Annotated in this window: 54 protein-coding genes and 1 pseudogene (1 of these 55 only partly in view); 26 read left to right on the forward strand and 29 right to left on the reverse strand. The window is 61.1% G+C overall.

Translation table 11 applies throughout. From position 1 onward, the window contains the following. The first annotated feature begins 279 nt into the window (after positions 1-279). A complete protein-coding gene (gene mscL / locus AOA59_RS09940; protein ID WP_056858221.1) occupies positions 280-696 on the forward strand; it encodes a large-conductance mechanosensitive channel protein MscL in 417 nt (138 codons plus the stop codon). Positions 697-741: 45 nt separating this feature from the next. Here the strand turns inward: mscL and AOA59_RS09945 are convergent, their stop codons facing one another. Further along, positions 742-1,518 carry a ferredoxin--NADP reductase gene (locus tag AOA59_RS09945; protein WP_065911135.1) on the reverse strand — a complete coding sequence of 259 codons (777 nt, stop codon included), beginning with the start codon at positions 1,516-1,518 and terminating at the stop codon, positions 742-744. Between the two features lie 424 nt (positions 1,519-1,942). On the opposite strand from AOA59_RS09945, the gene AOA59_RS09950 reads away from it, so the two are divergent. Further along, the gene (locus AOA59_RS09950; RefSeq protein ID WP_099487102.1) at positions 1,943-2,653 is read left to right on the forward strand and encodes a LuxR family transcriptional regulator; all 711 of its coding nucleotides are present in this window, start codon (positions 1,943-1,945) and stop codon (positions 2,651-2,653) included. A 167-nt stretch (positions 2,654-2,820) separates the two neighbouring features. After that, positions 2,821-3,945 (forward strand): methyltransferase, encoded by a 1,125-nt coding sequence (locus AOA59_RS09955; protein ID WP_099487104.1) that lies wholly within the window; start codon positions 2,821-2,823, stop codon positions 3,943-3,945. Positions 3,946-4,000: 55 nt separating this feature from the next. Here AOA59_RS09955 and AOA59_RS09960 read toward each other — a convergent pair whose 3' ends face one another. Genes AOA59_RS09960 through AOA59_RS09970 form a run of 3 tightly spaced genes read right to left on the reverse strand, consistent with a single transcriptional unit; the run spans position 4,001 to position 6,629 of the window. Continuing rightward, the gene (locus AOA59_RS09960) at positions 4,001-4,168 is read right to left on the reverse strand and encodes a DUF2474 domain-containing protein (protein WP_010206690.1); all 168 of its coding nucleotides are present in this window, start codon (positions 4,166-4,168) and stop codon (positions 4,001-4,003) included. A gap of 12 nt (positions 4,169-4,180) precedes the next feature. Continuing rightward, a complete protein-coding gene (gene cydB, locus AOA59_RS09965; RefSeq protein ID WP_056858218.1) occupies positions 4,181-5,188 on the reverse strand; it encodes a cytochrome d ubiquinol oxidase subunit II in 1,008 nt (335 codons plus the stop codon). Position 5,189: 1 nt separating this feature from the next. Continuing rightward, positions 5,190-6,629: a cytochrome ubiquinol oxidase subunit I gene (locus AOA59_RS09970; RefSeq protein WP_065911132.1), complete on the reverse strand. Its 1,440-nt coding sequence runs from the start codon at positions 6,627-6,629 to the stop codon at positions 5,190-5,192. A 317-nt stretch (positions 6,630-6,946) separates the two neighbouring features. Here AOA59_RS09970 and AOA59_RS09975 point away from each other — a divergent pair, with 317 nt between their 5' ends. Then, positions 6,947-8,185, forward strand: a complete 1,239-nt coding sequence (locus AOA59_RS09975; RefSeq protein ID WP_099487106.1) for an MFS transporter — start codon at positions 6,947-6,949, stop codon at positions 8,183-8,185. Between the two features lie 138 nt (positions 8,186-8,323). On the opposite strand, the gene AOA59_RS09980 is transcribed toward AOA59_RS09975, so the two are convergent. The 4 genes from AOA59_RS09980 to AOA59_RS09995 form a co-directional block, all read right to left on the reverse strand. Beyond that, positions 8,324-10,507 carry a xanthine dehydrogenase family protein molybdopterin-binding subunit gene (locus AOA59_RS09980; protein ID WP_099487108.1) on the reverse strand — a complete coding sequence of 728 codons (2,184 nt, stop codon included), beginning with the start codon at positions 10,505-10,507 and terminating at the stop codon, positions 8,324-8,326. Beyond that, complete coding sequence (locus tag AOA59_RS09985) at positions 10,504-11,493, reverse strand: xanthine dehydrogenase family protein subunit M (RefSeq protein ID WP_065911129.1); 990 nt, start codon at positions 11,491-11,493, stop codon at positions 10,504-10,506. The genes AOA59_RS09980 and AOA59_RS09985 overlap by 4 nt, the downstream gene beginning before the upstream one ends. Then, the gene (locus AOA59_RS09990; RefSeq protein ID WP_065911128.1) at positions 11,490-11,999 is read right to left on the reverse strand and encodes a (2Fe-2S)-binding protein; all 510 of its coding nucleotides are present in this window, start codon (positions 11,997-11,999) and stop codon (positions 11,490-11,492) included. The genes AOA59_RS09985 and AOA59_RS09990 overlap by 4 nt, the downstream gene beginning before the upstream one ends. A 96-nt stretch (positions 12,000-12,095) precedes the next feature. Beyond that, on the reverse strand, positions 12,096-12,539 hold the full coding sequence (locus AOA59_RS09995) for a DUF4879 domain-containing protein (protein WP_065911127.1): 444 nt from the start codon (positions 12,537-12,539) through the stop codon (positions 12,096-12,098). A gap of 209 nt (positions 12,540-12,748) precedes the next feature. Between AOA59_RS09995 and AOA59_RS10000 the strand changes: the two genes are divergently transcribed. Next, positions 12,749-14,044 (forward strand): NCS2 family permease, encoded by a 1,296-nt coding sequence (locus AOA59_RS10000; RefSeq protein ID WP_065911126.1) that lies wholly within the window; start codon positions 12,749-12,751, stop codon positions 14,042-14,044. Next, a complete protein-coding gene (trmA, locus tag AOA59_RS10005; protein ID WP_065911125.1) occupies positions 14,041-15,120 on the forward strand; it encodes a tRNA (uridine(54)-C5)-methyltransferase TrmA in 1,080 nt (359 codons plus the stop codon). The genes AOA59_RS10000 and trmA overlap by 4 nt, the downstream gene beginning before the upstream one ends. A 38-nt stretch (positions 15,121-15,158) precedes the next feature. Here the strand turns inward: trmA and AOA59_RS10010 are convergent, their stop codons facing one another. Continuing rightward, the gene (locus tag AOA59_RS10010) at positions 15,159-15,623 is read right to left on the reverse strand and encodes a DUF2442 domain-containing protein (RefSeq protein WP_099487109.1); all 465 of its coding nucleotides are present in this window, start codon (positions 15,621-15,623) and stop codon (positions 15,159-15,161) included. Then, complete coding sequence (locus AOA59_RS10015; RefSeq protein ID WP_099487111.1) at positions 15,620-16,048, reverse strand: DUF4160 domain-containing protein; 429 nt, start codon at positions 16,046-16,048, stop codon at positions 15,620-15,622. Before AOA59_RS10015 ends, AOA59_RS10010 begins: the two co-directional genes overlap by 4 nt. A gap of 397 nt (positions 16,049-16,445) precedes the next feature. Between AOA59_RS10015 and aroQ the strand changes: the two genes are divergently transcribed. Together aroQ and AOA59_RS10025 are read left to right on the forward strand one after the other, a co-directional pair. Beyond that, positions 16,446-16,895: a type II 3-dehydroquinate dehydratase gene (gene aroQ / locus AOA59_RS10020; RefSeq protein WP_056858207.1), complete on the forward strand. Its 450-nt coding sequence runs from the start codon at positions 16,446-16,448 to the stop codon at positions 16,893-16,895. After that, positions 16,892-17,740, forward strand: a complete 849-nt coding sequence (locus tag AOA59_RS10025) for a shikimate dehydrogenase (protein WP_099487113.1) — start codon at positions 16,892-16,894, stop codon at positions 17,738-17,740. The genes aroQ and AOA59_RS10025 overlap by 4 nt, the downstream gene beginning before the upstream one ends. Positions 17,741-17,884: 144 nt before the next feature. Here the strand turns inward: AOA59_RS10025 and AOA59_RS10030 are convergent, their stop codons facing one another. Next, on the reverse strand, positions 17,885-18,550 hold the full coding sequence (locus tag AOA59_RS10030; RefSeq protein WP_056862012.1) for a TetR/AcrR family transcriptional regulator: 666 nt from the start codon (positions 18,548-18,550) through the stop codon (positions 17,885-17,887). An 80-nt stretch (positions 18,551-18,630) separates the two neighbouring features. Further along, the gene (gene quiC / locus AOA59_RS10035) at positions 18,631-20,532 is read right to left on the reverse strand and encodes a 3-dehydroshikimate dehydratase QuiC (RefSeq protein ID WP_099487115.1); all 1,902 of its coding nucleotides are present in this window, start codon (positions 20,530-20,532) and stop codon (positions 18,631-18,633) included. A gap of 210 nt (positions 20,533-20,742) precedes the next feature. On the opposite strand from quiC, the gene AOA59_RS10040 reads away from it, so the two are divergent. Further along, positions 20,743-22,077, forward strand: a complete 1,335-nt coding sequence (locus AOA59_RS10040) for an MFS transporter (RefSeq protein ID WP_065911121.1) — start codon at positions 20,743-20,745, stop codon at positions 22,075-22,077. Position 22,078: 1 nt separating this feature from the next. On the opposite strand, the gene AOA59_RS10045 is transcribed toward AOA59_RS10040, so the two are convergent. Next, positions 22,079-22,957 (reverse strand): DMT family transporter, encoded by an 879-nt coding sequence (locus AOA59_RS10045; protein WP_065911120.1) that lies wholly within the window; start codon positions 22,955-22,957, stop codon positions 22,079-22,081. A gap of 185 nt (positions 22,958-23,142) precedes the next feature. Between AOA59_RS10045 and AOA59_RS10050 the strand changes: the two genes are divergently transcribed. From AOA59_RS10050 to AOA59_RS10060, 3 genes are all read left to right on the forward strand, one after another. Further along, positions 23,143-23,559: a membrane lipoprotein lipid attachment site-containing protein gene (locus AOA59_RS10050; RefSeq protein WP_065911119.1), complete on the forward strand. Its 417-nt coding sequence runs from the start codon at positions 23,143-23,145 to the stop codon at positions 23,557-23,559. Between the two features lie 171 nt (positions 23,560-23,730). Then, entirely contained in the window at positions 23,731-24,618 is an 888-nt protein-coding gene (locus AOA59_RS10055; RefSeq protein ID WP_099487117.1) for a neutral zinc metallopeptidase, read from the forward strand. Next, a complete protein-coding gene (locus AOA59_RS10060; protein ID WP_065911117.1) occupies positions 24,619-25,605 on the forward strand; it encodes an alpha/beta fold hydrolase in 987 nt (328 codons plus the stop codon). Between the two features lie 164 nt (positions 25,606-25,769). On the opposite strand, the gene AOA59_RS10065 is transcribed toward AOA59_RS10060, so the two are convergent. Genes AOA59_RS10065 through AOA59_RS10075 form a run of 3 tightly spaced genes read right to left on the reverse strand, consistent with a single transcriptional unit; the run spans position 25,770 to position 27,831 of the window. After that, positions 25,770-26,357: an HAD family hydrolase gene (locus AOA59_RS10065; RefSeq protein ID WP_099487118.1), complete on the reverse strand. Its 588-nt coding sequence runs from the start codon at positions 26,355-26,357 to the stop codon at positions 25,770-25,772. Continuing rightward, positions 26,354-27,223: an acyl-CoA thioesterase II gene (tesB, locus tag AOA59_RS10070; RefSeq protein WP_017139338.1), complete on the reverse strand. Its 870-nt coding sequence runs from the start codon at positions 27,221-27,223 to the stop codon at positions 26,354-26,356. The genes AOA59_RS10065 and tesB overlap by 4 nt, the downstream gene beginning before the upstream one ends. 38 nt (positions 27,224-27,261) lie before the next feature. Further along, positions 27,262-27,831 (reverse strand): GNAT family N-acetyltransferase, encoded by a 570-nt coding sequence (locus tag AOA59_RS10075; RefSeq protein ID WP_099487120.1) that lies wholly within the window; start codon positions 27,829-27,831, stop codon positions 27,262-27,264. Between the two features lie 75 nt (positions 27,832-27,906). Between AOA59_RS10075 and AOA59_RS10080 the strand changes: the two genes are divergently transcribed. Both AOA59_RS10080 and AOA59_RS10085 read left to right on the forward strand, forming a co-directional pair. Beyond that, positions 27,907-28,827, forward strand: coding sequence for a histone deacetylase (locus AOA59_RS10080; RefSeq protein ID WP_058421550.1), 921 nt, complete (start codon positions 27,907-27,909; stop codon positions 28,825-28,827). A gap of 171 nt (positions 28,828-28,998) precedes the next feature. Beyond that, positions 28,999-30,225 carry a TIGR03862 family flavoprotein gene (locus AOA59_RS10085; RefSeq protein ID WP_099487122.1) on the forward strand — a complete coding sequence of 409 codons (1,227 nt, stop codon included), beginning with the start codon at positions 28,999-29,001 and terminating at the stop codon, positions 30,223-30,225. 100 nt (positions 30,226-30,325) lie between these two features. Here AOA59_RS10085 and AOA59_RS10090 read toward each other — a convergent pair whose 3' ends face one another. Both AOA59_RS10090 and yedA read right to left on the reverse strand, forming a co-directional pair. Continuing rightward, complete coding sequence (locus AOA59_RS10090; RefSeq protein ID WP_056862011.1) at positions 30,326-31,663, reverse strand: DEAD/DEAH box helicase; 1,338 nt, start codon at positions 31,661-31,663, stop codon at positions 30,326-30,328. A 48-nt stretch (positions 31,664-31,711) separates the two neighbouring features. After that, positions 31,712-32,608 (reverse strand): drug/metabolite exporter YedA, encoded by an 897-nt coding sequence (gene yedA / locus AOA59_RS10095; protein WP_099487124.1) that lies wholly within the window; start codon positions 32,606-32,608, stop codon positions 31,712-31,714. 160 nt (positions 32,609-32,768) lie between these two features. Here yedA and AOA59_RS10100 point away from each other — a divergent pair, with 160 nt between their 5' ends. Beyond that, positions 32,769-33,230, forward strand: coding sequence for an Lrp/AsnC family transcriptional regulator (locus tag AOA59_RS10100; protein WP_099487125.1), 462 nt, complete (start codon positions 32,769-32,771; stop codon positions 33,228-33,230). A gap of 104 nt (positions 33,231-33,334) precedes the next feature. Here AOA59_RS10100 and AOA59_RS10105 read toward each other — a convergent pair whose 3' ends face one another. Beyond that, positions 33,335-33,583 carry an acyl carrier protein gene (locus AOA59_RS10105; RefSeq protein WP_099487127.1) on the reverse strand — a complete coding sequence of 83 codons (249 nt, stop codon included), beginning with the start codon at positions 33,581-33,583 and terminating at the stop codon, positions 33,335-33,337. A 486-nt stretch (positions 33,584-34,069) separates the two neighbouring features. On the opposite strand from AOA59_RS10105, the gene AOA59_RS10110 reads away from it, so the two are divergent. After that, entirely contained in the window at positions 34,070-34,378 is a 309-nt protein-coding gene (locus tag AOA59_RS10110; protein ID WP_099487129.1) for a DUF3077 domain-containing protein, read from the forward strand. Between the two features lie 132 nt (positions 34,379-34,510). Here AOA59_RS10110 and AOA59_RS10115 read toward each other — a convergent pair. From AOA59_RS10115 to AOA59_RS10130, 4 genes and pseudogenes are all read right to left on the reverse strand, one after another. Continuing rightward, positions 34,511-34,624 (reverse strand): annotated as a pseudogene (locus tag AOA59_RS10115) (3'-5' exonuclease); the annotation flags it as partial. Between the two features lie 126 nt (positions 34,625-34,750). Beyond that, the gene (locus tag AOA59_RS10120; protein WP_069786461.1) at positions 34,751-35,362 is read right to left on the reverse strand and encodes a PolC-type DNA polymerase III; all 612 of its coding nucleotides are present in this window, start codon (positions 35,360-35,362) and stop codon (positions 34,751-34,753) included. 42 nt (positions 35,363-35,404) lie between these two features. Beyond that, on the reverse strand, positions 35,405-35,881 hold the full coding sequence (locus AOA59_RS10125; RefSeq protein WP_065911106.1) for an NYN domain-containing protein: 477 nt from the start codon (positions 35,879-35,881) through the stop codon (positions 35,405-35,407). 118 nt (positions 35,882-35,999) lie between these two features. Next, on the reverse strand, positions 36,000-36,770 hold the full coding sequence (locus AOA59_RS10130) for a DUF2076 domain-containing protein (RefSeq protein WP_065911105.1): 771 nt from the start codon (positions 36,768-36,770) through the stop codon (positions 36,000-36,002). 180 nt (positions 36,771-36,950) lie between these two features. Here AOA59_RS10130 and AOA59_RS10135 point away from each other — a divergent pair, with 180 nt between their 5' ends. Then, a complete protein-coding gene (locus tag AOA59_RS10135; RefSeq protein WP_099487198.1) occupies positions 36,951-37,610 on the forward strand; it encodes a YciC family protein in 660 nt (219 codons plus the stop codon). Positions 37,611-37,651: 41 nt separating this feature from the next. Further along, positions 37,652-38,740, forward strand: a complete 1,089-nt coding sequence (locus tag AOA59_RS10140; protein ID WP_099487131.1) for an endonuclease/exonuclease/phosphatase family protein — start codon at positions 37,652-37,654, stop codon at positions 38,738-38,740. A 134-nt stretch (positions 38,741-38,874) separates the two neighbouring features. Here the strand turns inward: AOA59_RS10140 and hrpB are convergent, their stop codons facing one another. Then, positions 38,875-41,382 carry an ATP-dependent helicase HrpB gene (gene hrpB, locus AOA59_RS10145; RefSeq protein WP_099487133.1) on the reverse strand — a complete coding sequence of 836 codons (2,508 nt, stop codon included), beginning with the start codon at positions 41,380-41,382 and terminating at the stop codon, positions 38,875-38,877. A 220-nt stretch (positions 41,383-41,602) separates the two neighbouring features. Between hrpB and AOA59_RS10150 the strand changes: the two genes are divergently transcribed. Further along, positions 41,603-42,022 (forward strand): hypothetical protein, encoded by a 420-nt coding sequence (locus AOA59_RS10150; RefSeq protein WP_056861993.1) that lies wholly within the window; start codon positions 41,603-41,605, stop codon positions 42,020-42,022. An 8-nt stretch (positions 42,023-42,030) separates the two neighbouring features. Beyond that, positions 42,031-42,924: a cation diffusion facilitator family transporter gene (locus tag AOA59_RS10155; RefSeq protein ID WP_099487135.1), complete on the forward strand. Its 894-nt coding sequence runs from the start codon at positions 42,031-42,033 to the stop codon at positions 42,922-42,924. Here the strand turns inward: AOA59_RS10155 and AOA59_RS10160 are convergent. Beyond that, positions 42,921-43,979 (reverse strand): DUF6515 family protein, encoded by a 1,059-nt coding sequence (locus AOA59_RS10160; RefSeq protein WP_099487137.1) that lies wholly within the window; start codon positions 43,977-43,979, stop codon positions 42,921-42,923. The two genes, AOA59_RS10155 and AOA59_RS10160, sit on opposite strands and share 4 nt — an antisense overlap. A 443-nt stretch (positions 43,980-44,422) precedes the next feature. Here AOA59_RS10160 and AOA59_RS10165 point away from each other — a divergent pair, with 443 nt between their 5' ends. Further along, complete coding sequence (locus AOA59_RS10165; protein WP_003194418.1) at positions 44,423-44,902, forward strand: Lrp/AsnC family transcriptional regulator; 480 nt, start codon at positions 44,423-44,425, stop codon at positions 44,900-44,902. 202 nt (positions 44,903-45,104) lie between these two features. Beyond that, the gene (locus AOA59_RS10170) at positions 45,105-45,314 is read left to right on the forward strand and encodes a DUF2788 domain-containing protein (RefSeq protein ID WP_025999909.1); all 210 of its coding nucleotides are present in this window, start codon (positions 45,105-45,107) and stop codon (positions 45,312-45,314) included. Here AOA59_RS10170 and AOA59_RS10175 read toward each other — a convergent pair. The 4 genes from AOA59_RS10175 to AOA59_RS10190 all read right to left on the reverse strand — a co-directional run bounded on the left by AOA59_RS10175 (position 45,309) and on the right by AOA59_RS10190 (position 51,796). Beyond that, a complete protein-coding gene (locus tag AOA59_RS10175; RefSeq protein ID WP_065911215.1) occupies positions 45,309-45,944 on the reverse strand; it encodes a pseudouridine synthase in 636 nt (211 codons plus the stop codon). The two genes, AOA59_RS10170 and AOA59_RS10175, sit on opposite strands and share 6 nt — an antisense overlap. A gap of 71 nt (positions 45,945-46,015) precedes the next feature. Beyond that, positions 46,016-47,488, reverse strand: coding sequence for an AMP nucleosidase (gene amn / locus AOA59_RS10180; RefSeq protein ID WP_162232034.1), 1,473 nt, complete (start codon positions 47,486-47,488; stop codon positions 46,016-46,018). A gap of 186 nt (positions 47,489-47,674) precedes the next feature. Further along, positions 47,675-49,327, reverse strand: coding sequence for an acyl-CoA dehydrogenase family protein (locus tag AOA59_RS10185; protein ID WP_099487139.1), 1,653 nt, complete (start codon positions 49,325-49,327; stop codon positions 47,675-47,677). A 69-nt stretch (positions 49,328-49,396) separates the two neighbouring features. After that, entirely contained in the window at positions 49,397-51,796 is a 2,400-nt protein-coding gene (locus AOA59_RS10190) for a hybrid sensor histidine kinase/response regulator (protein WP_099487141.1), read from the reverse strand. Positions 51,797-52,071: 275 nt separating this feature from the next. Between AOA59_RS10190 and AOA59_RS10195 the strand changes: the two genes are divergently transcribed. The 4 genes from AOA59_RS10195 to AOA59_RS10210 form a co-directional block, all read left to right on the forward strand. After that, positions 52,072-52,869, forward strand: a complete 798-nt coding sequence (locus tag AOA59_RS10195) for a hydroxymethylpyrimidine/phosphomethylpyrimidine kinase (protein WP_058420182.1) — start codon at positions 52,072-52,074, stop codon at positions 52,867-52,869. 20 nt (positions 52,870-52,889) lie between these two features. Further along, on the forward strand, positions 52,890-53,513 hold the full coding sequence (thiE, locus tag AOA59_RS10200) for a thiamine phosphate synthase (RefSeq protein WP_099487143.1): 624 nt from the start codon (positions 52,890-52,892) through the stop codon (positions 53,511-53,513). Between the two features lie 17 nt (positions 53,514-53,530). Next, positions 53,531-54,814, forward strand: a complete 1,284-nt coding sequence (gene hemL, locus AOA59_RS10205) for a glutamate-1-semialdehyde 2,1-aminomutase (protein WP_017136069.1) — start codon at positions 53,531-53,533, stop codon at positions 54,812-54,814. A 238-nt stretch (positions 54,815-55,052) separates the two neighbouring features. Further along, positions 55,053-55,235 carry the 5' portion of a tetratricopeptide repeat protein gene (locus tag AOA59_RS10210; protein ID WP_099487144.1) on the forward strand. Its footprint extends 402 nt past the window's final position, so only the first 183 of its 585 coding nucleotides appear in the window; it begins with the start codon at positions 55,053-55,055; the stop codon falls past the right edge of the window.

Genomic DNA, 55,235 nt, shown 5'->3' on the forward strand with positions numbered 1-55,235 from the left:
CCTCTGGTTTTTTTAGCGCACATTCAGTTGTGCTTGCCAGAGGCTAGTGACCTGCGGGTCAGAAGATAAATAGAAAAACACCACCGGGCTGATTAAGAAAAAAGTGTGGTAAGCCCCTGAATTGAAGCGTATTCCGCGCGCGATTGGTGGCACTTTGCAAACTATTTGCGATTTAATGGGTCGATAAAAATTGACAGTGTTAACGGTTGTGTCGAGCGAGCAGGCTACGACTGACTTACACTGACCTCCACCCTTCTCATCTGTAACAAGGAATAACCTATGGGCGTGATCAGTGAGTTCAAGGCCTTCGCGGTCAAAGGTAATGTGGTCGATATGGCCGTCGGTATCATCATCGGCGCCGCGTTCGGCAAAATCGTTTCCTCGTTTGTAGGCGACGTGGTGATGCCACCCATTGGTCTGCTGATCGGTGGTGTGGACTTCGGGGACCTGGCGATAACCCTCAAGGCCGCGCAGGGTGACGTGCCCGCCGTGGTCCTGGCGTATGGCAAGTTTATCCAGAGCGTCATCGACTTCGTGATCGTCGCCTTCGCCATCTTCATGGGCGTGAAAGCCATCAACCGCCTGAAACGCGAAGAAGCTGTAGCCCCAAGCCTGCCGCCGACGCCGACCAAGGAAGAGCTGCTGCTGGGTGAGATCCGTGATCTGCTCAAAGCACAGAACGACAAGCCGCTTTAACCCGTGTTTGCCTGGAAAAGGCGCCTGTTTCAGGCGCCTTTTTTATTACCAGTAGTTTTCCACCGCCACCTGCCCCGGGCGCCGACTCAGGCTCAGTTGCAGGTCGCGCTGCTTGAGCAATTGGCGGGTGTCATCGACCATCTGCGGGTTGCCGCAGATCAGCACGCGAGAGTGCTCGGGGGTCAGTGCTACGCCGGCAGCGCGCTCCAGCTCGCCATTCTCGATCAGCGTGGTGATGCGCCCGTTGAGCGCCCCAGGGTGCTGCTCACGGGTGACGATGGGAATGTAGGTGAGCTTATGCGCGTACTCGGCCAGGTACTCACGCTCGCCCAGCGTGTCAATCAGCGACTGATACGCCAGCTCCTTGGCCTCTCGGGCACTGTACACCAGCACGATGCGCTCGAATTTCTCCCAGACCTCGAAGTCCTGCAGAATCGACAAAAACGGTGCCACCCCGGTGCCGGTACCCAGCAGCCACAGATCACGCCCGTCCACAAAGCGGTTCAAGGTCAGATAGCCAGTGGCTTGGCGCTCCACCATCAAGGTATCGCCCACCTTCAGGCGGCTTAATTCACTGGTGAACTCGCCTCCCGGAACCACAATAGAGAAGAAGTCCAAGTGTTCGTCAAATGGCGAGGACACGATGGAATAGGCGCGCCACACCGTGCTGCCGTCCGCCTTGGTCACGCCCAAGCGCACAAACTGGCCGGCGGTAAACCGAAAGCCCGGATCACGGGTGGTGCGCAGGGTAAACAGGCTGGGCGTCAGCGATTGCACCTCGAGCAAGGTCTGGCAGGTAAATTTCTCAGCACTGGCCGTCATGAGGGGCTCCGTTGAACAGGTGCCCTAGTGTCCCTCAAAGTCGCGCAGGGAAACACCGGTGGTTTGTACTGGCATTGCCACGCGCACGGGGGAGCCGTTCGCGTGTTAACGCTTAAATCGAATCTATCCAGTTCAACTAAACATTTAGCTATTTCTCACCTTCCAACAGGCCATTGCCTGTCGCTGTGTAGTTAAACCGCTATCAATTTAATATCACTGCCAAGATATTAATTTTATTAGATATTTCAGTGCAACAGCGATACATGTACAAAAGATAGCTCGGCGTATAAGTATTAAACAAAGAAAATACGAACAATCAGTAAATTTTTTTCACGCTACGAGTTGTAGGCTTTGTCCTACACTGTTTTCCGTACCCGCTGGGAGATAGGACGTGCCCAGGCAACAACACTATGGAGAGTTACCGATGATCAACTGGCGCAATACACGACTCCCCAAATTGGAAGGTGAGAACAAGATCAGCACTATTTATGAGATGGTGATCAATCACACCTATGAGCTCGGGTTCCAATACTGCTCATTCACGATGAGCTCACAACAATCAGGCACTCAAACAAAACCCATTCACTTCAACAACTACCCAAGCGAATGGAACAACGTCTACAAACAAGCGCATTTCTTTGACATTGATCCGGTCGTCGCCCACTGCAAAAGCAGTGTGATGCCCATCGTGTGGGATGAAAAAACATTCAACACCACGCCGCACCTATGGTCGTTGGCCCAATCCTTTGGTGTGCATTTGGGGTGGACCCAGGCCGTGCACGACTTTCAAGGCGTGTTCAGCATGCTCACCCTGGGCCGCAGTAACGGCGAAGTCAGCCCGGAAGAGCTTTACGAGAAAGCCGGCCAGGTCCTCTGGCTTTGCCACGTGATGCACGCGGCGGTGGCACAAGAATATGCCGGAAAAACCAGCGTCACGGCGCCTTGCAAGTTGACGCCACGAGAAACAGAAATCCTCAGGTATTCAGCCTTGGGCAAGACGGCGTGCGAAATTGCCATGATCCTGTGCCTGTCGGAGCGCACCGTAGGCTTCCATATCAGCAGTTGCTTGAGCAAACTTGGGGTCAATAACAAGATTGCGGCCGTGCTTTGCGCCTCCAAAGCCGGGTTGTTTTAACCGCTGAAGAAACACCGCATGTAATCCCGCCGAAAAAAAAGTAACATTTACGGCCAATTCTGAGTGTTGATACGGCGCATGGGTGCCACTTCGTTGTTCACTCAGATGGTTGCGCCGGCCTCCCGTGCCCGCTGCCGCCCCATCGATGACCCAGAGCTCCCCCCGCCATGCCCCTGCTTGACAGCCCCTTCGCCCAGCTCGACCTGATTCGCCAGCCAGAGCAACACAATGACCCGTTGCAGGCCTTCGATGCCGCCGACGAGTACCTGCTCAGCTACCTGGCCGAGCAGCAGCCTGGCGCGGCAACCCGTGTACTGGTGCTCAACGACAGCTTCGGCGCGTTGGCGGCCAGCCTTGAAGGCCAGGTGCAGGTCTCGTCCAGCGGCGACTCGTTTTTGGCGGCCCAGGGTCTGGAAAAAAACCTGGTACGCAACGGCAAGGCCTTTGATGCCGTGGCATTCGTGCCCGCCAGCCAGCTGCCGGCCGGGCCGTTCGACCGCGTGCTGATCCGCGTGCCAAAGACCCTGGCCCTGCTGGAAGAACAGTTGATCCGCCTGCAAGGGCAGTTGGCGCCAGGCGCTCAGGTAATTGCCGGGGCGATGGTCAAGCACCTGCCACGGGCGGCGGGCGAGTTGCTGGAGCGCTATATCGGCCCGATGCACGCCTCCCTCGCCATGAAAAAAGCCCGGTTACTGATCGCCACGGCTGAAGACCGCCCGGCTGCCGTCTCGCCCTACCCTACTCGCTACACACTAGACACACCGGCCATCGAGCTGTTGAACCACGCCAATGTATTCTGCCGCGAAGGCCTGGACATCGGCACCCGCGCCTTCCTCCCGCACCTGCCAACCAACCTCGGCAGCGCGCGCGTGGCGGACCTGGGCTGCGGCAACGGCGTGTTGGCAATTGCCAGCGCCCTGCAAAACCCCGACGCGCAGTACACCCTGGTGGATGAGTCCTACATGGCCGTGCAGTCAGCGGCCGAAAACTGGCAGGCCGCCTTCGGTGCGCGCGAGGTCACCGTACGCGCCGCCGATGGCCTCGCCGGTCAGGAACCGCAATCTTTGGACGTGGTGCTGTGCAACCCGCCGTTTCACCAACAACAGGTGGTCGGCGACTTCCTGGCCTGGCGCATGTTCCAGCAGGCGCGCGAAGCCCTGGTAGTGGGCGGTGCCCTTTATATCGTCGGCAACCGCCACCTGGGTTATCACAGCAAATTGGCGCGTTTGTTCCGTGGCGTTGAACAAGTCGCCGCCACGCCGAAGTTCGTCATTCTCAAAGCCCGCAAATAAAAAAGCCCTCGTAGCGAGGGCTGGAAAACCGGGCCGCAAAGCCCGGATCGGGATATCAGTGAGTGGTCAGGCCGGCCGCATTCATGAACATGCGCATCAGGCTGGCCACGACGAACAGGGCCAGAACGCTGCCGGTCCAGATCATCGCCAGCCACCCCAGGCGCCGCCACAGCGGCTGTTTCTCGGCCTGTTCAATCTCGTGTAACGAAGGTTTGCCGGACATACAACGACCCTCCTAGTGGTAGCCGTCTTCGTGGGTGACCTTGCCGCGGAACACGTAGTAGCTCCAGAAGGTGTAGCCCAGGATAAACGGGATGATGAACAACGTGCCCACCAGCATGAAGCCCTGGCTCTGCGGCGGTGCGGCAGCGTCCCAGATCGACACGGAAGGCGGAATGATGTTCGGCCACAAACTGATACCCAGGCCACTGTAGCCGAGGAAGATCAGCACCAGCGTCAGCAGGAACGGCGTGTAGTGCGCATTACGTGCCACCGCGCGGATCAAGCCGTACATGGTCACCAGCACCAGGATCGGCACCGGCAGGAACCAGAACAGGTTCGGCAGGGTGAACCAGCGCGAAGCGATTTCCGGGTGCGCCAGCGGCGTCCACAGACTGACGATACCAATCACCGCCAGCACCACAAAGGCCAAGGGCCGCGCCAGGTTGTGCATCTGCTCCTGCAACTTGCCTTCGGTTTTCATGATCAGCCAGGTGCAGCCGAGCAAGGCATAGGCGACCACCAGTGCAACGCCGCAGAACAGGGTGAATGGCGTGAGCCAATCCAGCGAACCGCCGGCAAACTGGCGATTCACCACCGGAATGCCATCGATAAACGCCCCCAGCGCCACGCCCTGGAAGAACGTCGCGGCGATGGAGCCACCGATAAACGCCTTGTCCCACAGGTGACGCTTGTCGTCCTTGGCCTTGAAGCGGAACTCAAAGGCCACGCCCCGGAAGATCAGCCCGATCAGCATCAGGATCAGCGGCAGGTACAGCGCCGACAGCACCACCGAATAGGCCAGCGGGAACGCGCCAAACAATGCCGCGCCACCGAGTACCAGCCAGGTTTCGTTGCCGTCCCATACCGGTGCGACGGTGTTCATCATCACGTCACGGTCGACTTTGCCGGGGATAAACGGAAAGAGGATGCCGATGCCCAAATCGAAACCGTCCATCACCACGTACATCATGATGCCGAAGATGATGATCACGGCCCAGATCAGCGGAAGATCAATACCCATCTCAATTCCCCTTGTGCTGGATGTGGGCGTGGTCGTCGTCGCTGCCGTCATCGGCGGCGGACAACGGACGGGCCGGTGTACGTTTCTGGCCAGGGCCGCCATGGGTCGGCTCGCTGCCTTCGTGGGTCTGCGGGCCTTTGCGCACCAGGCGCATCATGTAGCCCAACCCGGCGCCGAACAGCGCGAAGTACACCACCACGAACAACACCAGCGTGATGGTCATCTGCGCCAGGCTATGCCCGGAGGACGCGTCCGCCGTGCGCATCAGCCCATACACCACCCACGGCTGGCGACCGATTTCGGTGGTGAACCAACCGGCAAGAATCGCGATCAGGCCGGAAGGGCCCATCCACAGTGCCAAGTACAGGAACGGCTTGGACGTGTACATCTTGTCGCCCCGGCGCAGCCACAGGCTGAACAGACCGGTGAAAATCATCAGGAAGCCCAGGCCGACCATGACCCGGAACGACCAGAACACAATGGTCGAATTAGGACGGTCTTCAGGCGGGAACTCCTTGAGCGCCGGCACCTGTTTGTCCAGGGAGTGGGTCAGGATCAGGCTACCGAGGTACGGAATCTCCACCGCGTATTTGGTTTTCTCGGCTTTCATGTCCGGCCAGCCGAACAGGATCAGCGGCGTGGGCTCGTTGCCGATATTTTCCCAGTGGCCTTCAATCGCGGCGATTTTCGCCGGTTGGTGCTTCAAGGTGTTGAGGCCATGGAAGTCACCGATCACCGCCTGAATAGGCGCCACAATCAGGGCCATCCACATCGCCATCGACAGCATGGTGCGGATCGCCGGGTTGTCCTTGCCGCGCAGCAAATGCCAGGCTGCCGAAGAACCGACGAAGAACGCGGTGGCCACAAAGGCGGCCGTGGCCATGTGCATCAGGCGGTAGGGGAACGACGGGTTGAAGATCACCGCCAGCCAGTCGGTGGGAATCACCCGGCCGTCGATGATTTCAAAGCCTTGCGGGGTCTGCATCCAGCTGTTGGAGGCCAGAATCCAGAAGGTCGAGATCAGCGTACCGACGGCCACCATCACCGTGGCAAAGAAGTGCAGCTTGCGCCCCACCTTGTTCCAGCCGAACAGCATCACCCCGAGAAAACCCGCCTCAAGGAAGAAGGCCGTGAGCACTTCGTACGTAAGTAGCGGCCCGGTGACGGCACCGGCGAAGTCCGAAAAGCGACTCCAGTTGGTGCCAAACTGATAGGCCATGACCAGGCCCGAAACCACCCCCATGCCGAAGTTGACGGCAAAGATCTTCGACCAGAAATGGTAGAGGTCACGGTAGGTGTCGTTATGGGTCTTGAGCCACAAGCCTTCCAGCACCGCAAGGTAACTGGCCAGGCCGATGGTGATCGCCGGGAACAGGATGTGAAACGAGATGGTGAACGCGAATTGAATTCGGGCGAGATCTAGCGCCTCCAAACCGAACATAAGTCTTCCTCTGTCAGGTAATACCGGCTGCTGGCGGGAGCCTGCACCCACTGCCCCCACGGATATGGAGTGTGGCGAATTTCAATTCGTTTCTTTTTTTACCCATCACGTAGGGATTCTGGCCTTGCGGCCGCCAGACCAATCCCGGGGCCGGTTTTGATCTGGATCAAGCATTGCTGAAAGAGTAGCCCCATTTTCGGACGAAAGCCGTGTGGTTCATTGACGCGTGACAGGTTGCCTCAGCTCAGTTCTTGCAACTATTTGTTACAGCTTGATGCTAATCTGCCCGCTCCCTCTGCTCCTGACCTGACTTCCCGATGCCTAGTGAACCTGCGTTGCTGTTGCGTCACCACCGCCCTTTCATCGCGTTCTGGCTCGCGCGCATCTTCACCGCCAGCGGTTTCCAGATGCTTACTGTGGCCATCGGTTGGAACCTCTACCAACTGACCGGCAATGTGCTGGACTTGGGCTTGGTCGGCCTGGTGGAGTTTATTCCACGCGTGCTCTTCATGTTGCACACAGGCCACGTGGCCGATCGCTATGAGCGGCGCAAGGTCGCCGCCATCTGCCAGACCGTGCAGGCGTTGATTGCCTTATCCCTGGCCGTCGGCGGGCTGACCGGCAACGTGACCCGCGAAATGATCTTCATCCTCGCGTTCCTGCTCGGCGCTGCACGCTCGTTTGAGATGCCCACCACCCAAGCGCTGCTGCCGAGCATCGTGCCCAGCGCGCTGTTCCCGCGTGCCGTGGCCTCGTCGCAATCGGCGCAGCAACTGGCCACCATTGTCGCGCCGGCGCTGGGCGGTTTGCTCTATGCGTTTGGCAGCGTGTGGGTGTATGGCCCAACCGTGGTGCTGTACCTGATCGCCTGCGTACTGACCCTCAACCTGCCCGCGCGCCAGACACCGCTCAATAAAGCCAAGGCAACCATGGATTCGCTGCTCGCCGGGATCCGCTTTATTCGCAGCCGCCCGGACATTCTCGGTGCTATCTCGCTGGACCTGTTCGCCGTATTGCTGGGCGGCGCCACGGCGTTGCTGCCGGTGTTCGCCAAGGACATTCTGCTGACCGGCGCCTGGGGCCTGGGCCTGTTGCGTTCGGCACCGGCGGTAGGCGCGTTGTTGATGTCACTGTGGCTGGCGAGGTTCTCGGTAGACCGGCATGTCGGGCGCGTGATGTTTACCGCTGTCGGTGTGTTTGGCGTGGCAACCATTGCGTTCGGCCTGTCGACGTCGTTCTGGTTCTCCCTGGCGGTATTGGTGGTGCTGGGCGCGGCGGACATGATCAGCATGGTGATCCGCGCTTCGTTCGTGCAGCTGGAGACCCCGGATGAAATGCGCGGGCGGGTCAGTGCGGTCAACGGCCTGTTTATCGGCGCATCCAACCAACTGGGCGAGTTTGAATCGGGGATTACCGCCCACTGGTTCGGCACCGTGCCCGCCGTGGTCATGGGCGGGATTGGTACGTTGTTGGTGACGGGGGTGTGGATCAAGCTGTTTCCGACCCTGGCCAACCGCGATCGGATGCATGTGCCGGTGGAAGAAACCAAGCTATAAGCCGGTTGAAAAACCGTCAATGTGGGAGCTGGCTTGCCTGCGATGGCGGAGTGTCAGTCACTGATTTTTAGCTGACATACCGCTATCGCAGGCAAGCCAGCTCCCACAATTGGATCTGCGGCGGTTTGAAGAACTGCGCTACAGCACCTTGTCCAAGGTGATAGGAAACTCCCGCACCCGCTTGCCGGTGGCATGGTAGATCGCATTCGCCACTGCTGCCGCCACCCCGACAATGCCGATTTCACCCACGCCCTTGGAGCCCAGGGCGTTGACGATTTCGTCGTGTTCGTCGACAAAAATCACTTCAATGTCGCCGATGTCGGCATTTACCGGGATGTGGTACTCGGCCAGGCTGTGGTTCATGTAGCGCCCCAGCTGATGGTCGACCTGGGTCTCTTCATGCAGTGCCATGCCGATGCCCCAGACCACGCCGCCGAGGATCTGGCTGCGGGCCATTTTCGGGTTGACCACGCGCCCGGCGGCAATGGCGCTGACCACCCGACGCACCTTGATCGTGCCCAGGTCTTCGTCGACCTGAACCTCGACAAACACCGCCGAATGGGTCGCCGTCGCATAGCCTTCACGCTTTTTGTCCGGCTGGCTGTCAACCTGGACGGCTACTACCTCTTCGCCACTGTCCTTGACCAGTTGCGCCAGGGACACACTCACGTCCCCTGTGTGCAATTGGCCGTCTTCAAAGCGCACAGTTTCTGCGTCTTTGAACACCGGGTAAGTCTGCCGGGCAATCGCCAGCAGCTTGGCGTTCAGCGCTTCGCAGGCCTGCTGTACGGCTGTGCCGACGGACGAGACGGTAAACGAGCCGCCCTGTAACGGCGCCGTGGGTAACGACGAGTCACCCAGCAGAAAATGCACATCGGCCATCGCCACACCGCTGGTTTGCGCGGCAATCTGGGTCATCACCGTGTAGGTGCCCGTGCCGATATCGGTGGTGGCGCTGCTGACGGTCAATTGGCCTTGGGCATCCAACTGCGCCTTGGCGCTGGCCTTCATCTGCAGGGCTTCCCACACACCACCGGCCATGCCCCAACCGATCAACTGGTTGCCGTCACGCATGCTGCGCGGCTCGGGGTTGCGCTGGCTCCAGCCGAAGCGCTCGGCGCCTTCGCGGTAACACTCGCGCAGGGCTTTGCTCGACCAGGGTTTGTCTTCGTTCTGGTTGCGCTCGGCGTAGTTGATCAGGCGCAGCTGCACAGGGTCCATCCCCAGGGCGCAGGCCAGTTCATCCATCGCACATTCCAGGCCAATCACGCCCAGCGCGGCGCCCGGCGCGCGCATGTCCAACGGCGTGGACACGTCCAGGGGCACCAGTTTATAGGTCAGTTGCACGTTGTCGCAGTGGTAGAGCATGCCGCTCCACTCCACCACGTGCTCGCTGAAATCTTCGAAGCGCGAGGTCTGGCCAATCGCGGTGTGGCCCAACGCCAACAGGCGACCATTGGCAGCAGCGCCCAGTTGCAAACGATGCAGGGTGCGCGGGCGGTAGCCGAACGTGAACATCTGTTGACGGGTCAAGGTGACGCGCACCGAACGCTTGAGCGCCAGCGCTGCCATCACCGCCAGCGGCAATTGATACTGCGGGCGCAGGCCCGAGCCAAAGGCACCGCCGACGAATGCGGCGAAAATCCGTACCTGGCTTTTATCCAGGCCGAAGACTTTTTGCACGTAGGCCTGGCAGTTCTGCGGGCCCTGGGTCTTGTCGTGGATATGCAGGGTGCCGTCCGGCTGATACAGCACGGTGCTGGCGTGGGGTTCCATCGGGTTGTGGTGCTCGATGGGCGTGCTGTAGTGCATATCCAGGCTGACAGCGGCGGCGGCCCATTCGGCCTGGAAGTTGCCCCGTGGCTTGGGCGGCGTTTGCGGCGAGGGGTGCGCCTGCTCATGCAAGGCCGCAAGATCAGTGGCAAATGCCTCGCTCGCGTATTCGATCTCGACGAGCGAGGCAGCGTGCCGCGCCAGTTCAAGGTTGTCGGCGATCACCAGGGCCAGGGGTTGCCCGTTATAAAGCACGCGGTCGTTATACAGCGGGCGAAACGGCGAGCCGTCGGCCGCATCGGCGTCGGCGAAGGCCTCATCGTAGCTGGCGAGTTTGGGGCGGTTCAGATGATCAAGCACCCTGACCACGCCCGGCAGCGCCAGGGCTTTGGACGCGTCGATCCGGATTACCCGGCCCTTGGCAATCGTGCTTGAGACAACACTGCCATGCAGCAAGTCGTTGCCTGGAAACTCACCGGCATAACGCGCCTGGCCGGTGACCTTGAGCAGACCGTCAACACGGTCCAGGGGTTTGCCGACGGCGGTCATGGGCGTTCTCCTGCGACAGCGGCGTCGCTCAGGGCACGGATAATTGCGCGGCGTGCCAGCTTGATTTTAAAGCGGTTGTGTTCCAAGGGTTCGGCGTCCTGCAGCAAGGCGTCAGCGGCCTGGCTGAAGGTTTCGCGGCTGACCGCTTGCCCGATCAGCGCGGCTTCTACGGCGCGATCGCGCCAGGGTTTGTGGGCCACACCGCCAAGGGCCAGGCGCGCATCGACGATGGTGTCGCCTTCCAGTTCCAGCGCGGCGGCAACGGAGACCAGCGCGAAGGCGTAGGAGGCACGGTCACGAATTTTCAGGTAGTGGCTATGGTTGGCGAGACGGTCAGGCGGCAGTTCGATGGCGGTGATCAGCTCATCGTCGGCCAGCAGGTTGTCGCGCTCGGGCGTATCGCCAGGCAGCCGATGAAAATCAGCAAACTCGATTACCCGTGCGCCGCCACGCCCTTCTACATGCACCCGCGCCTGCAGCGCTGCCAGGGCGACGCACATGTCCGAGGGATGGGTGGCCACGCAGTGTTCGCTGGCGCCGAGGATCGCATGGATGCGGTTCAACCCCGCGCGCGCCGGGCAGCCACTGCCAGGCTCACGCTTATTGCACGGCACGCTGGCATCATAAAAATAGTAGCAACGGGTACGTTGCAACAGGTTACCGCCGGTGCTGGCCATATTGCGCAGTTGCGGCGAGGCGCCCGCCAGGATGGCCTGGGACAGCAATGGGTAGCGCGCCTCGATCAGCGGGTGCCAGGCCAGGTCGGCATTGCTGACCAACGCGCCGATCATCACCCCGCCGTCGGCGGTCTCCTCTACGCCGTTGAGCGCCAAACCGGTGATGTCGATCAGGTGTTCGGGGCGGCTGATGTTTTCTTTCATCAAGTCCAGCAGGTTGGTGCCACCGGCAATAAACCGCGACGTCGCGCTGCTCAGGTGCACGGCCTCCTGCACATCGGCCGGCTTGCTGTACTGGAAGGGGTTCATTGGTCACCTCCCAGCACAACGTCTTCAATGGCATCGCGAATATTGCTGTAGGCCCCGCAGCGGCACAGGTTACCGCTCATCAGTTCCTGGATTTGCCCGGTGTTGTGGGCGCGGCCTTCATTGGCCAGGCCGACGGCGGAGCAAATCTGCCCTGGCGTGCAGTAGCCGCACTGGAACGCGTCATGCTGGATAAAGGCCTGTTGCATCGGGTGCAACCGGTCGCCGTCGGCCAGACCCTCAATGGTGGTCAATTCGGCACCGTCGCACATCACCGCCAGGGTCAGGCAGGCGTTGATACGTTTGCCATCGCGCAACACCGTGCAGGCGCCGCACTGGCCGTGATCACAGCCTTTTTTGCTACCCACCAGATCCAGCTGTTCGCGCAGCAGGTCCAGCAAGGTGGTCCAGGGCAACACCTGCAGCTGGCGGTCTTGGCCATTCAGGGTCAGGCGTATCGGGTGGCTGACGAACGGTTTGGTCGTCGTGCCATTAGGGTTCGCGCTCATAAACACCTCACGGGTTGGTGCACATCCGCGGCGTTCAGGAAAGTCGCCGTCTTAGGGCTACGACTTCCCGAGGTAGTGAGCGTTCAAGGGGATTGATCAGAGGATGTTGAACTCGAGTTTCAAGGTGTTTTGCGCGCCATTGATCGAGATATTGCTGTATTCGAACCAGCCTTGGGCCTGGACATTCAGGTCAAACACATAGATGTAGCCCATCACAGTGCCTGCGCCGTTACAGACTTCGCTGATGTTGCCTACCTGACACACCGGCGTGCGTTGCCCATTCAATTCGGCGCCATTGAAGCGCCCCATCGGGCTTTTGCCCAGGCCGACTTCCATCACCGAAACCCTGGTCTGCCCACGATGGGTGCACATCTGGGTGGTCGTCACGCCCGTGGGGATGGTTTCCGTGCAACGTGCCGATTCGACCTTGAATACCCGCACCTCGCTCAAGGGCGGTGCAGCCGCGCCCCACGCCGGTGCCACGAGCCCCAGGCCGATTAAGGCGAACAGAGCTAGACTGCTGGCGTTGGCTTTTTTCATGCTGATAACGACCCTGTGTTTAACGTCGGCGCAGTATGCCTCAAGGCCAGATTCGAGAATACGCAGCCTATCCGCCACATCGCGTCGGCTGCTGGTATCATGCGCCGCTTTTTCCGATCCTCTCTGAAACCACAGGCGCTTGGCGCAGTTTGTGCTTTGACTTAGAGGTCAACAAATAACGACGCAAAATAGCGTCACAGGGAGCCGGCATGCTGGAAAAGCTGTTTCAACTCAAAGCACACAACACCAACGTGCGCACCGAGATTCTCGCGGGTATCACGACCTTTCTGGCCATGGCCTACATTCTGTTCGTGAACCCGAGCATCCTCGGCGAGACCGGCATGGACAAGGGCGCGGTGTTCGTCGCCACCTGTCTGGCCGCCGCCATCGGTTCGACCGTGATGGGCCTGATCGCCAACTACCCGATCGCGCTGGCGCCGGGCATGGGCCTCAATGCCTTCTTCACCTACACCGTGGTCCTGCACATGGGCCATACCTGGCAGGTCGCATTGGGCGCGGTATTCATTTCGGCGGTGTTGTTCTTCCTGCTGTCGATCTTCCGCATCCGTGAGTGGATCATCAACAGCATCCCGCTGCCGCTGCGTTCGGCGATTGCCGCCGGTATCGGCCTGTTCCTGGCGCTGATCGCCCTGCACAACGCCGGTATCGTGGTCAGCAACCCGGCCACCATGGTTGGCCTGGGCGACCTGAAACAACCGGCGCCGATTCTGGCCACCCTGGGTTTCGCGCTGATTGTTGCGCTGGAAGCCCTGGCGGTGCGCGGTGCAGTACTGATCGGCATCCTGGCGGTGACCATCGTGTCTATCGTGATGGGCTTCACTCCGTTCGGCGGCGTGACCTCGATGCCACCGTCCCTGGCGCCGACCTTCCTGCAACTGGATATCAAAGGCGCGCTGGATATCGGCCTGGTCAGCGTGATCTTCGCCTTCCTGTTCGTTGACCTGTTCGACAACTCCGGCACCCTGATCGGTGTGGCCAAACGCGCCGGCCTGATGGGCAAGGACGGCCACATGCCGAAAATGGGCCGTGCACTGATCGCCGACAGTACCGCCGCCATGGCCGGTTCGCTGCTGGGTACGTCGACCACCACCAGCTACATCGAGTCGGCTGCGGGCGTGAGTGCCGGTGGCCGTACCGGTTTGACCGCCATCGTGGTCGCCATCCTGTTCCTGCTGGCGCTGTTCTTCTCGCCACTGGCCGCCAGTGTTCCAGCATTTGCCACCGCGCCGGCGCTGCTGTTCGTGGCCGTGCTGATGACCCAGGGCCTGGCCGAAATCGACTGGGACGACATTACTGTTGCAGCGCCGGTGGTGGTCACCGCCCTGGCGATGCCTTTCACTTACTCCATCGCCAACGGCATCGCCTTCGGTTTCATCGCCTGGACCGCCATCAAGCTGCTTTCGGGCCGCTACCGTGAGCTGAACCCGGCACTGGTGATCCTGTCGATTCTGTTTGTGATCAAGCTGGGCTGGTTCAACGCATGACTTTTGACGCCACAAGCTACACCGCTCAACTGCAAGACAAGGTCACGCGCTTGCGTGACCTGTTGGCACCGTTCGACGCACCTGAACCGCAGGTCTTCGATTCGCCGCTGCAGAACTTCCGCCTGCGCGCGGAGTTCCGCCTGTGGCGCGAAGGCGGTGAGCGCCACTACGCGATGTTCTCCCAGGACGACAAACGCACGCCGATCCTGATCGAACAATTCCCGATCGCAAGCCAACGCATCAACCAGTTGATGCCGCAACTCAAAGCCGCCTGGCAAGCCAGCGCAGCCTTGAGCCACAAGCTGTTCCAAGTGGAGTTCCTGACCACACTGGCCGGCGACGCGATGATTACCCTGTGCTATCACCGCCCGCTGGACGAGCATTGGCACACGGCTGCGAACAAGCTGGCGGCGGACTTGAATGTCAGCGTCATCGGCCGCTCCAAGGGCAAGCGCGATGTGATCGGCCATGACTACGTGGTGGAAAAGCTCGAGGTCGGCGGGCGCACCTTCAGCTACCGCCAACCCGAGGGCGCGTTCACCCAGCCCAACGGCACCGTGAACCAGAAGATGCTCAACTGGGCCTATGAAGCCCTGGGCGATCGCCCGGATGATTTGCTGGAGTTGTATTGCGGCAACGGCAATTTCACCCTGCCACTGGCAACCCGTGTGCGTAAGGTACTGGCCACCGAAATCAGCAAGACCTCGGTGAATGCGGCCTTAAGCAACCTTGATGAAAACGCAGTGGCTAACGTCACCCTGGTGCGCCTGTCTGCCGAAGAGCTCACCGAGGCACTCAACGAAGTTCGACCGTTCCGCCGTCTGCACGGCATCGACCTGAAAAGCTACGAATTCGGTAGCGTCTTCGTCGACCCACCGCGCGCCGGCATGGACCCGGACACCTGCGAACTGACCCGACGTTTTGACAACATCCTGTACATCTCCTGCAACCCGGAGACGTTGGCGGCAAACATTGCGCAACTGCATGACACGCACCGGATTACCCAGTGTGCGATGTTTGACCAGTTCCCGTGGACGCACCATATGGAGTCCGGGGTGTTATTGACCCGCCGGTAAACTGTGGGAGCTGGCAAGCCAGCGACCACACCGGGTTTTCATGCATCTGTTGAATCACCGTTATCCACCGGCTCCTTGCGTGGCCGACCGCCCTTCTTGCCATTGGCTCGGGCGGCAGCGGTTTTGGCGGCGCTGCTCTTGCGACCGTTACGCGACGCTACCATGCTTGTTGCCAGGTCCATCAAGGGCTGGCTGGTGGCGATGAGGCCGGTGATCGACACGTCCAGATCCTGCGCCTCACAGCACAGCGCCTTGCCGCCAAAGCCGACCTCCAGTTGCTGAAAGTCCTCCAGGGAAAACCCTTCGAACTCCGGCAGCCCGGCCACAGGCAACATGACGCGGCTGCCGTCGCTGAAGCCGATGGAAATGCACTCGTGTTCATAGCGCACGTTGCTGGCATTGGCGTACAGACGTTTGAGCTTGCGCCCACGGGCGATTGCCTTGTCGACATCGGCGTCAGTGAGCGGCTTGTAGGGCACGACTTTGGCTTTTACGATTTTCATAAATTAATCCCCACGCAATCTGGCGCTCTGACCAGATTCAAAATTGTTCTTTGCTCTACGACATCGTGCCGGGCGCTTGCGATGACATAGACACCACGTCGAATGACCAACCCTGGGACCAATTCACCCGCTTCCCAATCCCAGGAATGATTCTCCAGGCAAACCGTTTGCAGCTTCTCCCACCAGATCCTGCGTGCCCGCGCCAGGTAGTGCGGCTGCATGATCGCCTCACGTATTTCCTTCAGGAGCGCAGTGGATGGCCGCCTGCGATCCGGCTCTACATCCCACAACTCCACTTCCCCATCCAGAAAGCTGAAACGAAAACGCGCATCCCATGCCATGCCCCTGACATGAACGTGGGGCGGGCAGTGTTCATCCCGCAAAAACACTGAGATCACATATCCCTTGTAAGCACCTACTTTCATCGTAACCCATCCGTTAGGTTATTTTCCGTCAGGTAACAATTTTTCCGTGGCACCCGACAACCGGCCCCATCCTTGCGAAGCTGTTTCACAGATTAGTAACGACGAACAACCCCGCGAACACGGGGTTGTAACCACTCATGCCGACGGCTGGAAATACCCTGCCAACGCCCGCAGGTCCTGCTCGTTCAGCAACCCCGCGTAATACTTCAACTGAATTCGCGCCAGCCAATACCCATGCTGTGCGTTGATTTTTCAATCGATAGTGAATTTGATGCTGCGGGGTATGCCTGCGAATAAGCGTTCGATAATCGAACACATCAGCCGCCTTCAATTGACCAAATTAACCATCCGGTACATTTTATCCACACAACCAATAATAAGTGTGGAGATACCCTTTATGCCGCCCATCGTGCTGGTGCTCAACGGCCCCAACCTCAACCTGCTCGGCACCCGCGAGCCTGCTACCTACGGGCATGAAACCCTGGCCGACATCGCCGCACTGTGCGGCCGCAGCGCGGAAAACCTGGGGTTGAAAATCGAATTTCGCCAGACCAACCACGAAGGTGAACTGCTCGACTGGATCCACGGTGCCCGCGCCCGTTGCGCCGGTATCGTGATCAACCCGGCGGCCTGGACCCACACCTCCGTAGCGATTCGCGACGCACTGGTGGCCAGTGAAGTGCCGGTGATTGAAGTGCATTTATCCAATGTGCATGCGCGCGAGGCGTTCAGGCACCACTCGTTTGTGTCGCCCATTGCCAAGGCGGTGCTTGCAGGCTTTGGCAGCCATGGTTATCACCTGGCGCTGGAACACTTCAGCCACAGCCTCAAAGGATCCGCCCGATGAAACCGCGCATCCTCGCCGGCCTGATCGGCGCCGGCATCCAGGCCTCCCGCACGCCCGCCCTGCATGAACAGGAAGGCGACGCCCAAGGCTTGCGCTACCTGTATCAGTTGATCGACCTGGAAGCCCTGCAACTGAACATCAACGCCCTGCCCGACCTGCTGGACGCGGCCGAGTTGATGCACTTTACCGGCTTGAACATTACCTACCCGTGCAAGCAGGCAGTGCTGGCGCTGCTCGATGAATTGTCTGACGAGGCGCGAGGCATTGGCGCCGTCAATACCGTGGTGTTCAAGGATGGCAAGCGCATTGGCCATAACACGGATTGCCTGGGGTTTGCCGAAGGTTTCCGGCGCAACTTGCATGATGTCGCGCGCGAGCGCGTCGTACAGATGGGCGCCGGCGGTGCGGGCGCAGCAGTGGCCCATGCGTTGCTGGCCCAAGGCGTGCAGCACTTGAGTATTTTTGATGTGGACATGACCCGCGCCCGCGACCTGGTGGATAACCTTGCGCAGCGCTTTGGTGCCGGTCGCGCCCAGGTTGGCAACCAACTGGAGAACGCGATGGCCGAGGCGGATGGCTTGGTGAACACCACGCCCATGGGCATGGCCAAGCTGCCCGGCACGCCGGTGCCGCCGGCGCTGTTGCGAGCCGAACTGTGGGTCGCGGAAATCGTGTATTTCCCGCTGGAAACCGAACTGCTGCGCGACGCCCGCGCCCTGGGTTGTCGCACGCTGGACGGCGGCAATATGGCGGTGTTTCAGGCGGTGAAGGCGTTTGAACTGTTCAGTGGCGAGGCGCCGGATGCGCAGCGAATGCTGGCGCACTTTCAGAGCATGAATGGCTGACTGCCGAAACCGAAATCAAAAAATGTGGGAGCTGGCTTGCCTGCGATAGCGATTCAACAGTCGCTATTGATGTGACTGGCACACCGTCATCGCAGGCAAGCCAGCTCCCACACTGATTGCATTCCAGATTGGGAGTCGGTGGGTTCAAGCCTGCAGGTACCGCATCACCGACTCACAAATCATCTCCCGATGCCGCTGTTTAATCGCCTCATCCGACAGCTCGATCTGAAAAATCTCACTGAACGTATGGCGGTTGGACACCCGGTAAAAGCTGAATGAGTTGATCAGCAGGTGCACATCCAGCGGCTCCAGCCCCTCGCGAAACACCCCCATCTCGGCACCCCGCCGCAATGTGGCGCCCAGCGCTTCGAGGATGTTGCTGTTCATCGCCTTGATCGAATCCGAGCGCTTCACGTATTCCGCGTTGTGGATATTTTCGATGCTGACGATGCGCACGAAATCCACGTTCTGGTCGTGGTGATCGAAGGTGAACTCCACCAGCCGGCGGATCGCTTCACGCGGTTCCAGGGCGGTGAGGTTCATGCGCGTTTCGGTGTTGCGGATGTCGCCGTAGAGTTTTTCCAGCACCTCGACGTACAACTGCTCCTTGCTGCCGAAGTAGTAATAGATCATGCGTTTGGAGGTGTGGATACGCTCGGCGATCGCATCCACGCGCGCGCCGGACAGGCCCTGCTGAACAAACTCGACGATGGCTTCCTGCAGGATGTTTTCGCGGGTCTTTTCCGGGTTGTTCTTGCGACTCTTGCGCGGTGTGTCTGACACAGCGGAGAGGTCGGGGGTCAGGGTCATGGTGCGCTCACGGCCATTTGTGTTGTGCAAGCGGCGATTATGGGCCGAGGCGCTTCCCGAAGGAAGCACCTGCCCGGCCGTTATAAACGCGCCTGACGTGCCGCGCCGCTGCGCGATTTGGCCATCGCGGCCAGGCGCACCGCCACATTGGCCGCGCCATACCCGGCGTAGCCGTTCTTGCGCTGGATGATCTCAAAGAAAAACCGCCCTTCGAACGCCTCGGTGTACACATGAAACAACTCACCGCCCTGGGCATCACGGTCGTACAGCACGTTGTAGTACGCCAGTTCGCTGAGGAACTCATCGTCGAAATCAAACCGTGCGGCCAGGTCGTCGTAGTAGTTGAGCGGGATGTCCAGTAACGGCACACCGGCTGCTTTGGCGCGGCTGACCTCCGCGAAAATATCCGCGCAGTCAAAAGCAATGTGGTGCACGCCCGAACCACGATAACTCGACAGCGCGTGGGAAATTGCCGTGTTGCGGTTCTCGGAAATATTCAACGGCAAGCGAATCGAGCTGCACCGGCTGCGCAACGCTCGGCTTTTCACCAGGCCATAAGGGTCGGGCAGCACCACTTCATCATCGGCTTCGAAATCCAGCAGGCTCTTGTAGAACAGCACCCAACTGTCGAGGCTGTCGGCCGGCAAGGCCATGGCCATATGGTCGATGCGCAGCAAACCGCCGCTGGACGCCGTTGCCGCTTGCAAGTTGAAGTCGGTGTCGTACAGCGCACCCTCGGCAGGGTCCACCAGATAAATCAGGCTGCCATCCGGCGCACGTACGGCCGCCAGCTCCAGCTCGTTAGGCCCGACCAGCCCGCGATACGGCTGGCCTTTGTAGGCCACGGCCCGCTCCAGCGCCTTGGCGCTGTCCTTGACCCGAATCGCCGTGGCGCACAACGACGGGCCGTGGGCTTCGAAAAAGTTGTGGGCAAAGGAGTAGGGCTCGCAGTTGAGGATCAGGTTGATATCACCCTGGCGCAGCAGGCTCACACTCTTGGAGCGGTGCTGGCCCGCCTTGACGAACCCCAGGCGCTCCAGCCAGTGGGTCAGCTTGGCGCCGAGGCTTTCATCCACGGCAAACTCGAGGAACTCGATGCCGTTGTATTCACTGGCCGCCGGGGTATCAAACAGAATCTCGACGGGCTGGGCCGGCGCTTGCTGCTTGAGGCGTTCACGGGTTTTTTCTTCCAGGTACAGCAGCGAACGCAAGCCATCCGCCGCATTCGCGCGGGTGGGCGCGGCGCGAAAACCGTCGTTGAAAATCTCCAGGGACAGCGGCCCGGTGTAGCCACTCTTGATGATCGGCGCGAGAAAGCCTGCCAGGTCAAATTCGCCCTGCCCAGGGAAACAGCGGAAATGCCGGCTCCACTCCAGCACATCCATGGCCAGGATCGGCGCGTCGGCCATTTGCACAAAGAAGATTTTGTCGCCGGGGATGTCGGCAATGCCGCTCGGGTCGCCCTTGAGCGACAAGGTATGGAAGCTGTCGAGCAACACGCCCAGGCTAGGGTGATCGACCTGACGCACCAGGTTCCACACCTGCTGCCAGGTGTTCACATGCTTGCCCCAGGCCAGCGCTTCATAACCAATGCGCAAACCACGGCGGCCGGCGTGCTCGGCCAGCAAGCTGAGGTCATCGAGCAAAATGCGTTCATCGCCCACGCAATCTGCCGAGGCATTGCTGCACACCAGCACCAGGTCGGTGCCCAGCTCCTGCATCAAATCGAATTTGCGCTCGGCGCGTTCCAGGTTGCGCGCCAGGCGGTCGCGGCGGCATCCTTCAAAGTCGCGGAACGGCTGGAACAAGGTGATGGCAATGCCCAGGTCGGCGCACATTTGCCTAACTTCCCGCGGGCTGCCGTCGTAATACAACAGGTCGTTCTCGAAGATCTCCACCCCGTCGAACCCGGCAGCGGCAATGGCTTCGAGCTTTTCCGGCAGGGTGCCGCTCAAGGAAACGGTGGCAATGGAACGTTGCATGGGGCGACTCCCGGAGTTGTTATTTGCAGCAAATTATTGGCCCCTAGCCTACACGCAGCAATTAAAATGTACGAACCGGTTAGTTTTTTGTGCGATTACCGAACACTATGCCCAGTTGGCGAATTGACGACTTTTTAACCACTGCGCACCATCGAACCTGCACCAAGACCCAGAACACACCATAAAAATTTCAAAAACGGGTACGACCTCATGCCTTCGCAAAACTCCGCTCTGGCCGCGCGTCCGGGCAACCCGCACGCCGGCATCGGCGACAAAATCCGTGGCGCCATGGCCGTGGGTAAAACGCGCTGGGGCATGCTGGCCCTGGTGTTCTTCGCCACCACCCTGAACTACATCGACCGCGCCGCCCTCGGCGTGATGCAACCGATCCTGGCCAAAGAGATGAGCTGGACGGCGATGGACTACGCCAACATCAACTTCTGGTTCCAGGTCGGTTATGCCATCGGTTTTGTGCTGCAAGGCCGGCTGATTGACCGCGTGGGCGTCAAGCGCGTGTTCTTCTGCGCCGTGCTGCTGTGGAGCCTGGCCACCGGTGCCCACGGCCTGGCCACCTCGGCGGTGGGCTTTATGGTCTGCCGCTTTATTCTCGGGCTGACGGAAGCCGCCAACTACCCGGCCTGCGTCAAGACCACGCGCTTGTGGTTCCCGGCCGGTGAGCGCGCAGTGGCCACCGGCATCTTCAACGCCGGCACCAACGTCGGCGCGATGATGACCCCAATGCTGCTGCCGTTAATTCTGCACGTGTGGGGCTGGCAGGCGGCGTTCCTGTGCATGTCGGCACTCGGCGCGATCTGGCTGGTGTTCTGGGGGTTGAAGTACTACAACCCGGAAGACCACCCGACGGCCAAACAATCCGAATTGGACTACGTGCAACAGGAAGCCGAACCCGAGCAACCGAGCGTGCCGTTCAGCCGCATCCTGCGCATGCGCGGTACCTGGGCCTTCGCCCTTGCCTACGCCATGACCGCGCCGGTGTTCTGGTTCTACCTGTATTGGCTGCCGCCGTTTTTGAACCAGCAATACAACCTGGGCATCAACGTGACCCAGATGGGCATTCCGCTGATCATCATTTACCTCACCGCCGACTTCGGCAGCGTGGGTGGCGGGATTCTGTCGTCATTCCTGATCGGCCGCGGGATGAATGCGATCAAGGCGCGGCTGTTGTCGATGCTGCTGTTTGCCTGCTGCATCGTCGGCGTGATCATGGCTGCCGGCTCCAGCCAATTGTGGGTTGCAGTGTTCGCCATCTCCCTGGCGATCGGCGCGCACCAGGCCTGGACCGCCAACATCTGGAGCCTGGTGATGGACTACACGCCCAAGCACATGATGAGCACAGTGTTCGGTTTCGGCGGCATGTGCGCGGCCATCGGCGGCATGTTCATGACCCAGATCGTCGGGCACATCCTTACCGTGACCAACAACAACTACACCCTGTTGTTCACCCTGATCCCGGCGATGTATTTCATTGCGCTGACCTGGATGTACTTCATGGCGCCGCGCAAGATTCCCACAGTCGACGTGTAACTCACCGCCGCCGCTGCTGCCAGGCAGCGGCCAGCCCGCTCATGCAGATCACCCCGATGCCGACCACCGTGGTCACATCGGGGGTATGGCTGAACACCAGCCAACCCAACAACCCCGCAAACACGATCTGGCAATAGCCGAACGGTGCCAGCAAGGCCGGCGCCGCGAAGCGGAACGCCTGGGTCAACATCAAGTGCGCCGTCATGCCGCAGCTGCCCAGCGCCAGCATCAGGCAGGCATGCCACAGCGTCGGGACCTGCCAGAAGAACGGCACCAGCGCACTCATCACCAAGGTATTGCACAGCCCGGCGAAGAAGTTACTGGTGGTCGGTGTGTCGTATTGGCTGAGGATGCGCGTGAGTAATTGGTAGAAACAGAAGAACATCGCCGAACACAGCGGCAGCAACACCGCAGGCGTGAACAACTCGCCGCCGGGGTGGATGATGATCAACACACCGACAAACCCGCAGATCACCGCCAGCCATTGGCCACGCGTGACGTGCTCGCCGAGCAAAGGCACCGATAGCGCCGTCACCAGGATCGGTGCCAGGAAGTTCACCGCCGTGGCTTCCGCCAACGGGATGTAATGCAGTGCCGCAGTAAAAAACAGACTCGTGCCCAACAGGCACAACGCCCGCACCACCTGCATGCCCGGCCGCTTGCTGCGCAGCACCCGCAAGCCGGATTGCGGCAGGAAAATCCCGGCCATCAGCAAGGTGTGCACCAGGTAACGCGCCCACACCACCATTACAATCGGGTAAAACCCGGCCAGGTATTTGGACAGGGCGTCGTGGCTGGAGAACAGAAACGTCGCCAGCACAATCAGCAGGATGCCTTTGAAAGGATGGTTGACGCCGGAAAGCGGTGTGCTGACAGTCATTGAATTCTCTTGCATGGTGGGCTGAACGCTTTGGCACTCAACCCGGTAATCTAGCAGCCGGGCTTGCGTCTGCCCCAAGAGCATAACCAAACACCGTGCGAACAGCGCACTAAATCACGGGTTTCGAGTCCAACGCTGCACGTTCACCGTCGCGTTGCACCCTTTTTAACCAAGGCCATGTCGCTATGAAAAAAACACTCTTTGTTCTTTCTGCCCTTGCCCTGCTCACCGCGTGTAACAAGGAACCCAAGGAGGCCCCTAAGCCCGCCCCCGCCTCCGTGCAAGCCACGCTGGTGCCGGCAACCCCACCGACCGATAAATGGGTCGGCAAATGGATCGGCGTCGAAGGCCTGAACCTGACCATCGCCAAGGACGACAGCATCGGCCGTGGCCACTACCTGCTTACCATGAAATACGGCCTTGATGCCGACGACTCCGGCACCTTCAAAGGCGAAGCCAATGAAGACGGCATCAGTTTCACCCGCCCGGACGGCCCGCAACAGTTGAGCGCCGGCGACGGTGAAGCCACGGGCCTTAAATGGCTGGCAGATAAAAAAGACTGCCTGGTCGTCGATACCGGCGAAGGCTACTGCCGCGACTGAGGCGGCAAACCTGACATAACTTTCATCTGGCGCCCCTGCCGACACGGCCTGACAGCAGCGATACTAGGCAGCTCTCGTTGCTTGTCGGACAGCCGGGCTGGCGCCATGCCCCTGCACCAACAACACTGCTCTTAAAATAAAGAGCACAGGCTTAACGAGAGGACTGCACCAATGCTATGGAAAAAAGGCCGACGCAGCGACAACGTGGTGGACGCCCGCGATGACAGTAGTGGCGGCGGTGGCGGTATGCGCTTTGGTGGCGGCAAAGGCCTGAGCCTCACGGCGATCGTGCTGATCGTGGGCATTGGCTGGCTGACCGGCCAGGACCCGATGCAGATCCTCGGCCAGCTAAGCGGCCAAATGGAGCAAGCGCCCCCGGCGAGTACGCAGGCGCGCCAGGCGCCACCGGCCAACGACCAGCAGGCCGATTTCGTGCGCGCCGTGCTGGGCGACACGGAAGACACCTGGGGCCAGGTGTTCAAGGAAAACGGGTTGGTCTACAAGAACCCGAAACTGATTCTGTTCCGTGGCCGGGTCAATTCTGCCTGCGGTGGTGCCACCTCGGCCAGCGGCCCGTTCTATTGCCCGGCTGACCAGCAAGTGTATCTGGACCTGGATTTCTTCCGGGAGATGTCGCAACGCTTCAAGGCTTCGGGCGAGTTCGCCCAGGCGTATGTGATCGCCCACGAAGTCGGGCACCACGTGCAAACGCTGCTGGGCATCTCGGCCAAGATCCAGGCCGCACGCCAGCAAGGCCGGCAGATGGAAGGTGACGGCGGTTTACTGGTACGCCAGGAACTGCAAGCCGACTGTTTCGCCGGCGTGTGGGCCAACCGCGCGCAAAAACGCCTGAACTGGCTGGAGCCCGGCGATATTGAAGCGGCACTGAATGCGGCCAACGCCATCGGCGATGACCGTTTGCAGCAACAGGGTCAAGGGCGCGTAGTGCCGGACTCGTTTACCCACGGCACCTCCGCACAGCGGGTTCGCTGGTTCAAGACCGGCTTCGCAGAGGGCCAGATCACTCAATGCGACACCTTTACAGCCAAGAGTCTTTAAATGAATAAACGATTGGGATTGCTGCTTAGCGCATTAGCGATGTGTTCCACCACCACCTGGGCCGCCGAGAAAGAACATGGCGTCAAGGTGGTCAGCCCCGATCGTTTCCAACTGGATGCCGGCACCTTGAGCCTGGGTTTGAGCCAGGACTGGAGCCGGCCGCTGCCCAACGTCACCCGCGCGTTGATCATCGTGCACGGTCGCCTGCGCAATGCGCAGACCTACCTGCAAAGCGGCGAAGATGCCGCCCAGCACGCAGGCGTTGCCGCCAATACCCTGGTAATCGCGCCGCAGTTTTTGAATGAGTTGGATACCCAGCGCAACCACCTCGACAATCAGCTGCTGCGCTGGAACCACAACGACTGGATGGCCGGCGACCCGTCGACCGGCCCAGGCCACATCAGCTCCTACGGCGCCCTCGACCAGATCATCAAGCACCTGGGCAACCGCAAGCTGTTCCCGGCCTTGAAAGAAATCGTGGTAGCCGGCCATTCCGGCGGCGGCCAGGTGGTGCAGCGCTTCGCCCTCACCGGCCACGACCACCCGATGCTGCAAACCGAAGGCATCAGCCTGCGTTACGTGGTGGCCAACCCATCGTCCTACGCCTACTTCACCCCACAACGCCCGGTGAAGTTTGACGTGGCCAGCTGCCCAGGCTTTAACGACTGGAAGTACGGCATGCAGAACCTGCCGGATTACGCCAAGGGCCAGAGCGCGCAGCAGTTGGAGCAGGTTTACGTGTCACGCAACATCACCTACCTGCTGGGCCAGCAAGACACCGACCCCAACCACCCGGCGCTGGATAAAAGCTGCGAAGCCGAAACCCAGGGCGCCTATCGCCTGATTCGTGGGCACAATTATTTTGACTACCTCAAGCAGCGTCATCCGCAACTGACGCACAAGCTGGTGGAAGTGCCTGGGGTTGGGCACGACGGCGATAAGATGTTTACGTCGCCTGAGGGTGAGAAGGTGTTGTTTAGTCAGTAGGTGACAAAACCGGATCAAAAATGTGGGAGCTGGCTTGTGTGGGAGCTGGCTTGCCTGCGATGCAGACACCTCGGTCTAACAGGCATAGCGAGGTGATGCTATCGCAGGCAAGCCAGCTCCCACACAAGTTCAGCTCCCACCTAAGCCCGACCAAGGTGCCTGGGTTAGAGCATTCGGCGCAACGCCGCGCAATCCCCAGCATGCCAATCCGCCAGTTCCGGCCACGGGTTCTCCGGCAAGTTCACCAGCACCGTGCGCGTCCCCGCCGCCCGGCCACAAACCAGGTCAAAGCGGTAATCGCCGACCATCACCATCTCACTCGGCGCTACTTTCCAGGCAGTCGCGAACTTCAGCAACCCACCCGGATCGGGTTTTGGCGGCGCATTCTCACGCCCCAGCACATCCTCAACCGCAAAGCAGTCCGCCAAGCCAATCGCTTGCAGGGTGATATGCGCCAACTCTTGCGCATTGCGCGTCAGGATGCCCAGGCGATAACCCCGCCCGGCCAGCTCGCGCACCAGCTCCACCGCGCCGACAGCAGCCACCGAACCCACGGCCAGCTCCCGCTCGTGCTCAAGCAACCAGGCATGCTTGGCCGCCGCCACCTGCGCAGGTAATGCCGCCAGGTGCGTGAGAATGTCGGCTTCAGGTGGAATATCGAGGGCCGCGCGAATCGCCGCAAAATCATGCACGGCCACCGTGAGGGTGCCATCCATGTCAAACACCCAATGTTTAACGTCCGACAGGCTCATGCCCAATCCTTGCGATGGCGAATCAGCCCTTCCTGGGTCACCGATGCCACCAGTTGCCCGGCGCGGTTGTACACGCTGCCACGGGAGAAACCTCGGGAATTGCCGGCCCACGGGCTGTCCATGGCGTAGAGCAGCCAGTCATCGGCGCGCAGGTCGGCGTGGAACCACAACGCATGGTCAAGGCTGGCGACCTGCATGTCTTTCTGCCAAACCGTCTTGCCGTGGGGCAGCAGCGAGGTCGTCAACAGGCCGAAGTCCGAAGCGTAAGCCAGCAGGTATTTGTGCAGCGCCGGCGAATCGGCCAGTGCGCCGTCAGCACGAAACCACACGTACTTGACCGGGTCGGACGGCTGCGGGTTGAACGGGTCTTTTTCGGTCACCGGGCGCACTTCGATCGGCTTGGGGCACAGCAGCTTGTCGCGCATATGCTCGGGGATCAGGTGCGCGCGTTGCTTGGTCAGTTCCAGCTCCGACGGCAGGTTTTCCGGGCCGACCACCACGGGCATGGTGGTCTGGTGCTCGAAGCCTTCCTCGTCATACTGGAACGAGGTGGTGCAGGTGAAAATCGGGTTGCCCTTCTGGATCGCCGTGACGCGGCGCGTGCTGAAACTGCCGCCATCGCGCACGCGGTCCACCGAATACACCACGGGCAGCGCTGCATCGCCAGGGCGCAGGAAATAGCCATGCAGGGAATGCACGTGGCGAGCTTCTTCTACGGTCTGGCTGGCAGCCGACAGCGACTGGCCCAGCACCTGGCCGCCGAACAGTTGGCGAAAACCCAGGTCCTGGCTGCGGCCGCGAAAGAGGTTTTCCTCGATCGGCTCCAGGGTCAGCAAGTCCACCAGATCTTCCAATACTTGGCTCATAGAGCAACTCCTACAATCAATAGAGCATTCCGGGCTGCTTATCCGTGCAGCGTGTCCAACCATTGGGCGCGGGTGATGCGGTACAACACATGATGGCGCAGCGGGTCATCGGCTGCGACCTTGGGGTGTTCAAAATCTGCCTGCGGATCGTAATGCATACCGATGGCCTGCATGACTTTTTGTGATGGCAGATTGGATTCGGTGGTGAAGGCGAGGATTTCATCCAGCTGCAGCCGGTCAAAACCACAGCGCAGCGCGGTCCACGCCGCCTCGCTGGCGTAACCCAGGCCCCAATGCTCGCGGGCCAGGCGCCAGCCGATTTCCACCGCTGGGGTAAAGTCGGCCTCGAAGTTGACGTTTTGCAGCCCGGTGAGGCCGATAAATTCGCCGGTGTCCTTGCGCTGCAAGGCCCAAAAGCCAAAGCCATATTCGGCGAAGTGCCCGCGAATCCGGCCGATCAACGCCGCGCTTTCCAGGTGGCTCAGCTTGGCCGGGAAATAACGCATCACCTGCGGGTCGGCGCACATGCGGGCAAATTCCGTCAGGTCGCTGTCCCGCCATTGGCGCAGCACCAGCCGTGCGCTTTCCAATTCCAGTATCGGCTCCATGGTCCCCCTCCCTTGCCATGTGCGTGAGTGTACAGCGCTGGTAAGATCCGTCGCAGGTTCCCGTCAGAAAATCCCATGCCTTTGCCATTGATCTACCACGATGACTACAGCCCTGAGTTCCCGGCGGACCACCGGTTCCCCATGGACAAATTCCGCCTGTTGCGTGACCACTTGGTGGACAGCGGCCTGACCCAGGACAGCCACCTGCTGCGCCCCGAGGTCTGCCCCGCCGAAATTCTGGCCCTGGCCCATGAACCTGGGTATATCGAGCGCTACATGAGCGGCGAGCTGTCCCGCGAAGACCAACGCCGCCTCGGTTTGCCCTGGAACGAAGCCCTGGCCCGGCGCACCGTGCGTGCGGTTGGCGGCTCCATTCTCGCAGCGCAAAAGGCCCTGGAACACGGCCTGGCCTGCCACTTGGCGGGCGGCACGCACCACGCCCATTACGACTACCCGGCAGGCTTTTGCATCTTCAATGACCTGGCGGTGATCAGCCATTACCTGCTGGCGAGCGGGCGGGTCAACCGCGTGCTGATCTTCGACTGCGACGTCCACCAGGGCGACGGCACCGCGCGCATCCTCCATGACACACCGGACGCCATCACCGTGTCGCTGCACTGCGAAAAGAACTTCCCGGCGCGCAAGGCCCAGAGCGACTGGGACATCCCGCTGCCCATGGGCATGGGCGATGCCGACTACCTCAAGGTGGTCGACGACGCGCTCAACTACCTGTTGCCGCTGTACCAGCCCGACCTGGTGCTGTACGACGCGGGTGTGGATGTGCACAAAGACGACGCACTCGGTTACCTCAAGCTCACAGATGCAGGCGTAGCCGCACGTGATGAAAGCGTGATGCGCCACTGCCTGGGCCGCGATATTCCAGTGATGGGCGTGATCGGCGGCGGCTACAGCAAAGACCGCCCGGCCCTGGCGCGCCGCCACGGCATCCTGCACCACAGCGCACAACGGGTGTGGGCGTCATCAGGTTGTCATTGAATTGTGGGCGTTACCCACAATGCCTGTGGAACGGCCTGTGGATAACTTGAGCGTAAGGGCCTGAAAGCCAGCAGCCGTACGGCGTGTAGGAAAGTGTACGTTTTTTGATCAGGCAGCTACACCGTCGTCGGGTAGAATGCTCGCCCTATTCAAGCGACCGTAGCCCTGCCCATGCCTCAGACCCCTTCTCAACACGTCACTATTATCGGCGGCGGCCCTGCCGGGCTGATGGCCGCTGAAGTCTTGAGCCAGGCGGGCGTGCGGGTGGACGTGTACGACGGCATGCCTTCGGTGGGGCGCAAGTTCCTGCTGGCGGGCGTGGGCGGCATGAACATCACCTACTCCGAGGCGTACCCGGCGTTTCTGTCGCGTTACGCCGAACGCGCGCCGCACATGGCGCCATTGTTGCGCGCGTTTGGCGCAGAGGCTTTGTGCGAGTGGATTCATGGCCTGGGCATCGAGACCTTTGTCGGCACCTCCGGCCGCGTATTCCCCTCCGACATGAAAGCCGCCCCACTGCTACGCGCCTGGCTCAAGCGCCTGCGCGACCAAGGCGTGGTTATCCACACCCGGCATCGCTGGCTGGGCTGGAACGACGACGGCGGTTTACTTATCCACAGCCCGGACGGCGATAAAACTGTCCACAGCGATGCGGTGGTGCTGGCCTTGGGCGGCGGCAGCTGGTCGCGCCTGGGCTCCGACGGAGCCTGGCTCAAGTTGCTGGAAGATAAAGGCGTGCCCTACGCCGCGCTGCAACCGAGCAATTGCGGCTTCGAAGTGTCGGGCTGGAGCGCGTTGATGGTCAGCAAATTCGCGGGCGCGCCGCTGAAGAACGTCGCCATCGGCCTTGGGGAGGACAAGCCTCGGCTGGGCGAATGCGTGGTCACCGCCATGGGCATCGAGGGCAGTTTGATCTACGCGCTGTCGGCGCCGATTCGCGAAGCGATCAACCGTGACGGCTCAGCCACTGTGCATATTGATTTGTTGCCGAGCAAGCCGCTGGACAAGGTGCAAGCCGCCTTGACCAAGCCCCGTGGCTCGCGGTCGATGAGCAAGCATTTGCACAGTCAGTTGGGGCTCGATGGCGTGAAGGCGGCGCTGTTGCGTGAACTGGCGCCATCTGAGCACTTCAATGACCCGGCGCAATTGGCGGTGGATATCAAGGCGCTGCCGCTGACACTGGTGAAGACTCGACCGATGGATGAGGCGATCAGCACGGCAGGTGGTGTGCCGTTTGAGGCGTTGGATGAGCGGTTGATGCTCAAGCAATTGCCAGGCGTGTTCTGTGCCGGGGAGATGCTGGATTGGGAAGCGCCGACCGGCGGGTATTTGCTGACGGGGTGTTTTGCCAGTGGGCGAGCGGCTGGGCGTGGTGTGTTGGAGTGGCTTAAGCGCTAGGTTTGAGTGCGCTATCGCAGGCAAGCCAGCTCCCACATTTTGAACGGTGAACACCGTCAAATGTGGGAGCTGGCTTGCCTGCGATGAGGCCCTGGCAGGCTTACTTCTTCTTACGCGGCCCAGTATTAAACACCGGCACCTTACGCACCGGCTTGATCGACGGCTCAGCCGGCGCCACATCACCACTGTCCACCCACTTACCCAAATTGCGCTTGCCGCCACCGCCGCCCGAAGCTTTAGGCTTCTTCGGCTTTTTCGGCTTCTTCACCACCTGCCCGCTGGCATCGGTGTCCGGCACGCGGTGCTCCGGTTCGAAGTCCGGTTCCATCTGGCGGGTCAGGGTCTGACGCGTGAGCATCTCGATGGCCGACAGCATGTTCACTTCATCGGCACACACCAGCGAAATCGCCTCACCGGTGTTGCCCGCCCGGCCGGTACGGCCGATACGGTGGATGTAGTCTTCAGCCACGATCGGCAGGTCAAAGTTGACCACCAGCGGCAAGTCTTCAATGTCCAGGCCACGGGCCGCCACGTCGGTGGCCACCAGAATCTGCACGTCGCTGGATTTGAAACGGTCCAGTGCGCGTTGGCGGGTGGCTTGGGGTTTGTCGCCGTGAATGCCGTCGGCATTGATGCCCAGGCCCTGCAACTTGTCCACCAGCGCATCCACGCCGTTACGGGTCTTGGCAAACACCAGCACCTGCTTCCAACGGCCTTTGCGCATCAAGTGCACAAACAGCTCCGGCTTGCGCTTCTTGTCCACCGGCACCACCCACTGCTTCACGGTGCTGGCAGCGACGTTACGCGGGCTCACTTCAATGCTCAGCGGGTCGTTGAGCATCTGCCCGGCCAGTTGGCGGATTTCATCGGAGAAGGTCGCGGAGAACAGCAAGGTCTGGCGCTTTTTCGGCAGCATGCGGTAGATGTTCGCCAGCTCTTCGGAGAAGCCCAGGTCGAGCATGCGGTCGGCTTCGTCCAGTACCAGGGTTTGCAACTGGTTGAGTTTCAGCGCGTTCTGGCGGAACAGGTCGATCAGGCGGCCCGGCGTGGCGACCAGGATGTCGACGCCCTTGCGCAGCTTCATCATCTGCGGGTTGATGCTCACGCCGCCGTACACCGCGTAAGTGGTCAGCGGCAGGTGTTGCGCGTACTCGGCGACGCTGGCGTGAACCTGCTCGGCCAACTCGCGAGTCGGGCACAGGATCAGCGCACGCGCCGAGTTGGCGGCGACTTTCGGCCCTTCCATGGTCAGCAATTGCAGGAGCGGCAGGGCGAAACCTGCGGTTTTGCCGGTGCCGGTCTGGGCCGCGGCCATCAGGTCGCGACCAGCCAGCACCGCCGGAATGGCTTGCGCCTGCACCGGCGTCGGGGTCTGGTAGCCAAGCGTCTCAAGGGCGCGCAGCAAGGGTTCGATCAGGCCAAGTGTGGCGAAAGTCATGTGTTTACCGTAGGAAAAATTCAGCGCAAGGTCGCAATGCGCCGCAGTTTACCTTATTTCCGGTTTTGGCTTACGCCACTGTGGCAGGCTGATCAATAGCACCGCGCTGATGATCACCAGCATCGCCAAGGCTTCTTCCATGCCGATGGTTTCGCCAACGAACACAATGCCCAGTAACACCGCGACTGCCGGGTTCACATAGGCGTAGCTGGTCGCCGCCGCCGGGCGCACATGCTTGAGCAGGTACATATAGGCATTGAAGGCGATGATCGAGCCGAACACGGCCAAGTACGCCAAGGCCAGCCAGCCTTCAATCGGCGGCACAGAATGCAAGCGTTCGCCGCAGAGCGCACTGCCCACCAACAGCAAGGCACCGGCGACGATCATTTCCGCCGCACTGGCCATCGCGCCGGCAGGTAACGGCAAGTGCCTGCTCCACACCGAGCCGAAGGCCCAGGAGGCGGCGGCAAACAGCAGCAACATCGCCCCGGTCGGGCTCGACTGCAGGTTGGAGCCCATATTGAGCATGGCAATGCCGATAATCCCCAGCACCACCCCGGCCCACTCCAGGCGGGTATTACGTGCGCCCCAGAAATAGCCGCACAGCAACGTGAACAACGGCACCGTCGCCACCGCCAATGCCGCAACACCCGAGGTAACCCCCGTGTGCTCAGCCACCGACACCGCGCCATTGCCGAAGGTCAGCAGCAAAATGCCGATCTTGCCCGCAGCCTTCCACTGCACCCACGTCGGCGCAGGTGCCCCGCGCCAGCGCAAAAAGCCATACATCACCAAACCCGCCACCAGGAATCGAATCCCGCCGAGCATCAGCGGCGGCCAGTATTCAACGCCGATTCGAATCACCAGGTAGGTAGAACCCCAAATCACATACAGCGCAAAAAAAGCGGCGATCAGCGGTAACGGAAAGCGACGTGGGCCAGGCATTGGGCGGCTCTATGGCAGGAGATGGGAGGCTTATTCTAAAAAGGCAGCAGGCTAAACATAAGTTACAAAACCTGTTTAAAGCGCCGATACACTTTTCAAAGCATGGTTGTGAGGGCTATAAACCGTGCTTTCGAAAGCCACGCGTTACTGGAGCCTTATCATGGACAAATACGACCGCATGCTCCTCAGCGCCCTGCTCGAAGACGGCCGCGCGTCCTACGCGCAATTGGCCCGCACGGTAAACCTTTCTGCGCCGGCCGTGGCTGAGCGCGTGGCCAAGCTGGAGGCCAGTGGTGTGATCACCGGGTATCAGGCCAAGGTGGACCTGTCCAAAATCGGCTTGCCCATCCAATGCACGATCGAACTGCGCTTGACCAACAACGGCAGCCAGAAGGTCTACGACGCCCTGGCTGAAATCCCCGAACTGACTGAATGCCATCGGGTCACGGGCGACCCGTGCGTGATCATGCAAGCGGCGGTGGGTTCGATGCCGGAGTTGGAGAATTTGATTAACCGAGTGGCGAAATTCGGGTTCAGCAAGACCTCGATTATTTTGTCGAGTGCGATAGAACGGCGAGTGCCGTTGGGGCAGTTGGAGGGGAATGGGAAAAGTGGTGGCTGATACACCGCCATCGCAGGCAAGCCAGCTCCCACATTTGACCGAGTCGCCAGGGCTGGATGCGATCTACTGTGGGAGCTGGCTTGCCTGCGATGGCGTCAGTTGCTTCACTGAAGGCTTGAGCGCTGAACAATCAAATCGACAATCTGCTTAATGGTCGTAATGTGATCCCAGTCTTCCTGAGTCGCTTGCAGGTTGAATTGCCATTTGATCTGCATGACGAAGCAGGTCAAATCCTCATCAATGATCTTGAAGTCATGGATGAAATTCGTTTGCTCCGTCACCTGGCTTCGGTCGATAAAGCCGATGATATCGACGAACAGCTGAATCACTTTTTCGCTGATCTCGGCGCTCATAAGATCAAATTTCTCATTGCCAATAATGAGGCGGATCTTAATCGCTGGATGGAAGTCATCGCTCGGTGAAAGGGAAACCAGAAGGATCTGACAGACTGAAAAGACACAACCTACTTACAGTTCCGAAAAATCGCAAAAGCCCCCTCCGACACCTGATATTTCAGTGGCCAGCAGGACCGATCCCTTTCATTTGCGGGACGTTTCCTAGAGAATTCCACGGCCTTGTTTCCGTCGAATCAGGTAGCTAGTCTCGCTCTGTCATCGAATGTTCGGTGGCCGGACGTGCAAGTCCGACGACGGTAATACGCATCAGCCTTAACTCTCAACGTCTGTATTTCAGGCGTTAATTCGTTATGGCAGCTGTACGCGGGAGATCTTCGGATCTACCGGACGCCGTCACGGTCTTGCACACCCGCGTACTGCTGCCACCCTAATTCGTGTGCGAGCGAACGGTTGCAGCTTCTTAACTGACGGAGAAGCTACATCATGGTCAAAGTTACCCCCGATCCACCCCGCTCCAAGCCAGACTTCCTCAGCGAAGACGCCCTCCTCAACCGCCGAGCCATCGACTACTACCTCAAAGCATCCGCCCCGGACGCGGCCAATTTTGTGCTCAATGACAACCTGAGCTTCGAAGACGCCCTGGCCCATGCGGCCGACTTGCTGCATTGCGCGGTGGAGACGGTGAATGTGTCGGGAGAGACGCTCAGCACCCAGCAGCGGGCGGTGATGCATTTGGTGGGGATGGCCAAAGGTGTGGTGGATCGGGCGTTGGAGTGTGTGCAGCCTCGATAGTCCGCCGCCGATCGTTCCCCCGCTCTGCGTGGGAATGCAGCCCAGGACGCTCCGCGTCCGCTCTTGAAGTCGTGACGCAGAGCGTCACCGGAGGCATTCCCACGCGGAGCGTGGGAACGATCGTCGTAAGGCTTAGAACCCGCGGTGCCTTTTCAGGTGTTCGTTGATCTTCGCCGCGGGCACTTTCTGCAAGGTACACAGCAGGTCGTGGGACAGTTCGCGCAAGCCGTGGGTGCCGCGCAGCTCCCCGATCGTTCCCACACTCTGCGTGGGAATGCAGCCCAGGACGCTCTGCGTCCGCTCTTGACGTCGTGACGCGGAGCGTCACAGGAGGCATTCCCACGCGGAGCGTGGGAACGATCATCGTAAGGCTTAGAACCCGCGGTGCTTTTTCAGGTGTTCGTTGATCTTCGCCGCCGGCACTTTCTGCAAGGTACACAGCAAATCGTGGGACAGTTCGCGCAAGCCATGGGTGCCGCGCAGTTGCTGGGCCAGGTGCGCGGTGAGGTTGGCCGCCATCTCCGCATCCGCCATCGCCCGGTGAGCCTTGCCGGTGTGGGGCAGTTGGGCGAACGCGTTCAGCGTGCCGAGCTTGTGGTTGGGCGCCGACGGCATCAGGCGCCGGGCCAGTAGCAGCGAGCAGGCGAATTTTTGCAGGCGGGTGCGGCGGATCAGGCCCAGTTCGAAGTCCCAGAACTTCTGGTCGAATGCTGCGTTATGCGCCAGCAGCGGCGTAACGCCGACGAATTCATTCACTTCATTCATCACCCGCTCAGCCGGTGGCGCGCTGCGCAGCATGGCGTTGCTGATGCCGGTGAGTTGTTCGATAAAGCCCGGCACGCGCACGCCGGCATTCATCAGGCTCTGGTAGCGGTCCACGATTTGGCCGCGCTCGAGGATAACCACCGCGATTTCCGTGGCCCGGCAGTGGCTGCTCGGGGTGATGCCGGTGGTTTCAAAGTCGATGACCGCTATACGTTCCAAACCTGTTCCAACTCCGTCTAACTATTGATTAAGCCACAGCACTTATTTGAGCAGCAGCGCGCCTTCGATGGGCACGTAGCGGCTGGCGGCGCGTATCAGCGAGTTGGCCGTCAACCCCGGCACGCCGTAGGCCACGGCTTCAACGCCGTGCTTTTGGATGATGCGCTCGAGCAGCATGTCGAAATCACCGTCGCCGGAAGCCAGCACCACTTCGTCGACGTGGTCGGCGGCGTCCATGATGTCCAGGGTGATGCCCACGTCCCAGTCGCCCTTGGCCGAGCCGTCGGCGCGCTGGATGTAGGGTTTGAGTTTTACCGTAAAGCCCAGGTTGCGCAGGATCTGCTGGAATTGCTGCTGCTTGCTGTCGCCACGGTCGATGGCATAAGCGTACGCCTCGACGATCTGCCCGCGTGAACCGATATCAGCCCACAGCGCCGCATAGTTGAAGTGGCAGCCATACGCCTGGCGCACGGTGTAGTAGAGGTTTTGCACATCGGCGAACACTGCAATTTTTTTCACCGCACTTCCTCATGACAGCCAGGCGCCACGGCCCGGAAAGGTTGCCAGTATGCCAGCCATGGGAAAGTTTCAGCGAAAAATCAGCCCGGGGCGACGAAGCGCCCCGGTTGAAGGTGGGTCAGACGAAGGAGTCGTCGTCGCCGAAGGAGGAGGAATCGTCGGAGTAGTCGCTGTCTGCGAAGCTGTCGGATGAGTTGTCATTGCCCCAGCTGTCATTGCCGGCAAACTTCTGGTCGTCATTGCCCCAGTTGCCGTTGTCGCTGGCCGGTGCCGGTTCTTCGCGGATGATTTCTTCCACCACCTGCGGCTGCTGCGAGTTGTGGCTGAACAGGCTGCTGATGCCTTCGGCCAGCATCACACCACCGGCCACACCGGCGGCGGTTTTCAGCGCGCCACCCAGGAAACCACTGCCGATAGGCGCGGCGGGGGCTTGCGGCGGCTGTTGATAATTCTGCTGTGGCGCAGCGTAGTTCTGTTGCGGTGCAGGCTGGCCGAACGATGGCCGCGCCGGCTCACGCCAGCCACCGCCGGAAGAAGGCGGAGCACTTTGTGCCGGTTGCGAGTCGCGGGAACTGCTGCCACCAAAGATGCTCGACAGGAAGCCACCACTGCTCGGCGCTGGTTGCGCGGCCTGGGAGCGGGCCTGTTGCAGCTCGTCCTGCAATTGCTGGATCTGCTGCGCCTGTTGCTTGTTCTGCGCGTCGAGGCTTTTGATCGCGTGTTCTTGCACCAGGATCGACTGGGTCATGTAGTACCCGGCGGCCGGTTGGCGAGTCAGGTGCTCCTTGATCCGCGCTTCGGCCAGGGCGTCGCGGGGGGCTGAGTCCGTTTCGGCTTGTTGCAACCGTGAAAACAGTCCATCGATCAGGGTTTGCTCTTCGCTGTTCATGGCGACCTCGTTAGATTGCCGGTAGAAATCATGGGCCCGCCTGTGATCAGGTGAGCTACAGCGTAGTTATGGGGGTGTTACCAGACGTTTCAATGGTCTTTACGTAAGGTTTACGTTTGCTTACCTCTCGTCATGATCGGTTAAAGTGTTCGCCTTGCTTTTAGGGCTGTGATGAACCTGATGAATCCGTTAGACGTATTGCGCGCCTCTCTCCGTTTCACCCAACGCAACCTGGGCGCCATCGTCCAGCTGTGCCTGCCGTTGGTGATCCTCGAAGCCCTGCTGCAACAGGTACTCGACCACACGCTTGGCGCGGATGCGTTTCCCGGTTACAGCGTGGTCGTCGGGTTGTTGGTGTACCCGCTGTACACCGGCGCCTTGATCCTGTTTCTGGATGCGCGTACCCGTGGTGAGTCGCCCAGCACTAAAGATGTGTGGGCCATGGCCCTGGCCATGTGGCCGCGTTTCGCCCTGCTGACGGCGGTCAGCACCTTGCTGATTTTGCTGGGGCTGTCGCTGTACTTCTTGCCGGGCCTGTGGCTGATGGTGGTGCTGGCATTTGCCGAGTACCTGCTGGTGTTGCGCGGCATGTCGGCGCTGGAGGCGATGAAGGAAAGTTTGCGCCTGACCCGTGGGCATTTCTGGCGAATCCTGGTGTGCCTGCTGTGCGTAATGACGCCGTTGTGGCTGCTCAAAGGCGCGAGCGTGGCGGTGTACCCCAACCCCGCGCCGCTGCTGGGTTTGCTGATCGACAGTGCCCACAGCTTCCTGCAACTGTTTACCAGCGTGGTACTTTTCCGTTTGTTTATGCTGATCGGTGGCGATGCCGACGCACGGTGATATGCTCCGTGCCACCTCTGATAACGCTATAAGCCGAGCCAATGACCCGTTTATTGCGCATCACCCTGCTGAGCCTGTTGATCATCGCGGGCCTGCTTGCGGCCCTGATCTACAGCCTGACTTGGCGCCCCGTCGACAAGCAGACCCTGCCCGTGAGCTGCGTAGCGCCACGTGCGCCGACCTTGCTGCCGGGGCAGGCGCTCAAGGTCATGACCTGGAACGTGCAATACCTGGCCGGCAAGAACTATGTGTTCTGGTACGACAGCCCCGACGGCAAAGGCCCGGACGATCGCCCCACGGTGGAAGACATGGCCTTCAGCCTGGACGAAGTGGCGCGGGTGATTCGCGACGAACAACCCGACATCCTGTTGTTGCAGGAACTCGATGAAGGCGCCAAGTCCTCTCACTATCAGGACCAGGTCGCGTTGCTCCAGGAACGCCTGGTCGACCTGTACCCATGCAGCGCCCAGGCTTTCGACTGGAAAGCCGACTTTGTGCCCAACTTGCATATCTTCGGCAGCGTCGGCCGCAAGCTCGTCACGCTGAGCCGCTACCAGATCGAACACGCCGAGCGCCTGCAATTGCCGGTGTCCCCGGCCAACTTCATCAGCCGCCAGTTCCAGCCTAAACCGGCGTTATTGCTGACCTACCTGCCGTTGAGCGATGGCGGCCAACTGGCCGTGCTCAACACCCGCCTGGATGGCGATAAGCCTGGGCGTTCGGCGGTGCAGGAGCAGGCCAAAGCCACGCTAAAACTGCTGGACAAGTTCGAAGGCCGTGGCACGCCTTGGCTGATCGGCGGGGATTTCAACCTGCTGCCGCTGGGGCAGTTCCTGCGCCTGGACGCGGGCAAGCGCGGGCAGTATTCGCCGGACAGCGAGCTGCATTTGCTGTGGGATAAATACCCGATGATCCCGAGTAACAGTGAATCCAGTGGGATTGACCGGGCGAAATGGCTGACGAACTTCCCCAATGACCCGAGTGTGGAGGGGCCGGATCGGACCTTGGATTATTTGTTCTACAGCCCAAGAATCAAGCGGGTAGAAGCCAAGGTGCGCCAAGACGACACACTGCGCATCTCCAACCACCTGCCAGTGATCGCCCGGTTCCTGCTGCCGGCAGCGCAATAGCCCACACTACACCCCCCATGTGGGGGCGGGCTTTTGTGGGAGCTGGCCTGCGATAGCAGCGCCTCGGTGAAAAGGATAGACCGAGGCGTCTGTATCGCAGGCAAGCCAGCTCCCACAGTTGATGTGTTTTGTGGCTATTTGCGGGGTTTGATCCGGGCGGTGGGTTCGGCCACCAAGGGGTCATCCGGCCAGTAATGCTTGGGGTATCTTCCCTTCAAATCCTTCTTCACCTCCGCATACGTACTGCGCCAGAAGTTCGCCAGGTCCTGCGTCACCTGCACCGGCCGACGTGCCGGGGACAGCAGGTGCAGCTTGACCACTTGGCGCCCACCGGCAATGCGCGGCGTGTCCGCCAGCCCGAACAATTCCTGCAAGCGCACCGCCAGAATCGGCGGCTGTTCGCTGTAGTCCAAACGCACCGATGAGCCCGAGGGCACCTTCACATGCTGTGGCGCCAGCTCGTCCAGGCGTTGGGGCAGCGGCCAGGGCAGCAGGTTGTGCAGGAAGCTGGAAATATCCAAATTAGAAAAGTGGCTGAGGCGCGAGACTTTACCCAGGTAGGGCATCAGCCAATGCTCCAAATCGGCCAGCAAGGCTTTGTCGCTGATATCCGGCCATTCGCTGGTTTTACCCGCGTCCAGCTGGCGCAGCAGCATGACGCGGGCCTGCCACTGGCGCAGTTCGGGCGTCCACGGCAGCAGCTCCAGGCCTTTGCGACGCACCAGGTTGACCAGTGCCTGGCTGCGCGCGGACTCATCCAAGCCGGTCAACGGCTCACGGCTTAGCACCAACTCACCGACCTTACGCTGGCGTTCGGCACGCAACACGCCTTCGCGTTCGTCCCAGTCCAACTGGTCGACAGTGCACACTTGCTCGGCCAGCACACCGTCGAACAGCGCCGGGTCAAAGTCCGCCGCCAGGTAGATGCGTTCTTCGCGCTGGCCCTGGCGGCTGCCGAGGTCGGCGATCACCAGCCAAGGTTGTTTCATCAGGCTATCAGCCTCGGCGAACAGCGCGGCGCGGCCGTTGGCCAGGCGATATTCGGCGCCACCGGGGCGGCGTTGCTGGGCGACGCGGTCGGGGTAGGCCAGCGCCAGCAAGGCGCCGAGCCAGCGCGGGTGGTCGGGGTCGGCCACCGCTTGAGTCGGCTGGCCGCGCAAGTAGCCCCGGTACTGACGGGCCAGTTGCTTGGCGCGCTGCACGCCGCCCTGGGTGCCACGCGCGCGTTCTTCTCCCGACATCAATGCCAGGCGAGTGTGCAAATCCGCACCGCCGCCGCGCAAGATATCGCGCTCACCCAATAAGGCCGCCACCTCACAAGCGGTCGCGGCCAGCCCCAGGTCCTGCCCGCGCAGCAACAAGTGGGCGATACGCGGGTGCGCGGGCAACTCCGCCATTTTCTGGCCATGGGCGGTGAGCGTGTCGTCGTTCAGCGCGCCAAGGCGCACCAGCAAATCCTGGGCCTGGGCATACGCGGCAGTCGGCGGCACGTCCAGCCACACCAGTTGCGTGGGCGTCACGCCCCAGCGCGCCAGTTGCAAGGCCAGGCCCGCCAGGTCGGCGGCGAGAATTTCCGCGCTGCCGTAGGCGGCCAAACCTTCGTGCTGGTCTTCGGACCACAGGCGATAACACACGCCCGGTTCCAGGCGCCCTGCCCGGCCGGCTCGCTGGGTGGCGCTGGCGCGGGAAATGCGTTGGGTGTCGAGGCGGGTCATGCCGCTGCCGGGGGCGAAACGCGGCACCCGCGCCAGCCCGGCGTCGATCACCACGCGCACGCCATTGATGGTCAGGCTGGTCTCGGCAATGTTGGTGGCCAGCACCACTTTGCGCTTGCCGGCGGGCGCCGGGTCGATGGCGGCGCGCTGGGCGTTGAGGTCGAGTTCGCCATGCAGCGGGCACAGCAGCACATCAGGGCGATCACCCAAGGCGTCGGCCAGTTGTTGATTGACCCGGCGAATCTCGGCCTGCCCGGGCAGAAACACCAGAATGCTGCCCGTTTGGTCCTGCACCGCGTCGAGGACGGTCTGCACCACGCGCGGCTCGATAAACTCACCGGCCTGGTACGGCCGCCCCCAGCGCATCTGCACCGGGAACATGCGCCCTTCGCTGCGCAGGATCGGCGCGTCGTCGAGCAGGCCGGCCAGGCGCTCGCCTTCGAGGGTGGCGGACATCAGCAGGATTTTCAGCGGTTGCTCGTCGCGAAACAGCTCGCGGCCGTTGAGGCTCAGGGCCAGTGCCAGGTCGGCGTCGAGGCTGCGTTCGTGGAACTCGTCAAAAATCAGCAACCCCACGCCGTCCAGTGCCGGGTCGTCTTGCAGCCGGCGCGTGAGAATGCCTTCGGTGACCACTTCGATGCGGGTGTTGGGGCCGACTTTGCTGTCCAGGCGGATGCGGTAGCCGACGGTTTCACCGACCTTTTCACCCAGCTCACTGGCCAGCCGTTCGGCAGCCGCTCGCGCGGCGAGGCGCCGAGGTTCGAGCATCAGGATGGTTTGCCCGGCCAGCCAAGGCTCATTTAATAAAGCCAACGGCACGCGGGTGGTTTTACCGGCACCGGGCGGCGCTTCCAGCACGGCCTCATGGCGATTCGCCAAGGCGTCACGCAGGGCGGGTAAAACATCATCAATCGGCAACGAATTCATACTGGCTCCAAAGCAGAGCGGCGAGTATAACGGCGAACGTTCGTCCTTAATTGGAATGCAGGCAAATGTGGGAGCTGGCTTGCCTGCGATAGCGGTGGGTCAGCCCGCCCATGTGGCACTGATACACCGCTATCGCAGGCAAGCCAGCTCCCACATTAGAGCGGCGTGGCTCAATACAATTGTCATATAGTTTCGTATCAACCGTGTTCAGGAGCATTTTATGCGTATCGCTTCCCGTGTTATCGGCGGTGTTCTCGCCGTCACCCTGCTGAGCCAACTGACGGCCTGCGGCTCGATTTTCTACCCGGACCGCCGTGGCCAGATCGACGGCAAAATCGACCCGGCCATTGCCGTGCTCGACGCCGTGGGCCTGCTGTTTTATGTGATCCCGGGCCTGATCGCCTTTGGCGTGGACTTCGCCACCGGCGCCATCTACTTCGAGCCGGGCAAGACCGCCCAAGTCGCGCCGGAAAAACTGCACGAAGCCATCGGCGCCGACGGCAAGGTCGACAACGCCAAGCTGCAATCCATCATTGAGAAAGAAACCGGCCGCAAGCTGCCGCTGGACGATCCGCGCATGCTCCAGTTCAAGGGTAGCGTGCAACAACTCGCGTCCCTGGGCCTGCAGCCCGCCGCTTAAGGATCCGTATGACCAGCAGCCCCGAACACGCCAGGCTCCTGCGCCTGGCCACCCGCGCCTCGGTGGGCGTGGCCTGTGCGCTGATTATCACCAAGGCCATCGCCTGGTGGTTCAGTGGCTCGGTGAGCATGCTGGCCGGGTTGACCGACTCGCTGCTCGACGGCGTGACGTCGCTGTTGAACCTGCTCGCGGTGCATTACGCGCTGCGCCCGGCCGATGACGATCACCGTTATGGGCATGGCAAGGCCGAATCGCTGTCGGGCATGGCCCAGGCGTTGTTTATCGCCGGCAGTGCGGTGTTGATCGCCTTCCAGGCGTACCAGCGTTTGCAGCACCCGGAACCGGTTGGCGCGCCGTGGCTGAGCATTGGCGTCATCGTGTTTTCGCTGCTGATGACCGTGGCGCTGCTGATGCTGCAACACCGAGTGATCCGCGAAACCGGCTCCAACGCCGTGCGCGCCGACTCCCTGCACTACCGCTCCGACTTGATGCTCAACGGCAGCATTTTGGTGGCACTGGTGTTGGCAGGTTTTGGCTTTCATCAGGTGGATGCGTGGTTCGGCCTCGGTATTGCCGCGTATATCCTCTGGAGCGCGATCCAGATCGCCCGCGAGAGCTTTGCCGTGCTGATGGATGAGGAACTGCCGCCGGATGTCAGCCAGCACATGCTGGAGTTGGCGCGCGGTGTGCCGGGCGTGCTGGGTGCGCATGATTTGCGCACGCGCATTTCCGGCAGCCACTGGTTTGTGCAGTTGCATTTGGAATTGCCGGGGGAATTGACCCTGTCAGTGGCCCACGGCATCAGCGACCAGGCCGCCGATGCCATTCACAAGGCTTACCCGCGTGCCGAAGTGCTGGTGCACGCCGACCCGCGGGAAGTGGTGACGGGCAACAAAACCTAGTACTGCACCTGATAGCCGCGACTGGTCAGGCAGTTGCCCTGGGCCTGGCGGTAGGTTTGCACCACCGCCGGGTCCGGGGCGTAGGTGACGGTGCGTGGGTCGAAACCGCTTTGCTGCACCGCCCAGCGATAACAGTCGTAGCCGTCCTGCTGTACCTGGGCCGGTGACTGGCCGTTGGCCGGGTAGGCCACCACGTCATAGCCGTTGCCCTGCGGCGCGGGTTGTGGCGCCGACACTTCGGTCGGCGGTTGCACCACGACGTATTGCTGGGTAGCGTTTTCATAGGTGTAGTAGGAACCCGCCGCGAGGAAGAACAACGCGCTGCCCACCCACACTTCCCGTGCGTAGTCCGGCAGGTATTGCACACGGATCCCGTAGGGCGGCGTCACCACCACATAGCGCGGGCCTTGCGGGCGATACCAGTAGCCGCCGGAGAAGAAGTAATCCTGGCCACGGTAAGGCACGCGGTAATTGCGGTCGGGGAAACGGTCGACCATGTAACCCGGGCGATACTGCGGGCCTGGCCCCCAGCCATTGCCGTGCCCTGAAGGGCGGCCCGGCCAGCGGTTGTCATTGGGGTGCCCGTTATTAAAGCCGCCGCCCGGACGTGGGCCTGGGCCATTGCCGGCCTGCCAGTGCTGGTTGCCATCGTTACGGCGCGGGATGTCCTGATAGTAACCCTGGCGCGGTTCCTGGGTTTGCCGCACCGTGTCCGGGCGGCCCTGGATCGGCAGGTTGTTCGCAGGTTGCGGTGCCGGCCGCGGTTGCTCGTTATTTTGCGGCCGACCTTGCCACTGCCCACCGCCGTGCTGCTGTTGCTCGGCGCGATCAAAATGCGGGTTCTGCGGGCGCGGTGGGTTGTTTTCCGGACGCGGTTGAGTGTTCTGTGGGCGCGGTGGGTTATTCTGCGGGCGCGCCTGTTCATTGCCACGCCCGCCTTCCGGGCCTCTTTCATGCTGACCACCGCCTTCATAGCGCGGGTCGTCGGCCATTACCTGTGTGCCGACGCTGACCATCAGCAAACCTACACCTGCCATACGCCAGATGCGCTTCATGCTATTCCTCACTGCGGATTAGGGCCTGGAATGTCCGGCCTTACTGCATGAGACTGGAAAAGCCTCACCCGGTTCTGAGACAGGTTATCAGTCACGAGAAGTATTTTTTGAGGTAAACGCGCAGACAAAGAAAAAGGGGCGACCCGTCGGCCACCCCTTGAGAATTTCGTCCTGGCTCAACGCTTTTGACGTTGGCTCACCTCACGCCGTCTTGTGGACAGTGTGCAGCCTGGAGGCCGGCTCAACCCTGCTGGGGCGGCGGCCGCAGCAGGCCTGATTGGGCGAGCTGCAATGGACTGTTGTCCAGGCGGTGATTCTGTTGATAAAGATACAGGCACACGCCCGACAGATGATTGCGAAGATTGCGTCAATAAACAGTGCTTGCGCAATTTTTAACCCTTCATGGATAATTCACCGCAATAGTTACGACAAAGGCCAACCCAATGAGCAAGCTTGACCGATACGACCTGAGTATTTTGGCGGAATTGCAGCGCGACGCGAGGATCTCCAACCAGGAGTTGGCCGAACGCATCGGCCTGTCGCCGTCGCCGTGCTCACGCCGGGTCAAGCAGTTGGAAGACGACGGTTATATTGCGCGTCAGGTCGCTCTGCTCGACCGCAAGATGCTGGGCTTAAGCCTTACGGCCTATGTACTGATCGGCATGGACCGTCACACGCCTGAGCGTTTCGAGAATTTCGAAGCGGCAATCCGCACCTTGCCTCAGGTGCTGGAATGCAGCTTGGTCACCGGGATGGACGCGGACTATCAATTGAAAGTGGTGGTGCCGGACATGGACCATTATCAAAAATTGCTGCTGGGGCATTTGACCCGGATTGAAGGCGTGACCAGTGTAAGGTCGAGCTTTGTGCTCAACCAAGTGCTCAACAGCACCGAGCTGCCGTTGACGCACCTGCGTACCTGACCTCAAGCACACTGGTGATCCCCTGTGGGAGCTGGCTTGCCTGCGATAGCGGTGTGTCAGCTAAGCATATGCCACTGATTTACCGCAATCGCAGGCAAGCCAGCTCCCACATTGACCGTGTTACGACGTAGGTCAATAGTGTGCCTTTGACGCTGCTTTATACTTGCCGCCTGCCCTGTCGGAAAAAATCCCCATGAACAACATCGACCCCGCCCTCTTTGAAGAATGGATGATGACCGGCCTGGTCACCATACTGATCATCTTCATGGGCTTTATCGTCTGGGACCTGGCGAAGAAATCCAAGGCCGGGCGCTTTGGGTCGTTTATCCTGTTTTTCGTGCTGGGCCTGGGCGTGGCCGCGTTCATCATCAAAAGCGTGGTGATCGGCCTGATCGAGTCCGGCGCTTTATAAACGCGCCGGCACTGCCTTCCACTGGCCTTGGTCCAGGCCATCGATCGACCAGTCACCAATACGCACACGCACCAGGCGCAAGGTCGGCAAGCCCACCGCCGCAGTCATGCGCCGCACCTGGCGGTTACGCCCCTCACGGATGACCAACTCCAGCCAGTGCGTCGGCACGCTTTTGCGAAAGCGCACCGGCGGGTTGCGTGGCCACAGTTCGGGTTCGTCCAACTGCCGCGCTTGGGCGGGCAAGGTCATGCCGTCATTCAGCTCTACGCCGTCACGCAGGCGTTGCAGCTGTTCTTCGGTGGGCTCGCCTTCAACTTGCACCCAGTAGGTTTTCGCCAACTTGTGCTTGGGGTCGGCAATGCGCGCCTGTAGCTGGCCATCGTTGGTCAGCAGCAGCAGGCCTTCGCTGTCACGGTCCAGCCGCCCGGCCGGGTAGATGCCGGGAATATCGATAAAATCCTTGAGGGTCGCGCGCCCGCCTTCGTCGCTGAACTGGGTCAGCACGTCGAAGGGTTTATTGAACAGGATCAACTTCGGCTCGGCCGGTGGTGCCTTGGCAACACGCCGTGCTGCGGAGTTCGGGGGTTTCACGCCAGGGCGGCGCGCATCGGGGCGGGTAGGACGGGACATGGCGAAGGAACATCTAACGGTCAGGACCGACAATGCTAGTGGCCTGACCGCTAAATGACCATCCCAACCGCTTAGCGGAACGGCGGTTCGTCGAAGCTGCGCAGTTTGCGCGAGTGCAGCGAGTTGAGTTCGGTGCGCAACAGATCCACCGCCTCGATGCCGATTTTCAAGTGCTGGCTGACCGCACGCTCATAAAACGCGTTGGCCGAACCCGGCAGCTTGATCTCGCTGTGCAGCGGTTTGTCTGACACACACAGCAAGGTGCCGTAGGGGACACGCAAACGGTAGCCTTGGGCCGCGATGGTGCCGCTTTCCATGTCCACCGCCACCGCGCGGGACAGGTTGATCAGCGGCCGTTCTTGCGCCCAGCGCAGTTCCCAGTTGCGGTCGTCGTAGGTCAGCACAGTGCCGGTGCGCAGGCGCTTTTTAAGCTCTTCGCCTTTCTCGCCGGTGACATTGGCAGCGGCTTGCTGCAAGGCCATCTGCACTTCGGCCAGCGCCGGGATCGGGATGTTCGGCGGCACGACGCGGTCGAGAATCCCGTCGCGACGCATATACGCGTGAGCCAATACGTAGTCGCCGATGGTCTGGGATTGGCGCAGGCCGCCGCAATGGCCGATCATCAGCCAGCAATGCGGACGCAGCACGGCCAGGTGGTCGGTGATGTTTTTGGCGTTGGACGGGCCGACGCCGATGTTCACCAGGGTCACGCCGTGGCCATCAGTGGCCTGCAGGTGGTAGGCCGGCATCTGGTAACGGTGCCACACCACGCCTGCGGCAATGGCCGAGGCTTCGCCGTGGTCCATGCTCTTGTCGATGATCACGTTGCCCGGCAGCACCATGCGGATAAACCGCGGGTCGCTGCGCAGTTGCTCCAGGCCATGCAGGATGAACTGGTCCACATAGCGGTGGTAGTTGGTCAGCAGGATCCACGGCTGCACATGACGCCAGTCGCTGCCGGTGTAGTGCACCAGCCGGCGCAGGGAAAAGTCCACGCGCGCCGCATCGAACAGCGCCAGTGGCAGCGGGTCGGTGTTTTCCCAGTCGTAGAGGCCATCGGCAATGCCGTCGGTGGCGGCGGACAAGTCGGTGCTGGGGAACACACGGGCGAGGGTTGCAGCGGTAACGCCGGAGCCAGCCAGTTCATCACCCTGCTCCACCACATACGGGTACGGAATATTCTGCTGGCTCACGCCGACTTCCACCGTCACGGTGAAGTCATGCATCAATGGCACCAGTTGCTCCAGCAGGTACTTACGGAACGCCGCCGGATGAGTGACGGTGACACTGTAGGTTCCCGGCAATTGCACCTTGGCGTATGCGCGGGTGGTCTGTGGGACTTCGCCGTGGCAGTGGTAGGTCAGGCGCAGTTCCGGGTAGCGAAACAGCGCGCGTTGTTCGGCGTCCGGCTCGACGCGGTCCTTGAGGTATTGCTTGAGGGCTTGATTAAGCGCACCGGTAGCGCGCTCATGCAGAGCGGCCAGCCGGTCCACGGCTTCTTCGGCGGTTTGAACGACAACAAAAGCTTCGGTCACGGTAAGCATCCTGTGTTCTGACTTGCAGGCCTTTATCTTGCCTGTATCCCAGGCTCACTGAAACACCGGAATTGGAATGCTGCTTTTAAAGGTGGGAGCTGGCTTGCCTGCGATGGCGGTGTATCAGCCAAGTATTCAGTGACTGATACACCGCCATCGCAGGCAAGCCAGCTCCCACATTTTGACCGTGTTCAATCAGAGGGATTGTGGAGTTGAACGGGTAACGATCGCCGCCACATCCACCCCGCGCGGCAAGGTGCCGTACACCCGGCCGGACGATGCCCCCAGGCGGCTGGCGATAAACCCATCGCTGACCACCGCATTCCCGGCCTCCAGCAACAGCTTGGCCTGCAACGCTACGGCAATGTCCTCGGTCAACTGCCGGGCGCGGTACTGGATGTCTTGGGTATCCATAAACGCCGACTTCAATTGCTCGATATGCCCCGCCAGTTGCGTGTCGCCATGCCCATCGCCCAGTTCGACAAACAACGCCTCCAGCACGCCCGGCTCTTTGGACAAGGCGCGCAGCACATCCAGGCACTGCACATTGCCGGAACCTTCCCACGTCGAATTCACCGGCGCCTCACGGTACAGACGCGGCAAGATGCTGTCCTCCACGTACCCGGCGCCGCCCATGCACTCGGCGGCCTCATTGATCATGGCGGGCGCGCGCTTGCAGATCCAATACTTGCCCACCGCCGTCACCAGCCGGGCAAATTTGGCTTCCTGTTCGTTATCCAGATGGTCCAGCGCCCGGCCCATGCGCATGCTCAAGGCCAGGGAGGCTTCGCTCTCCAGCGCCAGGTCGGCCAGCACGTTTTGCATCAATGGTTGTTCACTGAGCACGCGGCCGCCGACCGAGCGATGGGCGCAATGATGGCTGGCCTGGGTCAACGCCTGACGCATCAAGGCGCTGGAGCCGACCATGCAGTCGAAACGAGTCATGGCGACCATCTCGATAATGGTCGGCACGCCCCGGCCTTCTTCGCCAATCATCCACGCCAGGGCGCCACGAAACTCCACTTCGCTGGAGGCGTTGGAGCAATTGCCGAGTTTGTTTTTCAGGCGCTGGATGTAGAACTGGTTGCGGGTGTCATCCGGGCGATGCCTTGGCAGCAGGAAACACGTCAGCCCCTTGTCGGTCTGCGCCAGGGTGAGGAACGCATCGCACATCGGCGCCGAGCAGAACCACTTGTGCCCGACCAGCTCATAGGCCTGGCCAGGGCCGCCCGCGCCCACCGGGTAGGCGCGGGTGGTGTTGGCGCGCACGTCGGTGCCGCCCTGTTTCTCGGTCATGGCCATGCCGATGGTGGCGCCGGCTTTGTGGGCGATGCCGACGTTGCGCGGGTCGTATTCGGTGTTGAGGATTTTCGGCAGCCAGGTCTGCGCCAGGTCCGGTTGCAGGTGCAGGGCCGGGACGCAGGCGAAGGTCATGGTCAACGGGCAACCGCTGCCGGCTTCGGCCTGACTGTGCAGGTAGGTCATGGCGGCGCGGGCCACATGGGCGCCGGGCTGCGGATGCGCCCACGGCAGCGATGGCAGGCCATGCTCGATGGCGGTGCGCATCAACTCGTGATAGGCCGGATGAAACTCCACCAGGTCGATGCGATGGCCGTAGCGGTCATGGCTGTTGAACACCGGCTTGTTCTGGTTCGCCAAAAACCCCGCCGCCATCAATGGCCCGCCCGCCAGCGCACCATATGCATCGATTCGAGCCTGCGCCCAGCCGGCGCCAAAGCGGCGCGACCATTCTTGCAAGGGCAGGTCGATACGATAGAGGTTGGTACCGTCCAGGGACGGCGGCTGGTTGGTGACGTCGTGGGTTTCGGCAAACGGGTGCAGGTTCATGACGGGCCTCCTGGAAAATAGGCCACGTGCAGTTGAGGCCTGAATTTCAGTTAAGCACCGTCATCGGGCTTAAAAAAGTGGCATACCCGCCGATTGCTCGGCGCTTTCGCCCTCTAACGGGCACAGCAGGCGCCGCTCCAGCACCGTTTGCAGCGCCTCGAAACGCACGGGTTTACTGAGGCGATCAGTGATGCCGACCCCATGGCAGCGTTCGCGATCCGGGGCGTGCAGCGAGGTGCTCAGGGCAATCACCGGCAGTTCGCCGCAGCCGGGTAGCGCACGAATCTGACAGCACAACGAGAAGCCGCCTTCAGACACATCCAGCAGCACCGCTTCAAACGTATCGTCCTGCAAGAGCGCCAAGGCGGCCGGGCCGTTATCCACGGTTTTCACCCGGTAACCCAGTTTGAGCAGCATGCCGCGTACCGCCAATTGGCCGACGCTGTTGTCGTCCACCAACAGCACGGTGCACTCCTGGGGCGCTCGTTGCGCATGGGGCTTGTGCGTTGTCGGTTTGGGCTCGGGCGGCACCGCGTCGACGCTGATGTCCAGCTGGAAGCGGCTGCCCTTGCTAAGTTCGGAATGATGGGTCAAACGCCCACCGAGCAGTTCTATCAGTTGCCTGCAAATCGCCAGGCCGATGCCCAGGCCCCCGTATTCGCGGGTCATCGAACCGTCGACCTGGAAGAAGCGCTGATACAGCGTAGCCTCGTCGAGGAAAGCGAAGCCGATGCCGCTGTCGGTCACAATAAAGCTCAGGCGCAGCTCGCCGTCACTGTGGGGCACACCTACCACACGCACGCGCACCGCGCCTTCGTGGGTGAACTTGAAGGCATTGTCGAGCAGGCAGTCCAGGCACTGGGTAAGTTTGCCGGCATCGCCGATCATCCGGTCCGGCAGTTCATCGGCCACGTCGATGGAAAACGCCAGGCCTTTGCTCTTGGCGCTGGCGGTGAATTGCTGGCGCAAGGTGTCGAGGGTGCCGCGCAGGCTGAAGACCTGGGGCTGGGCGGTGAGACGCCCGGCTTGCAATTCGGTCAGGGTGAGAATGCCGTTGACCATGCGCATCATGTCCCGCGCAGAACCGGCGGCGGTTTGCTGGTATTGGGTAAGGTCGTCGTCCAGCGGCACGGTTTGCATCAGCTCTAACGAGCCGATCACACCGTTCATTGGGGTGCGCAACTCGTGGGTCAGCGTGGCGAGGAACTCATCTTTAAGGCGGTTACTGCGTGCCAATTGCTGATTGAGCACTTCAAGCTTCTGGCTGGCGTCAAACAGGATCTGCGCCTGTTGCTCACGCATGCCGTTGATGCGGTCCGCCAGGGCCAGGGACAACAGCGCCACTTCGATGGCCGAGCCGAGCTGGCTGGCGTACATGGTGAGGAACATATTCGGCAGGTAGCCCAACACCATCAGGGTATTGACCACCCCGCCCAGCAGGAATGCCGACCAGGCGATGATGAAGTAACGCGCCATGCGCTGGCCGCAATACCAGGCCTTGATGGCGGCCACAAAGATGGTCACGGTAAACACCAGCGCCAACCCCGTGGCCAGCCGCAGGGCCACGGCGTAGCTGGTCAGCAGTGCCAGCACCATGACCAACGCGCCGGCCGCTGCCAGCGCCATTAAAACCCGATCAAGCCAGCGGCTGTGCTGCGCGGTGTGCAGGAAACTGCGCGCGAACAAGCTGCCGAACAACGCCGCCGAGCCGATCAGGAACGGCACCGCCGCGTTCGCCCACCATGGGTTGTTCGGCCAGAAATACTCTACCGCTACGCCGTTGACCGACAGTTGGTACAGGCCAAACGAGGCGATATAAAGGATGTAATACAGGTAGCTGGTGTCGCGCACGCTCAAATAGATGAACAGGTTGTAGACCAGCATCCCGAGCAACACACCATAGATCGCCCCCAACACATACAGGCGCAGAGGCTGCTGCTCCATGTACGCGGTGGCGGACCAGAGCGTCAGCGGTGCCTGGATCGAGCCCTGGCTTTGCAGGCGCAGGTACACGGTTTGCTGCTGGTCGGGCACGAAGTTGAGCTTGAACAGGTAGTTGGCCTGGCGCACTTCTCGGCTGGAAAACGCCAGGCTGCTGCCCGTGCGGCTGGTCAGGCGGTAATTGCCGGTGCTGTCGCGCTGGTAAAGGTCGAGTTCGTTAAGCGGCGGGTACGCCAACTCCAGAAACCAGGTGCGCGGGGCTCGTGGGTCAGTGGCGGTGTAATGCAGGTCGACCTTGAGCCAGAACACCGAGCGTGAATAGCCGGCGTTGAGAGTGGTTTTGTCATGGGTTTTGAATTGGGCGGCGTAGGCGGGAGCACTGACATCGGCGATGGTGAGGGCGTCGGTTGGGTCTTCGAGTACTTGCATGACGCGGCCCAGCGGCAGGCTTCGAGTGTCCGGGTTGAACTCGATGGCGCCGGCGAGCATCGGCAGCCCGCACAATAAAAAGATCAGCAAATAGCGCATAGAGCCCCAGCGTGGCCTGTCCGGTTATGTCAAAAACCCCCCATTCCTTTTGAGTAGACGTATACCGGCGATACATTAAGTTGTTTGGATCCACTTTAGCATAGCCGCTAGAGGCCATTGGACACCATTGAAATAATTTTTTGAAAGGCTCTAGAACGGCGCTTTCAGAGAGTTTACTGAATAAAAATGGCGAACCAACAGCCATAAACACAGGGTGAAATTCCACGCTCGCCCGACAGCCACGCAAAAAGCGATTGGTGGTAAGCTCGCGCACCATGAATATCTACAGCTCTCGCCCTGTTGTCCTCTGTCTCTCCGGCCACGACCCCAGTGGTGGCGCCGGCTTGCAGGCAGATATCGAAGCCCTGCTCGCCCAAGGCTGTCATGCGGCCCCCGCCGTCACCGCCCTGACCGTGCAGAACACCGTCAATGTCAGCGATTTCCGCGTGCTCGACCGCGAGTGGGTGCTGGCCCAGGCCAATGCCGTGCTCAGCGACTCCGAAGTCGCGGCGGTGAAGCTGGGCATGCTCGGTTCCACCGCGATGGTCGACACCGTGGTCGAGCTGCTGCAGGCGCACCCGCACCTGCCGGTGGTCTGCGACCCGGTGCTGCGTGCCGGTGGCGGCGGCAGCCTGGGCAAGGACGAAGTCGGCTATGCCATGCGTGAGCGGCTGTTGCCGCTGTCGCTGATCGCCACGCCGAACCTGCCGGAAGCGCGCATCCTCGCCGAATTGCCCGAGGGTACGGCGGACGAATGCGCCGAGAAGCTGCTGCCGTTTGTAAAGCATCTGCTGATCACCGGCGGCCACGGCGACGAGCATGAAGTGCACAACCGCCTGTACAGCCGCGACGGCACACGCCAGACCTTTACCTGCCAGCGCCTGCCCGGCAGCTATCACGGTTCGGGCTGCACGCTGGCCAGCGCCTTGGCCGGCAGGATCGCCCAGGGCGAAAGCCTGGCCAGCGCGGTGCAATCGGCGCTCAACTACACTTGGCGCACCCTGCGTGATGCCGAACAACTCGGCCAGGGCCAGTTCGTGCCGCGCCGTTTGCCGCTGGATTTCTGCTCTTAACCGCACAAGAGGCCTGCTCGATGAAACTACGTGGCCTTTACGCCATTACCGACAGCCAACTGTTGGCCGGCAAATTCCTTGCCTACGTCGAAGCGGCGCTGGACGGTGGCGTGACCCTGTTGCAGTACCGCGACAAAAGCAGCGACGAAGCCCGGCGCCTGCGTGAGGCCGAGAAACTGCGCGAGCTGTGCTCACGCTACAAGACCCAGCTGATTATCAATGATGACGCCGAGTTGGCCGCGCGCCTGGGCGTCGGCGTGCACCTGGGCCAAACCGACGGCCCACTGACCCCGGCCCGTGCATTGCTCGGTTCCAAAGCCATCATCGGCGCCACCTGCCACAGCCAGATCGAACTGGCCGAGCAGGCCGCCAAGGAAGGCGCGAGCTACGTCGCCTTCGGTCGTTTTTTCAATTCCAACACCAAGCCCGGCGCGCCGGCCGCCACGCTCGACATGCTGGCCCAGGCCCGCACGCGCCTTCACCTGCCGATCTGCGTGATCGGCGGCGTCACCCTGGAGAACGCCGACCCCCTGGTGGCCCACGGTGCCGACCTGCTCGCCGTGGTGCACGGCCTGTTCGGTGCCGACAGCACCCAGGAAGTCACGCGCCGCGCCCGCGCCTTCAACACCCTTCTTAAAGTTTAAGTGTAGAGAGCCCGATCATGTCCCGTTCCGAAACCCTGTTTGCCAATGCCCAAAAACACATCCCCGGCGGTGTGAACTCCCCCGTGCGTGCGTTCAAGAGCGTCGGCGGCACACCGTTGTTCTTCAAGCATGCCGAAGGCGCCTACGTCACCGACGAGGATGACAAGCGCTATGTTGACTACGTCGGTTCCTGGGGGCCGATGATCCTCGGCCACAGCCACCCGGACGTGCTCGACGCCGTGCGCCAGCAGCTGCAACACGGCCTCTCCTACGGCGCGCCAACCGCCATGGAAACCGAGATGGCGGACCTGGTGTGCTCAATCGTGCCGTCGATGGAAATGGTGCGCATGGTCAGCTCCGGCACCGAAGCCACCATGAGCGCAATCCGCCTGGCCCGTGGTTTCACCGGCCGCGACAGCATCATCAAATTTGAAGGCTGCTACCACGGCCACTCCGACAGCCTGCTGGTGAAAGCCGGTTCCGGCCTGCTGACCCAAGGCGTGCCAAGCTCGGCCGGTGTGCCGGCCGCGTTTGCCAAACACACCCTGACCCTGCCGTTCAATGACATTGCGGCCGTTGAGCAGATGCTCAGCGAAGTCGGCCAGGACGTGGCGTGCATCATCGTCGAGCCGGTAGCCGGCAACATGAACTGCGTGCCACCGGCACCTGGCTTTCTGGAAGGTTTGCGCGAGCAGTGCGACAAGCACGGCGTGGTGCTGATTTTCGACGAAGTGATGACCGGTTTCCGCGTGGCCCTCGGCGGCGCCCAGGCTTATTACGGCGTCACGCCGGACCTGAGCACCTTCGGCAAGATCATCGGCGGCGGCATGCCCGTGGGCTGCTTCGGCGGCAAACGCGAAATCATGCAGCACATCGCGCCGCTGGGCCCGGTGTACCAGGCGGGCACCTTGTCGGGTAACCCGTTGGCCATGGCTGCCGGCCTGACCACCCTGCGCCTGATCAGCCGCCCGGGTTTCCACGCCGAGCTGACCGACTACACCACGCGCCTGCTCGATGGCCTGCAACAGCGCGCCGATGCCGCTGGCATCCCGTTCGTGACCACGCAAGCGGGTGGCATGTTCGGCCTGTACTTCAGCGGCGCCGACGATATCGTCACCTTTGATGACGTGATGGGCAGCGATGCCGACCTGTTCAAGCGCTTCTTCCATTTGATGCTCGAAGGCGGCGTTTACCTGGCACCGAGCGCTTTTGAAGCGGGTTTCACCTCGATCGCCCATGGCGAAGCCGAGTTGAAACTGACCCTGGATGCTGCCGAGCGCGCTTTCGCAGCCTTGAAGTAAGCCCCGAATTAAGGGACACACACATCTGACGTTGCCCCTCGCAGCGTCAGATTTGCTACTTTGCCTACAGAGATTTCCTGCTTTTTTCGAGAAATTACCTGCAATCCGGCAGATAACTTGCCTACGCAGCAGAAAAACGAGTAAAGACTTTGTAAGCAGGGGCCTGCTTATTTCATAATGCGCGCTTATTGGACTCCCCCGAGGGTCCGCGTGCCCCGTCAGAGGTAAGTCGATTCCCATGAAACGCACCGGCCGCACCCTGGTTCTGGGCTGCCTGTTGCTCCTTCAGCCGCTGCTGGCACATGCCCAGGCAGGCGGCAACTCGTTGTTAATCCCAGCGATGGGTCGTTGCACCCTCAATACCCAGCCAGACAGCCAGGCCGAAGCGCTGAGCGCGTGCCAGAAACAGGCCGACGGTGGG

The sequence above is a fragment of the Pseudomonas sp. 2822-15 genome (assembly GCF_002742515.1).
GTDB classification, from domain to species: Bacteria; Pseudomonadota; Gammaproteobacteria; order Pseudomonadales; family Pseudomonadaceae; genus Aquipseudomonas; species Aquipseudomonas salomonii.

Excerpts from the sequence above, each read along its gene's own strand:
- AOA59_RS09995 (WP_065911127.1), bottom strand. The coding sequence starts at position 12,539 with ATGAAAAAAGCCAACGCCAGCAGTCTAGCTCTGTTCGCCTTAATCGGC.
- AOA59_RS09975 (WP_099487106.1), top strand. The coding sequence starts at position 6,947 with ATGCCTAGTGAACCTGCGTTGCTGTTGCGTCACCACCGCCCTTTCATC.
- AOA59_RS10040 (WP_065911121.1), top strand. The coding sequence starts at position 20,743 with ATGCCTTCGCAAAACTCCGCTCTGGCCGCGCGTCCGGGCAACCCGCAC.
- AOA59_RS10195 (WP_058420182.1), top strand. The coding sequence starts at position 52,072 with ATGAATATCTACAGCTCTCGCCCTGTTGTCCTCTGTCTCTCCGGCCAC.
- AOA59_RS10085 (WP_099487122.1), top strand. The coding sequence starts at position 28,999 with ATGCCTCAGACCCCTTCTCAACACGTCACTATTATCGGCGGCGGCCCT.
- cydB (WP_056858218.1), bottom strand. The coding sequence starts at position 5,188 with ATGGGTATTGATCTTCCGCTGATCTGGGCCGTGATCATCATCTTCGGC.
- trmA (WP_065911125.1), top strand. The coding sequence starts at position 14,041 with ATGACTTTTGACGCCACAAGCTACACCGCTCAACTGCAAGACAAGGTC.
- AOA59_RS10110 (WP_099487129.1), top strand. The coding sequence starts at position 34,070 with ATGGTCAAAGTTACCCCCGATCCACCCCGCTCCAAGCCAGACTTCCTC.
- AOA59_RS10160 (WP_099487137.1), bottom strand. The coding sequence starts at position 43,979 with ATGAAGCGCATCTGGCGTATGGCAGGTGTAGGTTTGCTGATGGTCAGC.
- AOA59_RS10130 (WP_065911105.1), bottom strand. The coding sequence starts at position 36,770 with ATGAACAGCGAAGAGCAAACCCTGATCGATGGACTGTTTTCACGGTTG.
- amn (WP_162232034.1), bottom strand. The coding sequence starts at position 47,488 with ATGCTTACCGTGACCGAAGCTTTTGTTGTCGTTCAAACCGCCGAAGAA.
- tesB (WP_017139338.1), bottom strand. The coding sequence starts at position 27,223 with ATGAGCCAAGTATTGGAAGATCTGGTGGACTTGCTGACCCTGGAGCCG.
- AOA59_RS10185 (WP_099487139.1), bottom strand. The coding sequence starts at position 49,327 with ATGAACCTGCACCCGTTTGCCGAAACCCACGACGTCACCAACCAGCCG.
- thiE (WP_099487143.1), top strand. The coding sequence starts at position 52,890 with ATGAAACTACGTGGCCTTTACGCCATTACCGACAGCCAACTGTTGGCC.
- aroQ (WP_056858207.1), top strand. The coding sequence starts at position 16,446 with ATGCCGCCCATCGTGCTGGTGCTCAACGGCCCCAACCTCAACCTGCTC.
- AOA59_RS10075 (WP_099487120.1), bottom strand. The coding sequence starts at position 27,831 with ATGGAGCCGATACTGGAATTGGAAAGCGCACGGCTGGTGCTGCGCCAA.
- AOA59_RS10030 (WP_056862012.1), bottom strand. The coding sequence starts at position 18,550 with ATGACCCTGACCCCCGACCTCTCCGCTGTGTCAGACACACCGCGCAAG.
- AOA59_RS10055 (WP_099487117.1), top strand. The coding sequence starts at position 23,731 with ATGCTATGGAAAAAAGGCCGACGCAGCGACAACGTGGTGGACGCCCGC.
- AOA59_RS09990 (WP_065911128.1), bottom strand. The coding sequence starts at position 11,999 with ATGAGCGCGAACCCTAATGGCACGACGACCAAACCGTTCGTCAGCCAC.
- AOA59_RS10190 (WP_099487141.1), bottom strand. The coding sequence starts at position 51,796 with ATGCGCTATTTGCTGATCTTTTTATTGTGCGGGCTGCCGATGCTCGCC.
- AOA59_RS10150 (WP_056861993.1), top strand. The coding sequence starts at position 41,603 with ATGCGTATCGCTTCCCGTGTTATCGGCGGTGTTCTCGCCGTCACCCTG.
- AOA59_RS10015 (WP_099487111.1), bottom strand. The coding sequence starts at position 16,048 with ATGAAAGTAGGTGCTTACAAGGGATATGTGATCTCAGTGTTTTTGCGG.
- AOA59_RS09955 (WP_099487104.1), top strand. The coding sequence starts at position 2,821 with ATGCCCCTGCTTGACAGCCCCTTCGCCCAGCTCGACCTGATTCGCCAG.
- AOA59_RS10090 (WP_056862011.1), bottom strand. The coding sequence starts at position 31,663 with ATGACTTTCGCCACACTTGGCCTGATCGAACCCTTGCTGCGCGCCCTT.
- AOA59_RS09945 (WP_065911135.1), bottom strand. The coding sequence starts at position 1,518 with ATGACGGCCAGTGCTGAGAAATTTACCTGCCAGACCTTGCTCGAGGTG.
- AOA59_RS10065 (WP_099487118.1), bottom strand. The coding sequence starts at position 26,357 with ATGAGCCTGTCGGACGTTAAACATTGGGTGTTTGACATGGATGGCACC.
- AOA59_RS09980 (WP_099487108.1), bottom strand. The coding sequence starts at position 10,507 with ATGACCGCCGTCGGCAAACCCCTGGACCGTGTTGACGGTCTGCTCAAG.
- AOA59_RS10025 (WP_099487113.1), top strand. The coding sequence starts at position 16,892 with ATGAAACCGCGCATCCTCGCCGGCCTGATCGGCGCCGGCATCCAGGCC.
- quiC (WP_099487115.1), bottom strand. The coding sequence starts at position 20,532 with ATGCAACGTTCCATTGCCACCGTTTCCTTGAGCGGCACCCTGCCGGAA.
- mscL (WP_056858221.1), top strand. The coding sequence starts at position 280 with ATGGGCGTGATCAGTGAGTTCAAGGCCTTCGCGGTCAAAGGTAATGTG.
- AOA59_RS10135 (WP_099487198.1), top strand. The coding sequence starts at position 36,951 with ATGAATCCGTTAGACGTATTGCGCGCCTCTCTCCGTTTCACCCAACGC.
- AOA59_RS09960 (WP_010206690.1), bottom strand. The coding sequence starts at position 4,168 with ATGTCCGGCAAACCTTCGTTACACGAGATTGAACAGGCCGAGAAACAG.
- hrpB (WP_099487133.1), bottom strand. The coding sequence starts at position 41,382 with ATGAATTCGTTGCCGATTGATGATGTTTTACCCGCCCTGCGTGACGCC.
- AOA59_RS10060 (WP_065911117.1), top strand. The coding sequence starts at position 24,619 with ATGAATAAACGATTGGGATTGCTGCTTAGCGCATTAGCGATGTGTTCC.
- AOA59_RS10175 (WP_065911215.1), bottom strand. The coding sequence starts at position 45,944 with ATGTCCCGTCCTACCCGCCCCGATGCGCGCCGCCCTGGCGTGAAACCC.
- AOA59_RS10080 (WP_058421550.1), top strand. The coding sequence starts at position 27,907 with ATGCCTTTGCCATTGATCTACCACGATGACTACAGCCCTGAGTTCCCG.
- AOA59_RS10105 (WP_099487127.1), bottom strand. The coding sequence starts at position 33,583 with ATGAGCGCCGAGATCAGCGAAAAAGTGATTCAGCTGTTCGTCGATATC.
- AOA59_RS09950 (WP_099487102.1), top strand. The coding sequence starts at position 1,943 with ATGATCAACTGGCGCAATACACGACTCCCCAAATTGGAAGGTGAGAAC.
- yedA (WP_099487124.1), bottom strand. The coding sequence starts at position 32,608 with ATGCCTGGCCCACGTCGCTTTCCGTTACCGCTGATCGCCGCTTTTTTT.
- AOA59_RS10100 (WP_099487125.1), top strand. The coding sequence starts at position 32,769 with ATGGACAAATACGACCGCATGCTCCTCAGCGCCCTGCTCGAAGACGGC.
- AOA59_RS10045 (WP_065911120.1), bottom strand. The coding sequence starts at position 22,957 with ATGACTGTCAGCACACCGCTTTCCGGCGTCAACCATCCTTTCAAAGGC.
- AOA59_RS09985 (WP_065911129.1), bottom strand. The coding sequence starts at position 11,493 with ATGAACCCCTTCCAGTACAGCAAGCCGGCCGATGTGCAGGAGGCCGTG.
- AOA59_RS10000 (WP_065911126.1), top strand. The coding sequence starts at position 12,749 with ATGCTGGAAAAGCTGTTTCAACTCAAAGCACACAACACCAACGTGCGC.
- AOA59_RS10010 (WP_099487109.1), bottom strand. The coding sequence starts at position 15,623 with ATGAAAATCGTAAAAGCCAAAGTCGTGCCCTACAAGCCGCTCACTGAC.
- AOA59_RS10140 (WP_099487131.1), top strand. The coding sequence starts at position 37,652 with ATGACCCGTTTATTGCGCATCACCCTGCTGAGCCTGTTGATCATCGCG.
- hemL (WP_017136069.1), top strand. The coding sequence starts at position 53,531 with ATGTCCCGTTCCGAAACCCTGTTTGCCAATGCCCAAAAACACATCCCC.
- AOA59_RS10050 (WP_065911119.1), top strand. The coding sequence starts at position 23,143 with ATGAAAAAAACACTCTTTGTTCTTTCTGCCCTTGCCCTGCTCACCGCG.
- AOA59_RS10155 (WP_099487135.1), top strand. The coding sequence starts at position 42,031 with ATGACCAGCAGCCCCGAACACGCCAGGCTCCTGCGCCTGGCCACCCGC.
- AOA59_RS10165 (WP_003194418.1), top strand. The coding sequence starts at position 44,423 with ATGAGCAAGCTTGACCGATACGACCTGAGTATTTTGGCGGAATTGCAG.
- AOA59_RS09970 (WP_065911132.1), bottom strand. The coding sequence starts at position 6,629 with ATGTTCGGTTTGGAGGCGCTAGATCTCGCCCGAATTCAATTCGCGTTC.